51 protein-coding genes and 4 tRNA genes (1 of these 55 running past the window's edge) are annotated in these 57,101 nt (G+C 70.2%); 30 read left to right on the top strand and 25 right to left on the bottom strand.

All coding sequences use genetic code 11. The features are described 5' to 3' along the window. Positions 1-5,389: the 3' portion of a discoidin domain-containing protein gene (locus tag DEJ31_RS07575; protein ID WP_111121569.1), read on the top strand. 38 nt of this gene lie to the left of the window's left edge; only the last 5,389 of its 5,427 coding nucleotides appear in the window; the start codon falls outside the window, past its left edge; its stop codon occupies positions 5,387-5,389. A gap of 276 nt (positions 5,390-5,665) precedes the next feature. On the opposite strand, the gene DEJ31_RS07570 is transcribed toward DEJ31_RS07575, so the two are convergent. Both DEJ31_RS07570 and DEJ31_RS07565 read right to left on the bottom strand, forming a co-directional pair. Next, positions 5,666-6,829, bottom strand: coding sequence for a PP2C family protein-serine/threonine phosphatase (locus tag DEJ31_RS07570; RefSeq protein ID WP_110905142.1), 1,164 nt, complete (start codon positions 6,827-6,829; stop codon positions 5,666-5,668). A 62-nt stretch (positions 6,830-6,891) separates the two neighbouring features. Further along, entirely contained in the window at positions 6,892-7,377 is a 486-nt protein-coding gene (locus tag DEJ31_RS07565; RefSeq protein WP_181427330.1) for a MarR family winged helix-turn-helix transcriptional regulator, read from the bottom strand. Between the two features lie 118 nt (positions 7,378-7,495). Between DEJ31_RS07565 and DEJ31_RS07560 the strand changes: the two genes are divergently transcribed. Together DEJ31_RS07560 and DEJ31_RS07555 are read left to right on the top strand one after the other, a co-directional pair. Beyond that, a complete protein-coding gene (locus tag DEJ31_RS07560) occupies positions 7,496-11,053 on the top strand; it encodes a proline dehydrogenase family protein (protein WP_111121567.1) in 3,558 nt (1,185 codons plus the stop codon). A 138-nt stretch (positions 11,054-11,191) separates the two neighbouring features. After that, entirely contained in the window at positions 11,192-11,404 is a 213-nt protein-coding gene (locus tag DEJ31_RS07555; protein ID WP_110905139.1) for a hypothetical protein, read from the top strand. 69 nt (positions 11,405-11,473) lie between these two features. Here the strand turns inward: DEJ31_RS07555 and DEJ31_RS07550 are convergent, their stop codons facing one another. The 6 genes from DEJ31_RS07550 to DEJ31_RS07525 all read right to left on the bottom strand — a co-directional run bounded on the left by DEJ31_RS07550 (position 11,474) and on the right by DEJ31_RS07525 (position 15,662). After that, on the bottom strand, positions 11,474-11,836 hold the full coding sequence (locus DEJ31_RS07550) for a hypothetical protein (RefSeq protein WP_111043688.1): 363 nt from the start codon (positions 11,834-11,836) through the stop codon (positions 11,474-11,476). After that, positions 11,833-12,831, bottom strand: coding sequence for an SDR family oxidoreductase (locus DEJ31_RS07545; RefSeq protein WP_110905137.1), 999 nt, complete (start codon positions 12,829-12,831; stop codon positions 11,833-11,835). Before DEJ31_RS07545 ends, DEJ31_RS07550 begins: the two co-directional genes overlap by 4 nt. Before the next feature lie 133 nt (positions 12,832-12,964). Continuing rightward, positions 12,965-13,705, bottom strand: coding sequence for a YqjF family protein (locus DEJ31_RS07540; protein ID WP_258366219.1), 741 nt, complete (start codon positions 13,703-13,705; stop codon positions 12,965-12,967). A 113-nt stretch (positions 13,706-13,818) separates the two neighbouring features. After that, positions 13,819-14,727: a nitroreductase family protein gene (locus tag DEJ31_RS07535; RefSeq protein WP_111121565.1), complete on the bottom strand. Its 909-nt coding sequence runs from the start codon at positions 14,725-14,727 to the stop codon at positions 13,819-13,821. 28 nt (positions 14,728-14,755) lie between these two features. After that, positions 14,756-15,124 (bottom strand): hypothetical protein, encoded by a 369-nt coding sequence (locus DEJ31_RS07530; protein ID WP_146243115.1) that lies wholly within the window; start codon positions 15,122-15,124, stop codon positions 14,756-14,758. A gap of 100 nt (positions 15,125-15,224) precedes the next feature. Further along, entirely contained in the window at positions 15,225-15,662 is a 438-nt protein-coding gene (locus DEJ31_RS07525; RefSeq protein WP_110905250.1) for an Lrp/AsnC family transcriptional regulator, read from the bottom strand. Between the two features lie 207 nt (positions 15,663-15,869). Here DEJ31_RS07525 and ddaH point away from each other — a divergent pair, with 207 nt between their 5' ends. Further along, entirely contained in the window at positions 15,870-16,763 is an 894-nt protein-coding gene (ddaH, locus tag DEJ31_RS07520; protein ID WP_220033152.1) for a dimethylargininase, read from the top strand. Further along, positions 16,763-17,998, top strand: a complete 1,236-nt coding sequence (gene rocD / locus DEJ31_RS07515) for an ornithine--oxo-acid transaminase (RefSeq protein WP_111043691.1) — start codon at positions 16,763-16,765, stop codon at positions 17,996-17,998. The genes ddaH and rocD overlap by 1 nt, the downstream gene beginning before the upstream one ends. 209 nt (positions 17,999-18,207) lie before the next feature. On the opposite strand, the gene DEJ31_RS07510 is transcribed toward rocD, so the two are convergent. Continuing rightward, complete coding sequence (locus DEJ31_RS07510; protein ID WP_111043729.1) at positions 18,208-19,209, bottom strand: SDR family oxidoreductase; 1,002 nt, start codon at positions 19,207-19,209, stop codon at positions 18,208-18,210. A 294-nt stretch (positions 19,210-19,503) separates the two neighbouring features. Here DEJ31_RS07510 and DEJ31_RS07505 point away from each other — a divergent pair, with 294 nt between their 5' ends. Further along, positions 19,504-20,514 carry an aldo/keto reductase family protein gene (locus DEJ31_RS07505; RefSeq protein WP_110905248.1) on the top strand — a complete coding sequence of 337 codons (1,011 nt, stop codon included), beginning with the start codon at positions 19,504-19,506 and terminating at the stop codon, positions 20,512-20,514. 203 nt (positions 20,515-20,717) lie between these two features. Here DEJ31_RS07505 and DEJ31_RS07500 read toward each other — a convergent pair. The 3 genes from DEJ31_RS07500 to DEJ31_RS07490 form a co-directional block, all read right to left on the bottom strand. Further along, positions 20,718-20,790: transfer RNA gene (locus DEJ31_RS07500), tRNA-Phe, on the bottom strand. Position 20,791: 1 nt separating this feature from the next. Then, positions 20,792-20,868, bottom strand: a tRNA-Asp gene (locus DEJ31_RS07495). Between the two features lie 72 nt (positions 20,869-20,940). Further along, positions 20,941-21,013 (bottom strand) — tRNA-Glu (locus DEJ31_RS07490). A gap of 281 nt (positions 21,014-21,294) precedes the next feature. Here DEJ31_RS07490 and DEJ31_RS07485 point away from each other — a divergent pair. Both DEJ31_RS07485 and DEJ31_RS07480 read left to right on the top strand, forming a co-directional pair. Continuing rightward, a complete protein-coding gene (locus tag DEJ31_RS07485) occupies positions 21,295-22,608 on the top strand; it encodes a M23 family metallopeptidase (protein ID WP_111121563.1) in 1,314 nt (437 codons plus the stop codon). A 31-nt stretch (positions 22,609-22,639) separates the two neighbouring features. Beyond that, positions 22,640-24,127, top strand: coding sequence for an NlpC/P60 family protein (locus DEJ31_RS07480; protein ID WP_111121562.1), 1,488 nt, complete (start codon positions 22,640-22,642; stop codon positions 24,125-24,127). A gap of 69 nt (positions 24,128-24,196) precedes the next feature. Here the strand turns inward: DEJ31_RS07480 and DEJ31_RS07475 are convergent, their stop codons facing one another. Continuing rightward, positions 24,197-24,688: an inorganic diphosphatase gene (locus DEJ31_RS07475; RefSeq protein ID WP_110904454.1), complete on the bottom strand. Its 492-nt coding sequence runs from the start codon at positions 24,686-24,688 to the stop codon at positions 24,197-24,199. A gap of 66 nt (positions 24,689-24,754) precedes the next feature. Here DEJ31_RS07475 and tilS point away from each other — a divergent pair, with 66 nt between their 5' ends. The 14 genes from tilS to DEJ31_RS07410 all read left to right on the top strand — a co-directional run bounded on the left by tilS (position 24,755) and on the right by DEJ31_RS07410 (position 37,623). Then, positions 24,755-25,795: a tRNA lysidine(34) synthetase TilS gene (gene tilS / locus DEJ31_RS07470; protein WP_111121561.1), complete on the top strand. Its 1,041-nt coding sequence runs from the start codon at positions 24,755-24,757 to the stop codon at positions 25,793-25,795. 9 nt (positions 25,796-25,804) lie between these two features. Further along, on the top strand, positions 25,805-26,356 hold the full coding sequence (gene hpt, locus DEJ31_RS07465) for a hypoxanthine phosphoribosyltransferase (RefSeq protein ID WP_110904452.1): 552 nt from the start codon (positions 25,805-25,807) through the stop codon (positions 26,354-26,356). A 192-nt stretch (positions 26,357-26,548) separates the two neighbouring features. After that, positions 26,549-28,537 (top strand): ATP-dependent zinc metalloprotease FtsH, encoded by a 1,989-nt coding sequence (gene ftsH, locus DEJ31_RS07460; RefSeq protein WP_110904451.1) that lies wholly within the window; start codon positions 26,549-26,551, stop codon positions 28,535-28,537. Positions 28,538-28,543: 6 nt separating this feature from the next. Next, a complete protein-coding gene (folP, locus tag DEJ31_RS07455) occupies positions 28,544-29,506 on the top strand; it encodes a dihydropteroate synthase (protein WP_111121560.1) in 963 nt (320 codons plus the stop codon). Beyond that, positions 29,503-29,919: a dihydroneopterin aldolase gene (gene folB / locus DEJ31_RS07450; protein WP_111121559.1), complete on the top strand. Its 417-nt coding sequence runs from the start codon at positions 29,503-29,505 to the stop codon at positions 29,917-29,919. Before folP ends, folB begins: the two co-directional genes overlap by 4 nt. Next, a complete protein-coding gene (gene folK / locus DEJ31_RS07445) occupies positions 29,916-30,446 on the top strand; it encodes a 2-amino-4-hydroxy-6-hydroxymethyldihydropteridine diphosphokinase (protein WP_111121558.1) in 531 nt (176 codons plus the stop codon). Before folB ends, folK begins: the two co-directional genes overlap by 4 nt. Next, a complete protein-coding gene (locus tag DEJ31_RS07440; RefSeq protein WP_181433472.1) occupies positions 30,443-30,922 on the top strand; it encodes a DUF3180 domain-containing protein in 480 nt (159 codons plus the stop codon). The genes folK and DEJ31_RS07440 overlap by 4 nt, the downstream gene beginning before the upstream one ends. An 80-nt stretch (positions 30,923-31,002) precedes the next feature. Beyond that, complete coding sequence (locus DEJ31_RS07435) at positions 31,003-31,527, top strand: PH domain-containing protein (protein ID WP_111045048.1); 525 nt, start codon at positions 31,003-31,005, stop codon at positions 31,525-31,527. A 7-nt stretch (positions 31,528-31,534) separates the two neighbouring features. Then, a complete protein-coding gene (locus DEJ31_RS07430; RefSeq protein ID WP_111121556.1) occupies positions 31,535-33,319 on the top strand; it encodes a PH domain-containing protein in 1,785 nt (594 codons plus the stop codon). Continuing rightward, on the top strand, positions 33,316-34,008 hold the full coding sequence (locus DEJ31_RS07425; RefSeq protein WP_258366218.1) for a Rossmann-like and DUF2520 domain-containing protein: 693 nt from the start codon (positions 33,316-33,318) through the stop codon (positions 34,006-34,008). Before DEJ31_RS07430 ends, DEJ31_RS07425 begins: the two co-directional genes overlap by 4 nt. A gap of 113 nt (positions 34,009-34,121) precedes the next feature. Further along, positions 34,122-35,654, top strand: coding sequence for a lysine--tRNA ligase (gene lysS, locus DEJ31_RS07420; RefSeq protein WP_110904462.1), 1,533 nt, complete (start codon positions 34,122-34,124; stop codon positions 35,652-35,654). Between the two features lie 98 nt (positions 35,655-35,752). Continuing rightward, complete coding sequence (locus DEJ31_RS07415) at positions 35,753-35,956, top strand: hypothetical protein (RefSeq protein WP_110904445.1); 204 nt, start codon at positions 35,753-35,755, stop codon at positions 35,954-35,956. A 125-nt stretch (positions 35,957-36,081) separates the two neighbouring features. Beyond that, on the top strand, positions 36,082-36,213 hold the full coding sequence (locus tag DEJ31_RS17565; RefSeq protein WP_258366217.1) for a hypothetical protein: 132 nt from the start codon (positions 36,082-36,084) through the stop codon (positions 36,211-36,213). A gap of 357 nt (positions 36,214-36,570) precedes the next feature. Then, entirely contained in the window at positions 36,571-37,623 is a 1,053-nt protein-coding gene (locus tag DEJ31_RS07410; protein ID WP_110904444.1) for a sigma-70 family RNA polymerase sigma factor, read from the top strand. Positions 37,624-37,796: 173 nt separating this feature from the next. Here the strand turns inward: DEJ31_RS07410 and DEJ31_RS07405 are convergent, their stop codons facing one another. Beyond that, positions 37,797-38,729 carry an NAD(+)/NADH kinase gene (locus DEJ31_RS07405; RefSeq protein WP_110904443.1) on the bottom strand — a complete coding sequence of 311 codons (933 nt, stop codon included), beginning with the start codon at positions 38,727-38,729 and terminating at the stop codon, positions 37,797-37,799. Positions 38,730-38,965: 236 nt separating this feature from the next. Between DEJ31_RS07405 and DEJ31_RS07400 the strand changes: the two genes are divergently transcribed. Beyond that, a complete protein-coding gene (locus DEJ31_RS07400; protein ID WP_111045028.1) occupies positions 38,966-41,485 on the top strand; it encodes an ATP-dependent Clp protease ATP-binding subunit in 2,520 nt (839 codons plus the stop codon). Between the two features lie 75 nt (positions 41,486-41,560). Here DEJ31_RS07400 and DEJ31_RS07395 read toward each other — a convergent pair whose 3' ends face one another. After that, positions 41,561-42,013 carry an SRPBCC family protein gene (locus DEJ31_RS07395; protein ID WP_111045027.1) on the bottom strand — a complete coding sequence of 151 codons (453 nt, stop codon included), beginning with the start codon at positions 42,011-42,013 and terminating at the stop codon, positions 41,561-41,563. 175 nt (positions 42,014-42,188) lie between these two features. Here DEJ31_RS07395 and DEJ31_RS07390 point away from each other — a divergent pair, with 175 nt between their 5' ends. Together DEJ31_RS07390 and DEJ31_RS07385 are read left to right on the top strand one after the other, a co-directional pair. Beyond that, entirely contained in the window at positions 42,189-42,731 is a 543-nt protein-coding gene (locus DEJ31_RS07390; protein ID WP_181421642.1) for an amino-acid N-acetyltransferase, read from the top strand. A gap of 64 nt (positions 42,732-42,795) precedes the next feature. Next, positions 42,796-43,488: a hypothetical protein gene (locus DEJ31_RS07385; protein WP_111045026.1), complete on the top strand. Its 693-nt coding sequence runs from the start codon at positions 42,796-42,798 to the stop codon at positions 43,486-43,488. A 75-nt stretch (positions 43,489-43,563) separates the two neighbouring features. Here the strand turns inward: DEJ31_RS07385 and DEJ31_RS07380 are convergent, their stop codons facing one another. Next, a complete protein-coding gene (locus DEJ31_RS07380; RefSeq protein ID WP_065963953.1) occupies positions 43,564-43,770 on the bottom strand; it encodes a cold-shock protein in 207 nt (68 codons plus the stop codon). Positions 43,771-43,892: 122 nt separating this feature from the next. Beyond that, complete coding sequence (locus tag DEJ31_RS07375) at positions 43,893-44,999, bottom strand: acyl-CoA desaturase (protein WP_111121555.1); 1,107 nt, start codon at positions 44,997-44,999, stop codon at positions 43,893-43,895. Between the two features lie 196 nt (positions 45,000-45,195). Here DEJ31_RS07375 and DEJ31_RS07370 point away from each other — a divergent pair, with 196 nt between their 5' ends. Together DEJ31_RS07370 and DEJ31_RS07365 are read left to right on the top strand one after the other, a co-directional pair. Further along, a complete protein-coding gene (locus DEJ31_RS07370) occupies positions 45,196-45,483 on the top strand; it encodes a hypothetical protein (RefSeq protein ID WP_111121554.1) in 288 nt (95 codons plus the stop codon). Positions 45,484-45,556: 73 nt separating this feature from the next. Beyond that, positions 45,557-45,940, top strand: a complete 384-nt coding sequence (locus DEJ31_RS07365) for an SseB family protein (protein ID WP_110904437.1) — start codon at positions 45,557-45,559, stop codon at positions 45,938-45,940. Between the two features lie 44 nt (positions 45,941-45,984). On the opposite strand, the gene radA is transcribed toward DEJ31_RS07365, so the two are convergent. Further along, on the bottom strand, positions 45,985-47,346 hold the full coding sequence (gene radA, locus DEJ31_RS07360) for a DNA repair protein RadA (protein WP_111121553.1): 1,362 nt from the start codon (positions 47,344-47,346) through the stop codon (positions 45,985-45,987). A 9-nt stretch (positions 47,347-47,355) separates the two neighbouring features. Further along, on the bottom strand, positions 47,356-48,324 hold the full coding sequence (locus tag DEJ31_RS07355; RefSeq protein ID WP_111121552.1) for an SGNH/GDSL hydrolase family protein: 969 nt from the start codon (positions 48,322-48,324) through the stop codon (positions 47,356-47,358). Positions 48,325-48,465: 141 nt separating this feature from the next. Between DEJ31_RS07355 and DEJ31_RS07350 the strand changes: the two genes are divergently transcribed. Further along, positions 48,466-48,555 (top strand) — tRNA-Ser (locus DEJ31_RS07350). Between the two features lie 89 nt (positions 48,556-48,644). On the opposite strand, the gene DEJ31_RS07345 is transcribed toward DEJ31_RS07350, so the two are convergent. The 4 genes from DEJ31_RS07345 to DEJ31_RS07330 all read right to left on the bottom strand — a co-directional run bounded on the left by DEJ31_RS07345 (position 48,645) and on the right by DEJ31_RS07330 (position 52,303). After that, the gene (locus DEJ31_RS07345) at positions 48,645-48,995 is read right to left on the bottom strand and encodes a hypothetical protein (RefSeq protein WP_111121551.1); all 351 of its coding nucleotides are present in this window, start codon (positions 48,993-48,995) and stop codon (positions 48,645-48,647) included. A gap of 225 nt (positions 48,996-49,220) precedes the next feature. Continuing rightward, positions 49,221-50,413, bottom strand: a protein-coding gene (locus DEJ31_RS07340; RefSeq protein ID WP_258366215.1) for an IS3 family transposase whose coding sequence is annotated in 2 segments (ribosomal slippage) — positions 49,221-50,126 and positions 50,129-50,413 — 1,191 coding nt in all. Because the reading frame shifts where the segments join, the coding sequence is not laid out codon by codon here. A 208-nt stretch (positions 50,414-50,621) separates the two neighbouring features. After that, positions 50,622-51,446, bottom strand: coding sequence for a hypothetical protein (locus tag DEJ31_RS07335; protein ID WP_146243114.1), 825 nt, complete (start codon positions 51,444-51,446; stop codon positions 50,622-50,624). A 92-nt stretch (positions 51,447-51,538) separates the two neighbouring features. Next, on the bottom strand, positions 51,539-52,303 hold the full coding sequence (locus DEJ31_RS07330) for a helix-turn-helix transcriptional regulator (protein WP_111121549.1): 765 nt from the start codon (positions 52,301-52,303) through the stop codon (positions 51,539-51,541). Between the two features lie 874 nt (positions 52,304-53,177). On the opposite strand from DEJ31_RS07330, the gene DEJ31_RS07325 reads away from it, so the two are divergent. Then, the gene (locus DEJ31_RS07325; protein ID WP_146243113.1) at positions 53,178-53,933 is read left to right on the top strand and encodes a hypothetical protein; all 756 of its coding nucleotides are present in this window, start codon (positions 53,178-53,180) and stop codon (positions 53,931-53,933) included. An 849-nt stretch (positions 53,934-54,782) separates the two neighbouring features. Here the strand turns inward: DEJ31_RS07325 and DEJ31_RS07320 are convergent. After that, a complete protein-coding gene (locus tag DEJ31_RS07320; RefSeq protein WP_111121547.1) occupies positions 54,783-55,034 on the bottom strand; it encodes a hypothetical protein in 252 nt (83 codons plus the stop codon). 340 nt (positions 55,035-55,374) lie between these two features. On the opposite strand from DEJ31_RS07320, the gene DEJ31_RS16860 reads away from it, so the two are divergent. Then, complete coding sequence (locus DEJ31_RS16860; RefSeq protein WP_146243112.1) at positions 55,375-56,547, top strand: hypothetical protein; 1,173 nt, start codon at positions 55,375-55,377, stop codon at positions 56,545-56,547. A 54-nt stretch (positions 56,548-56,601) separates the two neighbouring features. On the opposite strand, the gene DEJ31_RS07310 is transcribed toward DEJ31_RS16860, so the two are convergent. Beyond that, complete coding sequence (locus DEJ31_RS07310) at positions 56,602-56,961, bottom strand: hypothetical protein (RefSeq protein WP_111121545.1); 360 nt, start codon at positions 56,959-56,961, stop codon at positions 56,602-56,604. Positions 56,962-57,101: the final 140 nt, after the last annotated feature.

Here is a 57,101-nt window from a genome sequence, read left to right as displayed (position 1 = left end):
CGTCGGACCCGCGACCGGTGCCAGCGCAGCCGACCTGGCGACCGACTCGACACGATCGGCGCCGACCCGCACCGCGGCGCCGACCCGCACCGCGCTGCCGACCCCCGCCACGGTGCCGACTCCGCCCACCGACGGCGCCCGGGTCGGTTCGGGGTCGTTCGCGCCCACGCCGCCGACTTCGATCAGCGACAGCGGAGACGTGCAGAAGACGGTGGACCAGCACCTGTACATCGACCCGTCCCAGGCGGGGAAGCCGGTGCCGACCAACCAGTGGTGGACCGACCTGCTGGTGAGCAAGTACTCCGGCGACATGTGGGCGTACCCGTTCGTGTCCTCGAACAGCCAGGACGGTACGAAGCTGACGTACCCGACGAAGTGGAACAGCGACGGCACCGCGATGCAGCTGGAGTCCCCGGTGACGGTGAGCGGCACGGTGACCCCCGCCGCCGACCCCTCGGACGAGCTGCTCGCCGACTTCGAGCACGGCGTCCCCGATGAGTGGACGAGCACCGGCACGGCGTTCAGCGGGGCGACGGACACCGCCGCGGGGCAGAGCCAGGTGTCCGGCTGGCTGGGCAACGGGTACCTGACGTCGTGGGGCGCGACGGGCGGGGACGGCGCCACGGGCACGATGACGTCGAAGCCGTTCACCGTCGACCACTCGACGCTCGCGTTCATGGTCGCAGGTGGGAAGCACGCCGACCAGGAGGCCGTGCAGCTCGTCGTCGGCGGGCAGGTCGTCGCCTCCGCCACCGGCGACGACAGCGAGCAGTTCCGCTGGGTCGACTGGGACGTCAGCGCGTGGGCGGGTCAGCAGGCCCAGCTCCGTGTCGTCGACTCGCTGAACGCCGGTTGGGCCCACGTGATGGTCGACCAGGTGCTCCTGACGGACGAGCCGGACGGGGTCGCGCAGCGGTTCTCGACGGCGTTCTCCGCGACCGAGGCGGACGCGCTCCGCTGGGGCGACTGGAACGTCAGCTGGCGGATGCCGCAGGCGGGTGCGGGCGGCCAGTACATGGACGTCACGAGCGTGCAGGGCAACCCGTACGAGTGGTTCGAGTACCACGGCATGACTCCGCGCCTGTCGGTGCAACCGGGTGCGACGATCACCGACGGTGCGGGGGAGCCGATCAGCTTCCCGTTCACGGGCGACCGGTTCGAGATCCGGCAGGGCGACCACGTGTTCGGCGTGCACGCGCCGGCCGGGACGACCTTCACCCGGAGCGGCAACGCCATCGACGCGTCCGCGGGTACGGCCTACCTGGTGCTCAGCGCCGTCCCGGCCAGTGGCCTCAGCCTCGACCGGTTGCAGCAGTACGCGTTCGCCGTGCCGCGGAACACCACGATGGACTACTCGTACGACCCGGCGGCGGGCCAGGTCGAGCAGCAGTGGTCGGTGCAGACCGACGCGTTGCAGGGCTCGAACCACGACACCGTGCAGGGCTGGTTGCAGCACCAGTACGCCGAGACGACGAACGACCTGCACTTCACCGGTGCCACGTACGCGACCCCGCGCGGCACGATGAAGACCACGATCGGCCACGACGGCTGGACCCTCGACTACGCCTTCACCGGCATCACGCCCACCGGCGCCTCACCGGAGGGGCAGGACGAGCGGGACGTGCTCCGGCAGTACCTCTCCGACTACGCCACGAAGACCACGTACGGCGGCGACACCTACTGGGGCGGCAAGGACCTGCAGCAGCTCGCCGAGTACATGACGGTGGCACGGCAGATCGGTGACACCGACGACGAGCGGAAGCTCCAGGCCACGCTCACGACGGCCCTGACCGACTGGTACACGTACTCGACGGGGGAGAGTGAGCACTTCTTCGCCATGTACCCGACGTGGAAGGCGCTGATCGGCTTCGGTGACTCGTACGGGTCCGCGCAGTTCAACGACAACCACTTCCACTACGGCTACTTCGCCGTCGCCACCGCGCTCCTCGGGGCGGTCGATCCCGGCTGGGCGGAGCGGTACGAGGGCATGGCCACCCTGGTGACCAAGCAGTACGCCAACTGGGACCGGGACGACGACCGGTTCCCGCACCTGCGGACCTTCGGCGTGTGGGAGGGCCACTCGAACGCGGGCGGTGTCTCGTCCCCGGGTGGCAACAACCAGGAGTCGTCGTCCGAGGCGATCCAGTCCGAGGCCGGCCTGTTCCTCCTCGGCACGGTGCTCGGGAACGAGCAGATGCAGGCCACCGGCGCGATGGAGTACGTCACCGAACGCGCCGCGGTCCGCGACTACTACCAGAACGCCCACGGCAACACCGCGTCGAAGTCGTACGACGGCAACGGCGCGTTCCCCGACGCGTACCGGTACGGCCAGGCGGGCATCCTGTTCGACTCGGGCCAGGCCGAAGCCACGTACTTCTCCGGCGACCCCGCGTGGATCTACGGCATCCAGTGGATGCCGACCGCACCCTGGTTCGACTTCTTCGGCTGGGACCCGGGCTTCTCGAAGGCGATCATGCGGCAGATGATGCAGGCGCGCCCACGGGTCGTCGGGCAGGACGGCGTCGTGAACGGCAACGCCGCCCACATCCAGATGCTCACCAAGAAGTGGTGGGGCGTCGGGACCTACGGCAACGACACGATCGCGCAGGACCGGAACGCCGCGATCGGTGAACTCGAGGACGCCGTCCGTGCCGCCGAGGCGAACCACCCCGGGTACGTCACGGCGAAGACGGCCGCGAACCCGCTGTACGACCAGGCGACCGGCACGCTCTTCGTCAGCACCGACGCGAACGGCGAGGTGGTGTTCCCGGCGCAGTACTGGACCCCGACGACGCTGCCCGCCGCACTCGTGCCCGCGAAGACCGACGGACCGACGGCGGACGAGCAGCCGAAGGACTGGCCCGTGCAGTCACCGCTGCTGCCGTACCTGTCGACCCGGTACACCGCCGACACGGCGACGATCAACCGGCTCTACTCGGTGGACCTGACGGACCACCGGCCCGGTACCGACACCGCGCACGCGGCAGCGGTGTTCAGCGACATGGGCGACGCGCTCGGCAACGTCGTGCTCGGCTTCCTCGCGCAGTACGACCCCGACACGTACCTCGACATCCACCGGGCACTGTGGAAGGCGAAGGACCCGGCCGTCACCGGGCAGTCGATGGCCGGCCTGGTCTACCACCAGGCGGCGTCGAACCGGACGGTGGGCACCGAGGTCACGGACCGGCACACCTCCGACCCGCTCAGCCAGGTGTTCCGCGCCGCCGACGGCACGTACTCCTACGTGCTCGACAACGTCGACGACGTCCAGCACTCCTACGAGGTCTACGACGGCCAGCGGGTGATCGGGGAGATCGCGGTCCCCGCGCACACCCAGATCACCTCGCACCTCGACGCCCACCTGGCCGAGATCGTGGTCGACACGGCGGACAGCCCGAAGACCCTCGTGCCCGGTTCCACCACGCGGTTCACGGCGACCGGGTACGACCAGTACGGCGCGACGATGCCGCTCGACGGGCTGACCTGGGACGCCAGCACCGGCAGCATCGCCGCCGACGGGACGTACGACGCCACGAAGCGCGCCGACAGCGTCACGGTCACCGCCTCGGTGGGGTCGGTCAGCGACACGTACCGGTTCCGGGTCGCCCCGGCTCCCGAGCTCACGTCGATCCGGGTCACCCCGGGCTTCGAGCAGCTCGTCGTCGGCACCCCGACGACGTTCGCGGCGGCCGGCAGCGACCAGTACGGCGACCCGCTCGCCCTGAGCGGTCCCGTCACCTGGGCCACGACCCTGCCTGGAGGCTCGGCCGACGACGGCAGCGTCCGTGCGGCTGCTGCCGGGGCCGGGTACGTCACCGCCACGAGCGGCGGGGTGGAGGGCAGCGCCGTCGTCTCGGCGGTCGCCACCGTCCCGGACCAGGCACTCCACGCCACCGCCGTCGCGACCTCGAGTGACGGGGGGAACAGCCCGGGCAAGGCCCTGGACGGCGACCCGACGACGCGGTGGGAGAGCGAGCACGGGCAGGACGCCGTCGACTACACCGTCGACCTCGGCCGTGCGACCGACGTCACCGACGTGGACGTCACGTGGGAGAACGCCGCCGCGAAGGAGTACGACCTGCAGGTCGCCGACGCCGCCGACGGCCCCTGGCGCACCGTGCGGAACGTGGCGAAGACGACGGCGGCGGCGGACCACGTCACGGTCGGCACCACCGCGCGGTTCGTGCGGATGCACGGCGTCGACCGCCTCACCCAGTACGGCTACTCGATCTGGTCGTTCGAGGTCCACGGCACCCCGTCGGTCTCGGCGCTCACCCCGTCGACGGTGCTGGTCGGACCGCGCACCACGCGCCTCCCGGCCGGCACCGGCACCACGCTGACGGCGTACGGGTTCGACGCGGACGGCGACGGCGGACCGGTGACGGCAGCTGCCGGCTCCGACGGCGCACCGGTGTGGACGATCGACGGCGGCGGCTCGGTCACCGGCGACGGCGCGGTCACCGCGGCTGCCACGGGTGGCGTCACCTCGACCGTGAGCGCCACCCTCGGCGGGGCCTCCGGACGGGCGACGATCACGACGGTGACGAACGGCGACGTCGTCGGCCCCGGTGACGGCAGCGACCCGGACCCCGGCACCGGCACCCCGCGGGACATCGCGGTCGGGAAGCCGGTGACGACGTCCTCCGACGAGCGCGCGGACCTGGGCGGCGAGCAGGCGGTCGACGGCAGTGGCTCCACCCGGTGGGCGAGCCGCGCGTCGGACGACCAGTGGATCGCGGTCGACCTGGGCGTCGTGGTCCCCGTCGACAGCGTGCGTCTCGACTGGGAGGCGGCGTACGCGGACCGGTACCTGGTCCAGGTGCGGACCACGACGGACGACGACTGGCGGACCGTCACCACCGAGGACCACGGGATCGGCGGCAGCGCGGTCCACGAGCTCGACGGGGTCCGGGCGCGGTACGTGCGGATGCTCGGCGTGCAGCGCCACACGGCGTTCGGGTACTCGCTCTTCGCGTTCCGGGTGGACTCGACCGAGGGCGCACCGACGCCCGACCTGGCGCGGAACGCCCCGACGACTTCGTCGGCGGACGAGGCCGCCGGTGTCGCCGCGCGGAACGCCACGGACGGCGACCCGGGCTCCCGCTGGGCGAGCGGTCACACCGACGACCAGTGGCTCGACGTCGACCTCGGATCGGCGCAGCCCCTGCACCAGGCGTCCCTGCGGTGGGAGGACGCGTACGGGTCCGCCTACCGGATCGAGGCGCGGAACGGGGCCGACGACGCCTGGACCACGATCGCGACCGTCAGTGACGGCGACGGAGGCACGGACACGGTCGACCTGTCCGGCACCTGGCGTCACGTGCGGTTCCAGGGCGTGCACCGGGCCACGCCGTACGGGTACTCGCTGTACGGGTTCGAAGTGCGCTGAACCGGGCCACGAAGAGGGCGCTCGGCCGGGGTCCGGGCGTGACGCAGCCCGGCGCTGTCCGCATCACGCCGGATCGGACGACCGGGGCGCTGCCGGCCGTTCCCGGGGGCCGGGGGCGTCGGTGGTGCCGGAGAGGCTGGCGGGAGTTCGTGTTCCTGTTCGGGTCAGGCGCACGAGCCCCGGTGCTGGCACCTGTCCGCAGGTGCCAGCACCGTTCCGTCGTGGCGCCGTGGCGTCGTGGCGTCGTGGCGTCGGCGCCCAGGACCCGCCGGAGGGTCAGTCCGCGTCCCGCGCCAGGACCGTCACGGTGACGTCGTCCTCGGCGTGCTCCGCGGCCCGCAGGCGCACCGTCTCGAGGAACGCGGCCGTGCTCGGCGCCCGGCGGAACGTCCGCCCGATGTCCGTCAGGGTGTCGATCGTCCCGTCGCCCAGGTCCAGCGCCCCGTCACTCGCCACGAGCAGCGCGTCGCCCGGCTCGAGCACCAGGGACCCGAGGCGGAACGGGACCCCCTGCGGGTGCAGTCCGAGCGGCAGGTCCCGCGAGCGGCGGATGTCCGAGGTGCCGTCTGCGTGCAGGTGCACGACGAGCCCGTGGCCGGCGTCCACGAAGTCGACCCGTCCGGTGCTCGGTGTCAGGCGGGAGTGGAACAGCGTGGCGAACGCCGAGGCGCGGCTGAGGTCCTCGCTGATCCGCGGCTCGACCGCGCCGACGGCGTCGACCGGCGGCAGGTCCTCGTGCTGCCGGAGCGCTGCCCGCAGTCCGGCGGCCAGTAGTGCGGCGGGCTGCTCCTTGCCCATGATGTCGGCGAGCGTGAACGTCACGGCGTCGTCGGCGACCGTCCAGTCGTGGACGTCACCGCTGAGGTCGCCGTACGGCACACTGAGCCCGGCCAGCGCGTAGCCCGGGACGTGGACGGGCGGCGGGGTCAGGGCCTCGACGACCTCGAGCAGCCGGTCGTGCTGCATGCCCTTCGTCAGGGCCTGTTCAGTCCAGCGTCCGAGGTCGATCAGCGCGGCCTCGTCCTGCGGGCTGAACTCCCGCGGCCGGACGTCCATCAGGCACAGGCTGCCGATCGTCAGGTCGCCCGGCATGGTCAGTGGGACGCCGGCGTAGAAGCGGATGCCGCGGCTCGTCACACCGGGCAGGTCGACGGTGCGCGGGTCGGCGAGCGTGTCCGGGACGACCGTCGGCCCGGGGCGCTGGACGGTCAACTGGCAGAAGGACCACTCGAGCGGCCCCGACGTCGGCTCGCCCGCCGTGTTCGGCGTCAAGGTGTGCAGGAGCGTGTCGTCGAGCAGGTTGACGTACGAGAACGGGACGTCGAAGACCTCGCGGGCGATCCGGACGATGCGGTCGAAGCGCTCGGACGGTGCGAGCCCGACGATGTCGAGCGCGGCGACGAGTGCCGCGCGTGCGGATCGTGAGCCGTCGTTGTCCATCTGCCCTCCCCCGCACAGTCGGTCCAGGGCATCCTCCCACGACGGGGACGGCGGCTGTCAGGTCAGGCGTCCCCCGGGACGAGGTCAGTGCCGGTGTCCACCGGACCGAGCGCCTCTAGGACGCGGTGCGAGACGGCCCGCAGCGTGTCCGCGTCGCCGGCCACGGGCCTCCAGAACAACTGCTCCAGCGCCGCCGTGTGCGCCCGGATGCCGGCGAGGACCGCGCGTCGGCCGTCCGCGGTCATCACGATCCAACTGCCGCGGCCGTCCGATGGGCAGTCGGCGCGCGCGACCAGCCCCCTGGCCACCATGCGCGTGACCTGGTGGCTGACGCGCGACTTCTCCCAGCCGATCCCGGCGGCCATGTCGCGGACCCGCAGCCGGTGCTCGGGGTCGCGGTGCAGGCCGATGAGGATCTCGAACTCGGGGATGGAGATGCCGGCATCCCGCTGCACGGCGACGTCGAGCGCCCGGTCCAGCCCGCGCCAGACGTCGTGGAACACGTCCCACGTGGCCCAGTCGTGGCCGTCAGCGCCGTGCTCCACCATCCCGCCAGCGTATCCGCGAGGGCAGCTCGTCGGGCCGGGATCATCCGTTCGGCTGACTCCGGGACGGCACACGGGCGCCTCCGAGGAGACGTCGGGGGAGCGGCCTACGATCGAGACCATGCCGCCCGCACGCCTCCAGGACTGCACCGACGACGCGTCCGCCCTCGTCGGGCGCTGGCTGGACGCCTCCGGCGGCGTGAAGCCCGAAGCCCGAGCGGCCCGGCTCGCCGAGGTCCTGCGCGACGAGCGCGGTCTCGACTTCGCCCGCGGGTTCGTCGACAAGGTGATCCGGCCGGACGACCCGAAGGTCGCCGCCCGGAACCTCGAGAAGGCCAGCCGGGACGTCCCGGACTTCCTCGCCTGGTACCTCCGCGGCGCCGTGACCGTCGGTGGTGGCTTCGCGACGATGGCGCCGTGGGCGGTCATCCCGTCTGCGCGCCGGGTGCTCCGCCGATTGGCCGGACACCTGGTCGTCGACGCCCCGCCGGCCCGACTCGGCGCAGCGCTCGGCAAGCTCGCCGGCCCGGGCACCCGCCTCGACGTTGCACCCCTCGGCCCGACCGTGTTCGGTCCCGCCGAGAGCGACCGCCGCCTGGCCTGGATCACCGACCTGCTCGGTCGCGACGACGTCCCGGCGGTGTCCTTCGCGGTCGCGGACGTCGTCCCGCCGACCTCGCCGTGGGCCCTCGACGACGCCACCGAGCAGGCGGTCGAGCGGCTCGTCCCGGTGTTCCGCGCGGCGGTCGCCGCCGACAGCACCGTCACGCTGCTCGTCGACGGCCCGCACGACCTCGACCTCTCCGTGGCCGTGTTCCGCACCCTGCTCGACCAGGACGAGTTCGCCCACGCGACCGCGGGCATCACGCTGCCGGCGTCGCTGCCCGACAGCCTCGGCGTCCTGGCGTCGCTCACCGAGTGGGCGACCGCCCGCCGGTTCCGCGGCGGCGCACCCGTCCGGGTCCGGCTCGTCGACGGTGCCCACCTGGCCGAGGAACGGGCCGACGCCCTCGTGCACGGACGGCCACCGGGCGTCTGGACCGACCGGCGGCACATCGACACCGCGCTCCTGCGCCTGCTCGACGCCGCACTCATGCCGGAGCACACCGATGCCGTGCGGATCGCGCTCACCGGGTGGGACCCCGTGCTGGTCGCCGCCGCCCGCGTGCTCGCCGACCGTCGCGGGGTCGCCGACGCGCTCGAGGTCGAGATGCTCCTCGGCATGACGGGCACCGTCCTCGAGGCCGTCCGCGCCGACGTCGGCACGGTCACCCTCGTCACCCCCGTGGTGCACCCCGACGAGTTCGACGCGGCGATCCCGTACCTCGCCTGCCGGTTGCGCGAGGGCGCTGCCGGCCCCCTGACGTCCGGTGGCGGCACCGACGACGAGCGGGCCGCCGAGACCGAGCGCGCACGTGCCCGCCTGACCGACGCGGTCGCCGCACTCGGGCACCCCGCCCCGGCCACCCTCCGCACGCAGGACCGCCGCGTCCCCCTCGGCGCCCCCGAGATCCGCACCGTGCACCCGCCCGCGGTCGACACCGACGCCGGGGTCGACGCGAACCGGCAGTGGGCGGCCGACCTGCTCCGCCGCGTCCCCCGCTCGCAGCTCGGCACCGCCACCATCCGCGGTGCCCGCGTCACCGACCGCCCCCGCCTCGAGCGGACCATCGCGCGCACCGCGCAGGCAGGCGTCAACTGGGGCCGACAGGACCCGCAGGACCGCGCTGAACTCCTGGACCTCGTCGCCCACGAGCTGGAGGCCCGCCGTGCCGCCCTGGTCGAGGTGGTCGTCGCCGAGACCGCGATGACCCTGACCGAGGCCGACCGGCAGGTCAGCGGTGCCGTCGACGCCGCCCACCACGCCGCCGACCGCGCGCGACACCTGGTCGACGTCACGGGAGCGACCTTCGTCCCGCCCCGGCTGACGGTCGTCGTCGCCCCGTGGAACTCGCCGCTGACCACCCCGGCGGACGGCGTGCTCTCGGCGCTCGCCGCCGGCAGCGGCGTCGTCCTCAAGCCGTCCCCGCTCGCCAAGCGGTCCGGCGCGGTGCTCGCCGACGTCCTCTGGAACGCCGGGGTCCCCCACTCGATGCTCCAGCTCGTCGACCTCGACGTCAGTGAGCTCGGCCGCGACCTCGTCGCCCACCCCGCCGTCGACCGGGTGCTGCTCGCCGGGTCGCCCGACACCGCCCGCTCGTTCCGGTGGTGGCGCGCCGGCCTGCCGCTCCTCGCCGACACCGGAGCGGTCTCGGCGGCCGTCGTCACCCCAGCGGCCGACATCGACCAGGCCGTCCGCGACGTCGTCGCCTCGGCGTTCACCCAGTCCGGGCAGGCCAGTGCGTCGATCTCCCTCGTGGTGCTCGTCGGGTCGGTCGGCGAGGACGGCGTCGAGAGCCGGTTCCTCCGCCAGCTGGCCGACGCCACCCGCGCGCTCCGCGTCGCCTGGCCCACCGACCCGGCCGCGCAGATCGGGCCGCTCGTCGTCGAGCCGACCGGGGCAGCGCGGGCCGCCCTGACCGACCTCGGCCCGGGGGAGTCCTGGCTCGTCGAACCCCGGCTGCTCGACGAGTCCGGTCGGCTCTGGTCCCCGGGCGTCCGCGTCGGTGTCCGTCCCGGCAGCGCCTCCACCCACCCGGAGGTCGGCGTCCCGGTGCTCGGGGTGGTGCAGGTCGAGACACTCGAACAGGCCATCGCGATCCAGAACGGCAGCGACCACGGCCTGGTCGAGGCCCTGCACACGCTCGACGTCGACGAGGTCGCCCTCTGGACCGACCGGGTCGACGCCGGCACGCTCGTGGTGAACCGTGCCACGACCGACACCACCGTCGTCCGGCAGCCCGCCGGCGGTTGGGGGAGTTCCTCGGTCGGTGCCGTCGCGAAGCGTGGCGGCCCCGACTCGGTCGCGATGCTCGGCCACTGGGAGCCCGTCCCCCGCACCGTGCACAAGAGCATCCAGCTGCACGGGCTGCCGCCGCGGGTCACGGCCCTCATCGAGTCGTCCCGCAGTGGTCTGTCCTTCGAGGAGTTCGACCAGGTCCGCGCCGGTGCCACCAGCGACGCCCAGGCGCGCGAGGAGCGCTTCGGTCGGTCCAGGGACACCGCGGACCTCGGCGTCGAACGGAACGTGCTGCGCCACCGCCCGCAGTCCGTGGTCGTCCGGCAGTCCGAGGGTGTCAGCACGGGGGACCTCATCCGGACCCTCGCCGCAGCGACCGCTGCCCGGGCGCACGTCCTGCTGAGCACCGCCCGCGCGCTCCCCGGGCCGCTCACGCAGTTGCTCGCGAGCGGTCGGTCCCCGCTCGACGTCGTCGACCACCTGGTGGAGACCGACGACGAGTTCCTCGCTCGCGCGGCATCCGGGGCGCTCCTCCACGAGCAGTGGTCGGGAGGGGCCGCCGAACCGCAGGACGCCATCGACATCGTGTTGTCGCAGGGCTTCGAACCCCGGCAGCACACGGCCTTCGGTGGGCCGGGATCGCGGATCCGCCTGCTCGGCGGCGACCCCCTCGCTCTCGAGGAGGCGCTCGGCGCTGGCATCGACACCGCCATCCACGACGCCCCCGTCGTCGAGGCCGGCGTCGTCGAGATGGCGCACTACCTCCGTGAACAGACGGTGGTCGTCACCGCGCACCGGCACGGCGACGTCGACCCCGAGTTCGCCCGCCTCCGCCTCTGACGTCGGTTCCGCGCATCGGACGGGAGGCCCTGCCCACGTCCGGCGAACCGCCGGCGTGATCCGGGCCTCCCGTCCGTCCCCGGCGCGACCTGGGGTGCGCCCGTGAGCCGCTGCCCGGCGCGGCGTAGCGTTCGTGCCATGAGTGCAGAAGAGCGTGACAACGGCGTCCAGTCCGAGCCGATCATGGACGGTGCGACCGACGCGACGAACGATGAGAAGCTGCACGGTCTCGTGCAGCAGGTCCAGCACGACCACGGTGACGAAGGTGCCGGCGTGATGGCCGACCACCTGCGCGACCGTCTCGACGAGACCGGCGTCGAGGCCGAGGACCCGGCCTCCGAAGTCGAGTAGCAGCACGCGGGTACGCCCCCGCCGACCATCAGGTCTGCGGGGGCGTCCTGCGTCCGGGGGTGCTGCCGGTCAGCGCTGCCCGCGACCGACGAGGGCGACCTCGAGCACGGTGAGGAGCGTCGCGATCCAGAGCTGTCGGACGGCGAACCGCCGGGACTGCCGATCGATCAGGGCGAGCGGGACCATCGTCACGCCGTGTGTGGCGTCGACCACCGCACTGACGGTGTGGGCGTCGGCCGTCCCCGCGCGCAGGACGAGTCCGGCCTGGCCGAGCTGACGGACACCGAGGACCCGACCCAGCACGGCCGGACGCCCGAGGGCGCGGCGGGCGCCGAGCAGGTGGGTGATGCCGATGCCGGCACGCAGGAGCTCGACCGCGAGCGCCCGCTGCCCACGGGTACCGAGGCGGCCGCCGAGGCCCGCGCGGCTCATCGGCGGCGTCCGGCTGCCGTGGCGACCGCGAGTCCCGCGACGCCGAGGGCTGCGCCGACGATCCCGTTGCCGAGTCGGCGGTGTTCCACCCACCACGTCTGTGGCGACCACTCGTGCGCCTGCTCGTCGAACACCCCGTGCGCGCCGTGGTCACCGGGCACGGGCTCGTACAGGTTCGACGGGAGTTCCTCGCCGTCCTTCTCCTCGGTCTGCTGACCGCTGACCAGGGTCTTCGCGGCGTACCAGTCGGCGAACCGACCGCTGATGCGGTTGGCGAGGATCGTGTACACGGTCGACTCGCCGACCCAGGTGCGGCGGCGAGGGCGTTCGGCGGTGGTGGCGATGGCGCGGGCACCGACCTCGGGCTGGTAGATCGGGGCGACGGGTTGCGCGTGGTGCGGGAGCGTCGACTTCACCCAGTTGAACTGGATGGTGTTGAGGGCGGGCATGTCGACCCGGCTGACCTGCACGTCGCTGCCCTGCTCGATCAGCTCGGACACGACGGACTCGGTGAACCCGACGATCGCGTGCTTCGCCCCGCAGTACGCCGCCTGCAACGGGATGCCACGCGAACCCAGGGCCGAACCGACCTGGATCACGTGTCCGGAGTTGCGGGGCACCATGCGGCTGAGGGCAGCACGGGTGCCGTTCACGAAGCCGAGGTAGGTGACGTCGAGTGCCCGTTCGAAGTCCTCGGGCGCGGTGTCGAGGAACTTGCCGAACACCCCGACCATGACGCCGTTCACCCACAGGTCGATCGGGCCGAGTTCGGCCTCGACGCGGTCGGCGGCGTCCTCGACGGCCTGGCGGTCGGACACGTCCGCGACGAGGGCCAGACCGCGTCGGCCCGCCGCTTCGACCTCGGCGACGGCCGCGTCCACCCCGTCCGCACCGCGCGCCAGGACGGCGACGTCCCAGCCGCGTGCGGCGAGCTCCCGGACCGTCGCCCGTCCCAGTCCAGCCGATCCACCGGTCACCACAGCCACTCGAGTCATGCACCCCTTTGTACGCGGGGCCCCTGCGGCACTGCGGTCAGCCGCTGTCCCCCGGCGCGGGGCGTCGGCCCGGGTCGGGACCTGGGCGCAGACCTGCCTCGAACTCGCTGCCTGAGGTGCGGGCCGCCGTCGCTCAGGCGCGCGGACCCGCGAACCGCGTCACGACCCCGGGGGAGTACAGCACAGACTCCGGTTCGAGCTCGGTCAGCGACACCGGGAGCCCCGCCGCCCCGATCAGGTCGTCGCGCAGCCGGGTGAGCGAGGCTCGGTGCACCACCCACGGGTCGTGTTCGTTCGGCCACCACGACGTCCGCCCGGCGCGCCCCACGTGCATGCCCCACCGCGCCGTGAGGAACGACTCGAGCGCGGTCGGCTCGGCGACCGGCTCGCCGACCTCCACCTCCAGGAGGGACCGCAGACGCGATCCGTGCCGGTGCACGGCGTACGCCGTCCGGTCCCCGCGCTGCCGACGAGCGACCCGCGCCCAGTGGTACGGCGTGCCGGTGACGACGCGCGCTGCCGCGGCGGGCAGGAACTTCCCCGCGTCGAGCGACAGGAACACGACCCCGCGGCGCCCCGCGTCGTCGCGCGTGTAGACGCGGACGTTGACCTCGAGGAAGTCGCCGACACGGCCCGTCCGTCCGAGCGGCCCGAACGGCGGGAACCGGGTGTCCTCGAAGCTGAACGCGATGAGGCCCACCCACGTCGTCACCCCGTCGTCGGTGCCGTCCGGTGCGATCGTGTCGGGTCGGGTGCCCGACGGCAGCAGCGGCGCCACCGCAGAGACGTCCACGCGCCAGTGCACGAAGACGACGTCGCGCCAGGCCTGCTCGATCCAGGGTCGCCCCGGCAGGGCGGGTGCGGTCGGCGTCACGGCCTGGGCCCCTACGGGCCGGTTCTGGCGCGTTGCGGAGCTTGCGGAGCGGCGTGCCAGCCGAGCTCGCAGGGAGAGGCTGGGCGCTTCCCCGTCGGGCAGCGTCGCGGTCATCAGATGGTCCCGTCCGTCGTCGTGGTCCGGTCCATCGGGCTCGGCCCCGCTGTGCCCTGCCCCGTCATGCCCTCTCCCGCTGTGCCCTCCCCCGTCGGGCCCGACCCCACCACCGGCTGGTCGTCCCAGCCCTGCTGCGGCGTCGCGCACGTGCCGCGGAACACGTACTGCGAGGGCCGCTTCCGCTCGTTCGACACCCAGTCGATAGCGGGGCGTCGGCGCTCGGGCGGGGTGTACCCGATCCGGTACACGGCCATGAGTTCCAGCTCCGGCGGGACCTCGAGCAGCTGTTCGACCTGGTTCCAGGACTCCTCGATCTCCATCGGGAACGACACGAACTGGATCCCGAGGCCGAGCTCGGTGGTCACCAGCCAGATGTTCTCCATCGCCGCTCCCATGCTGAACACGGAGTAGAAGGCGTTGCGGGCCTCCTTCCGGTACTCGGCCCGATCGAGCATCACCCCGAGCAGCAGCGGCGACCCGGCGACGAGCTTCCGGTTCTCCTCGCCCAGGGTCTGCGGGACCCGGAGGGCGTTCATCAGGAACTGCCCCCGCTTCGTGAACACCTGGTTCGTGAAGGGACGGAGCGGCTTCGGCAGCTTGTCGAACAGCATGCCGTCGCGACGCTCGTCCATCTCGGCCTGCGAGAACCGGAAGTACGGCCGGTACCGCTCGAAGAACGTGCCCCGGGACATGGTCGTCGTCATCGCGCTGCCGCTGATGTCCGCGATCCGGTCGATCGTGTCGCGCTCCTCGACGAGGACGAACCGCCACGGCTGGCTGTTCAGCTGCGACGGCGCCCGCCCGGCCAGTTCCACCAGCAGGCGCTGGTGCTCCTCGGACACCGGGTCCGGCAGGAACGCCCCGTTGGTGGTGCGTCGGCGCCGGATGGCCTCGATGAGTTCCACTGCTGTCCTCTCGGTACGACGGCAGCGGTCAGCGCCGCGCGAGGACCGCCCCCAGGTAGGACGGTGCGGCGGCGACCGCGGTCTTCCAGTGTGCTCCGCTGCGGGGGTTCGTCCGTGGAGCCAGCGCCAGCGGGACGAGCGCCGGCAGCAGGAACAGCGCCGCGCGGGACCGTGTCCACAGCGGTGTCGTCGCGGCCGCTCCGGTGAGCACGGCGGTCGCCACGAACAGCCCGTGGTGGACCACCCGCAGCCGTCGGGTGCGGATCAGGCGCACCGCGACCGCGGTGCCCCACAGGCAGTTGACGACGTAAGCGACGGTCGCAGCGGCGACCATCCGCCGGGCGGTGACCGACCCGGGAGGCCCGCCGAGCCTCCCGGCTGCCGTCCCACGTCCCATGGACGCGACCCTACCCTCCCGCGAAACGCAACCCGGGCGACTGCGCGCAAGGGGATACCGCTGCGAGATGACGCCCACGTTGCGTTTCGCGGGAGAGGGGTCAGTCGGAACCGCGGCTGACGAGCTTCGACAGCACGATCGCGGAGCGGGTGTGGTCGACCTGCGGGGCGAGGCGGACGCGGTCCAGTGCTTCTTCGAGGGCCGGCAGGTCCCGTGAGCGCATGTGCACCACGGCGTCGGCACTGCCCGTGACGGTGCCGGCGTCGACGACCTCGGGCACTGCGTCGAGCAGGGTGCGCAGTTCGTCGGGGGAGACTGTGCCGCGGCAGTAGAGCTCGACCCAGGCCTCGGTGCCACGGTCGTCCACGGCGGGGTCCACCTTGATCGTGAAGCCCTGGATCACGCCGTCGGCGACGAGCCGGTCGACGCGGCGCTTCACGGCGGAGGCGGAGAGCCCGACGACCGAGCCCATGTCGCCGTAGCCGGCGCGGGCGTTCTCGCGGAGCTGGTCGAGGATGCGGTGGTCGAGCGAATCCATTGTCCGCATCCTACGCGGGGTCGTTGCGAGCGGATGCGGCGGGACGCAGGAAACGTGCGTGTCGAGCCGTGCCATCGAACGGCCCTCCTGTGCAAGGATCAGGGCAGGCGTCGACCTGGTCCGCCTCCGGCGAGTGAGCCTGCATCTCGTCGGAGCTCTCACCGTGGTGGTTCCTGGCAGGCTCGGGCCCCGGTCCTGGAGGACCTCGTGTCGAACACCGCACCCCAGCCCACTGCCGCCGCCCCGCAGCGTACGGCCACGCACCGCACCGTCCTGATGTGCAAGCCGACCCACTACACGGTCAGCTACCGGATCAACCCCTGGATGCACCCGGAGGAGCCGACCGACACCGCGAAGGCCGTCGCCCAGTGGCAGAGCCTGGTCGACGTCTACGAGCAGCTCGGCTTCGAGATCCACCAGATCGCACCGATCGAGGGCCTGCCGGACATGGTCTACGCGGCCAACGGCGGCTTCGTGCTCGACGGTGTCGCCTACGGTGCGAAGTTCCAGTACCCCGAGCGTCAGCCCGAGGGCCCGGCCTACATGGACTGGTTCCGTCAGGCCGGCCTGACCGTCGCCGAGCCCGAGGAGACGAACGAGGGCGAGGGCGACTTCCTGCTCATCGGCGACACGATCTACGCCGGCACCGGCTTCCGTTCGGACAGCACCTCGCACGAGGAGCTCGCCCGCGTGTACGGCCGGGAGGTCGTCACGCTCAAGCTCGTCAACCCGAGCTTCTACCACCTGGACACGGCCATCGCGGCGCTCGACCCGGTGCCGGACGCGTCCGGCCGCTCCAACATCGCGTACCTCGAGAGCGCCTTCGACGAGCCGTCCCTGGCGATCCTGCGCGAGCGCTTCCCGGACGCGATCATCGCGACCGAGGAGGACGCCGCCATCCTCGGCCTGAACTCCTACTCCGACGGGTACAACGTCGTGATCGCCGCGCGTGCCACCACGTTCGCCTCGCAGCTCCGCGAGAAGGGCTACAACCCGATCGGCGTCGACCTGTCCGAGCTGCTCCTCGGCGGCGGCGGTGTGAAGTGCTGCACGCTCGACCTGCACCCGATCGGCACCGGTACCTCCGTGGCACGGTCCTGATGCCCACGGACACCGGACGCACCCCCGGGCCGGCGACCGTGGCGGCGCTCGCCGTCGAGGACCGTGCCCTCGCGCACAACTACAGCCCGCTGCCGGTCGTCATCGCGTCCGGCCACGGTGCGACGGTCACGGACGTCGACGGCCGCACCTACCTGGACGGGCTCGCCGCCTACTCGGCGGTCAACTTCGGGCACGGCAACCCGCGCCTCCTGACCGCGGCCCGTGACCAGCTCGACCGGGTGACGCTGACGAGCCGTGCGTTCGTCACCGATCGGCTCGGCCCGTTCGCCGAGGGGCTCACCGCGCTCACCGGCACCGAGATGATGCTGCCGATGAACACCGGCGCCGAGGCGGTCGAGTCCGCGATCAAGGTCGCCCGCGCCTGGGGCTACCGCGCCAAGGGCGTGCCGCAGGGGCAGGCCACGGTCATCGTCGCGAGCGGGAACTTCCACGGCCGCACGACGACGATCATCTCGTTCTCGGACGACCCCGACGCGCGGAACGACTTCGGGCCGTACACGCCCGGGTTCCGCACCGTCCCGTACGGGGACGCGGCGGCACTCCGGGAGGCGATGGACGAGACCGTCGTCGCCGTGCTGCTCGAGCCGATCCAGGGTGAGGGCGGCGTCGTCATCCCGCCGGCCGACTACCTGCCCGCGGTCCGCGAGGTCTGCGACGAGTTCGGCGCGCTGTTCATCGCCGACGAGATCCAGTCGGGCCTCGGACGCACCGGCCACACCCTCGCGGTCCAGCGCGTGGACGTGACGCCGGACCTGATCACGCTCGGCAAGGCCCTGGGCGGCGGGATCGTTCCGGTGTCCGCCGTGGTCGGCCGGGCCGACGTGCTCGGGGTGCTGCGGCCGGGGGAGCACGGCTCGACCTTCGGCGGCAACCCGCTCGCAGCCGCCGTCGGCACCGAGGTCGTCGCGATGCTCGCCGAGGGCACGTTCCAGCAGCGGGCGCTCGACGGCGAACCGGTGCTGCGCGGGTTCCTCGACGAGCTCATCGGCCAGGGCGTCGTCGCACACCGCGTCGCCGGGCTCTGGGCCGGGATCGACATCGACCCGGCGCTCGGCACCGGCAAGCTGGTCGCGAAGGAGCTGGCCGCCCGAGGCGTCCTCGTGAAGGACACGCACGGGTCCACGATCCGCTTCGCGCCGCCGCTCGTCGTCACCGACGAGGAGATCGCCACCGCGATGCAGGCACTCGGCGCGGTCCTCCGCGACGTGGCCTAGCCGCCCGTCGGTCGCGCGGCCGCCGGCGCGAGCCGCCCACGCACAACCGGAACCGGTCCGAACCACGAACTCCCGTGGTTCCGACCGGTTCCTGTTGTGCCCCTCCCTGCGGCACCGCGGCGCGGCGAGCAGGGGCGCGGGGCGCGGGGCGGGCGGACGGGAGGCGCAGGACGGCTCCGCCACGCGCCTCCCGTCCGACAGTCCGCGCGCTAGACGCGACCCGGCGCGTACGCCTCGGCCAGCCGGTCCATGAGGGCGTCCTTCTCCTCGTCGACGACCTGCGCCTCCGGGTGCGCGTCGTACCAGGCGACCAGCTCGCGCGCGCCCTCGCGGAACGACGTGCGCGCCGCCCACCCGGGCACGAGCGTCCGGACCTTGCTGTTGTCGAACACCATGCTGTTCGCCTTGTCGCCGACCACGCCGGCGCCCCACTCCGGGTCCGCGGCCATGATCGCGTCCGCTGGCACGTGCACGATCTGCGGCTCCGGCGCTCCCGCGGCGGCGGCGACCTCCTGGTGGATGCGGTCCCACGTCGGCGACTCCTGGCCGGTGATGTGGAACGCCTCGCCGATCGCCTCGGCCCGGTCGAGCACCCCGACGAACGCGACCGCGAAGTCCCTCGCGTGCGTGATCGTCCACAGCGAGGTCCCGTCGCCCGGCACGACGACCGGCTTGCCCGCACGCATCCGCGCGACGACCGTCCACCCGCCGTCGAACGGCAGCAGGGTCTCGTCGTAGGTGTGCGACGGCCGGATGATCGTCATCGGGAAGTCGTCCTGCCGGTACGCGGCGACCAGCAGGTCCTCGCACGCGATCTTGTCCCGCGAGTACTGCCAGTACGGGTTCTTCAGCGGCGTCGACTCGGTCACCGGCAGGTGCGTCGGCGGGGTCTGGTACGCCGAAGCCGAGCTGATGAACACGTACTGCCGGGTCTTGCCGGTGAAGAAGTCGATGTCGGCCTGCACCTGGTCCGGGGTGAACGCGACGAAGTCGATGACGACGTCGAAGGTGCGGTCGCCGATCGCCGCCGCCAGCGCGTCCCGGTCCGCCACGTCGGCCTGGAGGCGCGTCACCGCATCCGGTAGGGTCCGCTTCTCCGTCGTGCCCCGGTTCAGCACCGAGACGGCGAAGCCCTGGTCCACCGCCTCGCGCACGCAGGCGGCACTGATGATGCCGCTCCCGCCGATGAACAGCACGCTCGGTCCGGTCATGGATGCTCCCTTGCTCCCGGCGGTGCGTCCGCGCACCGCGCCTCTTGCGATCCTGCACCGTCGCGGCCGCGTCCCGTCACCGGTGGCGCACCGCGCCCGCTCGACGAGCTCGCTTCGGGCGTCCGTGCCCAGGCACGATCGTCGAGAAGACCCCGGAACGATCACTGGCCACGGCCACATCGCCGGGGTCACGTCGTTCTCGGAACGGTTCCTGCTGGATCGGCGGTACTGACCGCAGGACTAGCGTCGCGAGCGGTGCCGCATCGACGCGGCCGCGACAGGAGTGACAGACACATGGAGTACCGCTACCTCGGCAACTCGGGCCTCAAGGTCTCCGAGATCACCTACGGCAACTGGCTCACCCACGCCTCCCAGGTCGAGAACGACGCGGCGATCGCCTGCGTCAAGGCCGCCCTCGAGGTCGGCATCTCGACGTTCGACACCGCCGACGTGTACGCGAACACCGGCGCCGAGACGGTCCTCGGCGAAGCGCTGAAGGGCGAGCGTCGCCAGTCGCTCGAGATCGCGACGAAGGTCTTCGGCCCGACCGGTCCCAAGGGCCACAACGACACCGGGCTCTCGCGGAAGCACATCCTCGAGTCGATCGACGGCTCGCTCGGCCGCCTGCAGACCGACTACGTCGACCTGTACCAGGCGCACCGCTTCGACCACGAGACCCCGCTCGAAGAGACCATGCAGGCGTTCGCCGACATCGTCCGTCAGGGCAAGGTCCTGTACGTCGGCGTCTCCGAGTGGACCGCCGACCAGCTCCGTGCCGGTGCCGCGCTGGCGAAGGACCTGGGCTTCCAGCTCATCTCGAACCAGCCGCAGTACTCCGCGCTCTGGCGGGTCATCGAGGAGGAAGTCGTCCCCACCTCGAAGGAACTCGGCATCTCGCAGATCGTCTGGTCCCCGATCGCCCAGGGCGTCCTGACAGGGAAGTACCAGCCCGGTCAGCCGCTGCCCGAGGGCTCCCGCGCGACCGATGACAAGGGCGGCGCGAAGATGATCGAGCGCTTCATGAACGACCAGGTGCTCACCGCCGTGCAGGAGCTCAAGCCGGTCGCGGACGAGCTCAGCCTGTCGATGGCGCAGCTCGCCGTGGCATGGGTGCTGCAGAACGAGAACGTGGCGTCGGCGATCATCGGAGCCTCGCGTCCGGAGCAGGTGCACGACAACGCCGGCGCTGCCGGGGTGCAGATCCCGGCCGAGCTGATGTCCCGCATCGACGACGCCCTCGGTGCCGTCGTCGAGCGCGACCCGGCGAAGACGAACGACAGCAGCCCGAAGACCCGCGAGGCGTAGACCGCGCTGCCCGGCCGGGACGAGCCTCCCGGCCGGCTGCGCACAACAGAAGGCGGCTCGAACCACGGGAATCCGCGGTTCGAGCCGCCTTCCGTTGTGCGTGGACGATCCGAACCGGTTCCTGTCGGCTGCGACCGCCGAGGCAGTTCGCCTGCGCGCGCAACGCAAAAGAGCCCCCTACCGAAGTAGGGGGCTCTTCACTGTGGCTGGACGCGGCGTCGATCCGCGGACCTTTCGATTTTCAGTCGAACGCTCTACCAACTGAGCTACCCAGCCGTGGCGACCCTGACGGGACTTGAACCCGCGACCTCCGCCGTGACAGGGCGGCACGCTAACCAACTGCGCTACAGGGCCATATGGAATTGCTTGTGTTGCTGGTCTTGCTTCGGTGTCGTTCTGTTCTGCTTGCTGTCCCCCGGTGAGGAGTGACCCCAACGGGATTCGAACCCGTGCTGCCGCCGTGAAAGGGCGGTGTCCTAGGCCACTAAACGATGGGGCCGCAAGCAGTGCATCGCGCTACCGATGGACAAGCATACGGACGGTCGGCCCTCTTGCCAAATCGAGCCCGCCGAACGATCCGCTTGGGCGTGTCGCGCTACCTCGACGGACCCTCAGGGAGTGGCCGGAGCGGGCTCCCGAGGAGCGGGCCGGCCCGGTGCGAGCATCGATGCTGACCTCTCACCCTCGAACGGGGTGTTCCTCGGCTGACCCATGTTGTTACTGTTGCGTCTGTTGACAGTGTGACGTGCGCCACGCCGGACTGTGACGAAAACGAGACTCATGTCGACTCCCTCCCTCCTCCCCGCTCGCCCCCGCCGCCGTCTGCTGGCCGCCGGGGTCGCAGTCGTGCTCGCCGCCGGGGCCCTCGTCGCCCTCGTGCCGTCGGGTGCTGCCTCGGCCGCGACGTACCCGAGTTGGGACGACGTGCAGGCCGCCAAGCAGTCACAGTCGGACCAGGCCGCCAAGGTCACCGAGATCAGGGGCCTCATCGCGCAACTGCAGTCGCAGTCCGCCGCGAAGGAGAAGGCCGCCGCCGCAGCCGGTACGGCGTACCAGGACGCGCAGACGGACTACGACCGCAAGGCGCTCGAACAGCGGAAGCTCCAGTCGCAGGCGGACGACGCCGAGAAGACCGCGGCAGCTTCCGAGGCGCAGGCCGGCCAGCTCGCCGCCCAGCTCGGCCGCTCCAGTTCACAGGACGTCACCACGGACCTCCTCACCAAGCCCTCCGCCTCGGGTGACCTGCTCTACGAGCTCGGCGCCATGTCGAAGCTCACCGAGCAGGCGGACGGCATCTACTCCGAGGCGAGCCAGGACCGCGGGACGGCCCAGGCCCTCGCCGACAAGTCGAAGGTCGCCGAGGACGCGCTCGGCGTGCTCGCCGCCCAGGCCCAGGCGAAGATGCGCGCCGCGCAGACCGCCGCGGACCAGGCGCAGGCCGCCGTGGCCGCCCAGGCCGCCAACCAGGACCGCCTGGAGGCCCAACTCGCCCTCCTGACGTCGAAGACGAAGACGACGCAGGCCGGGTACGAGAAGGGCGTCAAGATCGAGAAGGAGCGCCAGGCGCGTCTCGCCCGGGAGCGCGCCGCCGCGGCGGCCGCAGCCGCCCGGGCCCTCCCGGCCGCAGCGACCGCGGGCGTCCCGGCATCCGGTGGCGGCGCGACCGGCGGCGGCGCCGCGAACTCGTCCGGCTGGGTACGCCCGGCCGCCGGCTTCCAGTCGAGCCCCTACGGCCTCCGCGTCGACCCGTACACGCACGTCTACACACTGCACGCGGGCGTCGACCTCGCCCCGGCCTGCTACTCGCCGATCTACGCCGCAGCGTCCGGCACCGTGACCTTCGCGGGCAACGGCGGCGGCTACGGCAACGAGGTCGTCCTCGACAACGGTGGCGGCATCTCGACGGCCTACGGGCACATCGTGAACGGCGGCATCATGGTCGCCGCCGGCGAGCACGTCACCGCCGGACAGCAGATCGCCCAGGTCGGTTCGACCGGCTGGTCGACCGGCTGCCACCTGCACTTCGAGACCCGGGTGAACGGCGCCGCCGTCGATCCCGTCCCCTTCATGGCAGCGCGGGGGATCTCGGTATGAGCACGAGCACTGCCAGGAGGCACTGACCCGCATGAAGAAGCCTGCACGTTCCCTCGTCTGCGGTCTCGCCACCGTCTCGATGCTCAGCCTCGGGCTCTCGCTGGTGGTGGCCGTCCCGGCGCAGGCGGCACCGTCCGCTCCGTCGTGGAAGGACGTGCAGGCGGCGAAGGACGACCAGGCCGCGAAGCAGCGGACGGTCGACGCCCTGACGGCACGCATGTCGAGCCTCCAGGCCACCGTGGACCGCACCGGCGCCACGGTGCAGGAGGCCGGGCAGCGGTACTCCCTCGCGGCGTCGCAGCAGCAGGAGGCCAAGGACACGCTGGACGGTCTCACCGGTCAGGCGAAGCGTGCCAAGGCGGCGGCGAAGCGGTCCGCCGGCCAGGTCGCGGCCCTCGTCGTCGAGCTCTCGCGCTCGGGTGGCGGTGACCTGTCCACGTCGATGCTCGTCGACTCGCGTGACGCGAAGGACCTGCTGTACCAGGTCGGCACCATGACGCACCTGTCCGAGCGGTCCGCGACCGTGCTCGACAAGGCGCAGTCGGACCAGCGCACCGTGGACGCCCTCGCCGCGCAACAGCGGCAGGCGACGAAGGCCCTGACCGCCGCGACCGCCAAGACGAAGGACGCGCTCGACAGCGCGAACGACGTCGCCGCGAACGCGCAGTCCGCGCTGGCGTCCGGGCAGGCGAAGCAGGACGAGGTCCTCGAGCAGCTCGCCTTCATCAAGGGCACCTCGGTGGCCACCGAGCAGGCGTACTGGTCGGCGCAGCAGGCGAAGCAGGCCGAGATCCAGCTCGCCGCCCAGGCGAAGCGCGACGCGGCGCGTCCCGCATCAGCGAACGGCGGCACGGACGGTCCCGGCGGGTCGACGACCGACGTCCCGCCCGCGCCGAAGCCCGTCACCTCGAACCCGTCGACGTCGAACCCCTCGTCGTCCGCGCCCTCGGGTGGTACCGCGGCAGCGCCGAAGCCAGCCGCCCCGAAGCCGGCCGCCCCGAAGCCCGCGGCCCCACAGCCCGCACCGCAGCCGGCCGCACCAGCCCCGAAGCCCGCAGCCCCGAAGCCCGCGGCCCCGAAGCCGGCGGCCCCCGCGCCCGCGCCGGCCCCGGTCGTCAGCAGCCCGTCCAAGGCCGCCGGCGCGATCGCGTACGCCCGCGGACAGCTCGGCAAGGCCTACGTCCTGGGTGGTGCCGGCCCGAACGTCTGGGACTGCTCCGGCCTGGTGATGATGGCCTACAACTCGCAGGGCATCACGACCGGTGGGCACAACGTCGTCTGGCAGTACAACTACTTCGGCTCGATCGGCCGCCTGGTGCCGCTGTCGCAGCGCCAGCCGGGCGACATCCTGTTCTACTCGAACAACGGTGCGGCGTCCGGCGGCTACCACGACTCGATCTACACCGGCAACGGGCGGATGGTCGAGGCCGCCCGTCCGGGTGTCGGCGTCGTCGAGCGTGCGGTGTGGACCCCGAGCCAGCTCCTGCCGTACGTCGCCCGTCCGAGCGGCGCGCTCTAGCCCCGAACACCGCAGAACGGCCCGGCCCCACGAGGGGGACCGGGCCGTTCGCGCGTCAGCAGACGAGCGTCAGTGACCCGCGGGCACGTACGCGGCCTGGCCGGCCTGCACGATGGCCTCGGCCTCGGCGGCGTCGCCCCAGCCCTCGGCCTTGACCCACTTGTTCGGCTCGAGGTCCTTGTAGCGCTCGAAGAAGTGCGCGATCTCGGCCTTGGTCTGCTCCGGGACGTCCGCGATGTCCTGGATGTGCGCCCAGCGCGGGTCCTTCGCGGGGACGACGAGGACCTTCTCGTCCTTGCCGGCCTCGTCGCTCATCTTGAAGACGCCGACCGGTCGGACCTTGACGCCCACGCCGGGGAAGGTCGGGAACTCGAGGAGGAGCAGCGCGTCGACGGGGTCGCCGTCGTCGGCCAGGGTCTTCTCGAAGAAGCCGTAGTCCGTCGGGTAGACGAACGAGGTGAAGAGCACGCGGTCCAGGTACACGCGACCGGTCTCGTGGTCGACCTCGTACTTGTTGCGGCTGCCCTTGGGGATCTCGACGACGACGTCGTACGCGGCCATGTGCACTCCTTGGTTCTTCCGGTGGTGGTCTGTCGGCCGTCGGGACGGCCCGGCTAACGTTACCGGGTGAACACCGAGCGTCCCCGGCTGGACCCCGCCGTCGCCGCCGTCCGTCTGGCGGTCCGCACCGCGCTCGCCCGCGCGCTCGACGAACAGGTCGTCACACCGGGCGACCTCGTCCTGGTGGCGCTGAGCGGCGGAGCCGACTCGCTGGCCCTCGCGGCGGCCACCGCGTTCGAGGCGCCGAAGCAGGGCCTGCGCGCCGGCGCGGTCGTGGTCGACCACGCGCTGCAGGCGGGTTCCGAGGCGGTCGCGGCACGGGCCTCCCGGCAGGCCGCCTCGCTCGGGCTGGCGCCGGTCGTCGTGGACCGCGTCGACGTCGGGACCGCGGGTGGTCCGGAAGCCGCCGCCCGGGAGGCCCGATACGCCTCGATCACGTCGGTCGCGGCCGCCGAGTGGTCACCCCTCGTGCTCCTCGGCCACACGCTCGACGACCAGGCCGAGACGGTCCTGCTCGGCCTGCTGCGGGGGAGCGGACCGGACAGCCTGACCGGCATGGCGCCGCTGGTGCGGCCGGACCGGCCGGGGCCGTCGCTCGCGCGGCCGATGCTCGCGCTGCGTCGGGCGACCACGCGTCAGGCCTGCGCCGCCTCCGGACTCGACCCGTGGGACGACCCCCAGAACGAGGACCCGGCGTACACGCGGGTGCGGGTGCGGAACGCGCTGATGCCGGTCCTCGAGCGGGAGCTCGGACCCGGTGTGCCGGAGGCCCTGGCTCGCACCGCCGACCAGCTGCGCGAGGACTCCGCGGCCCTCGACCACTTCGCCGAGGAGATGGCGGAGGACCTCGCCGAGCACTCCGAGGCCGGCATCTCGCTGTCCGTGCCGCAGCTCGCCGCGAACCCGCCGGCCCTCCGGCAGCGACTCGTCCGACTGGCGGTCGAGAGCGAGTTCGGCGTGACCCTGTCCCGACTGCAGACGCTCGAGGTCTGCCGGCTCGTGACCGACTGGCACGGCCAGGGACCGATCGACCTGCCCGGTGTCCGTGCCACCCGGACGGGCGAACGGGTGTCGTTCGCCGCCAGGGAGCCGCACTCGGGCGGTTAGGCTGGTCCGGTGGAACTCTCCGACGTGCAGGCCGACCTCTCCGAAGTGCTCTTCACCCCCGAGCAGATCGACGACAAGATCGCCGAACTCGCCGCGGCGGTGGACCGGGACTACGCCGGGCGCGACCCGCTCCTCGTCGGCGTGCTGAAGGGCGCTGTCATGGTCATGGCCGACTTCTCCCGCCACCTCAAGATGCAGGCGCGGATGGACTGGATGGCGGTGTCGTCCTACGGCTCCGGCACGAAGTCGTCCGGTGTGGTGCGCATCCTCAAGGACCTCGACACCGACCTGCACGACCGCGACGTCATCATCGTCGAGGACATCATCGACTCCGGTCTGACGCTGTCCTGGCTCAAGCAGAACCTGCAGTCCCGCGGGGCCGCCAGCGTCGAGATCGTCGCCCTGCTCCGCAAGCCCGAGGCCGCCAAGGTCGAGGTGGACGTCAAGTACGCCGGCTTCGAGATCCCGGACGCGTTCGTGGTCGGGTTCGGCCTGGACTACGACGAGCGTTACCGCAACCTGCGCGGCATCGGCATCCTCGCGCCGCACGTCTACTCCTGATCCGCCCGCGACGTCGGGTGCGACCGGGACGTCAGGCGGCGGGCGTCAGGGGCGTCGTCCGCAGGGCGATGCTCCTGATGCGTGGAGTTCGCCCGCAGAGGACACCCATTCTCGCCACAGAGTGACGGCCGTATGCTGAGCGGCACGCACTTCAGGCAGCAGAAAGGTGTCGGGCCGTCGGGCCCGGATCACATGGACTTCAAGCGCATCCTCCGCGGGCCGTACATCTGGATACTGCTCGCAGTCGTGGGGATCTTCGTCGGATGGACGTTCATCGCCCAGTCCGGCACCCAGGAGATCTCCACCCAGAAGGGTCTCGAGCAGCTCTCGGACGGCAAGGTCTCGTCGGCCGTCGTCAACTCCACCGAGCAGCGCGTCGACCTCACGCTCCGCAACGACGGTGGCACCGAGCAGTTCTACTACTCGACCCCCCGTGGCACCGAGGTCGTCGAGGCGGTGTCGCAGGCCGACCTGCCCAAGGGCTACAACGACCACGTCCAGCAGTCGAACGTCCTCGTGTCGCTCCTGCTGACGCTGCTGCCGTTCCTGCTCATCGGCGCCCTGTTCTGGTTCCTGCTCTCGAGCGCCCAGGGCGGCGGCTCGAAGGTCATGCAGTTCGGCAAGTCCAAGGCCAAGATGAACAACAAGGAGAACCCGCAGGTCTCCTTCGCTGACGTCGCCGGTGCGGACGAGGCCATCGAGGAACTGCACGAGATCAAGGAGTTCCTCAAGGAGCCCGCGAAGTTCCAGGCCGTCGGTGCCCGGATCCCGAAGGGCGTGCTCCTCTACGGCCCTCCCGGAACCGGCAAGACCCTGCTCGCCCGCGCCGTCGCCGGCGAGGCCGGGGTGCCGTTCTACTCGATCTCCGGTTCGGACTTCGTCGAGATGTTCGTGGGTGTCGGCGCGAGCCGCGTCCGTGACCTCTTCGACCAGGCCAAGCAGAACTCGCCCGCCATCGTCTTCATCGACGAGATCGACGCCGTGGGACGTCACCGTGGCGCCGGCATCGGCGGCGGCAACGACGAGCGCGAGCAGACGCTGAACCAGCTCCTCGTCGAGATGGACGGCTTCGACGGCAAGACGAACGTCATCCTCATCGCCGCGACGAACCGTCCCGACGTGCTCGACCCCGCGCTGCTGCGCCCGGGCCGCTTCGACCGGCAGATCGGCGTCGACGCGCCCGGACTGCAGGGTCGCAAGCAGATCCTCGAGGTGCACGCGAAGGGCAAGCCGCTCGCCGCGAGCGTCGACCTCGAGCTGCTCGCCCGCAAGACGCCGGGCTTCACCGGTGCCGACCTGGCGAACGTCCTCAACGAGGCCGCGCTGCTGACCGCCCGGTCGAACGCGCAGCTCATCGACAACCGCGCGCTCGACGAAGCCGTCGACCGCGTGATGGCCGGCCCGCAGCGCCGCACCCGGATCATGTCCGACCAGGAGCGCCTCATCACCGCGTACCACGAGGGTGGTCACGCCCTGGCGGCCGCAGCGATGCGCCACACCGACCCGGTGACGAAGATCACGATCCTGCCGCGTGGTCGGGCCCTCGGCTACACGATGGTCCTGCCGCTCGAGGACAAGTACTCCGTCACGCGCAACGAACTGCTCGACCAGCTGACGTACGCCATGGGTGGCCGTGTCGCCGAGGAGATCGTGTTCCACGACCCGACCACGGGTGCGTCGAACGACATCGAGAAGGCCACCGGCACCGCCCGCAAGATGGTGACCGAGTACGGCATGAGCCAGGCGGTCGGTTCCGTCAAGCTCGGCTCCGGGTCCAGCGAGCCGTTCGTCGGCCGTGACATGAGCGGCGGCACCGGTCGCGACTACTCGGAGAACATCGCCGAGACCGTCGACGCCGAGACCCGCGCCCTGCTCGAGGCCGCGCACGACGAGGCCTACCAGGTGCTCAACGCCAACCGCGACATCCTCGACCGCCTGGCCGGCGAACTCCTCGAGAAGGAGACGCTCGACGCCCCGGAGCTCGTGGAGATCTTCAAGGACGTCCGCAAGCTGCCCGAGCGCCCGCAGTGGCTCTCGAGCGACAAGCGTCCGGTGAGTGACCTGCCCGCGATCGAGGTCCCGGGCAAGGCCGCCGCGATGGCCGAGGAACCCGTCGGGATCGACGCCTCGAAGCCGCGTCGTCACCGTCCGTTCGGCAACCCCGGTATCGCCCCCGCGTAGGCCGGCATGACCGACCTGCCGACGAGACGGTCGCGTCGGCTCGCCGAGGCGAGCCGGGCCCGCGAAGCAGCAGCAGCGCCGGCGACGGTCGCGATCGACCTCCGAGCACCCGCACCGGTGCCGGAGATCGTGACCGGCCGTCGCCGCGGTCGCTCCACCCCCGAGGGCACCCGCGTGATGGGGATCCTCAACGTCACCCCCGACTCGTTCAGCGACGGCGGTCTGCACCTGGCCGTCGACGCGGCACTCGACCACGCCCGGCACCTGGTCGCGAACGGGGCCGACCTGGTCGACGTCGGCGGGGAGTCCACCCGACCCGGTGCGGAACGGGTCCCGGTGGACGTCGAGCAGGAGCGCGTCCTGCCGGTCGTGCAGCAGCTGGTCTCCGAGGGGATCGCGGTGAGTGTCGACACGATGAACGCCAGCACCGCCGAACGTGCGGTCGAGCTCGGTGCCGTGATCGTCAACGACGTCTCCGGTGGGCTCGTCGATCCGGACATGTCCCGGGTCGTCGCCGAGACCGGCGTGGGCTTCGTCGTCATGCACTGGCGCGGCCACAGTGACCGGATGTACCGGAACGCCGAGTACACCCACGCCGTCGAGGAGGTCCGACGCGAGGTCGAACTCCGGGTCGCCGAACTCATCGTCCTCGGGGTGCGCCAGGAGCAGGTCGTCATCGACCCGGGCCTGGGGTTCGCCAAGCGCGGGCAGCAGAACTGGGAGATCCTGGCGGGCTACGAACGCTTCGCCTCGATCGGTCTGCCGGTCCTGGTCGCGGCGTCCCGCAAGCGGTTCCTGGACGGCGTCGGCAGTGCGGCCGGGGCACCCCCGGCCGAACGGGATCTGGCCACGGCGGCGATCAGCCTGCTCGCGGCCGAACGCGGCGCCTGGGGCGTTCGCGTGCACGACCCGGCGCCGACCCGCGCCGTACTCGACGTCTGGGACGCCTGGAGGGCAGCTCGATCATGAGGGACACCATCCGCCTCGTCGGAGTCCGCGCACGCGGGCACCACGGGGTCTTCGACCACGAGCGCGCCGACGGACAGGACTTCGTGGTCGACGTCGCGGTCGAGGTCGACGCGACCGCCGCCTCCGACTCGGACGACCTGGCCGAGACCGTGCACTACGGCGTGCTCGCCGAGCAGATCGTCGCCGAGATCGAACGTGACCCGGTCGACCTCATCGAGACGCTGGCGGAGCGGATCGCCGCGGCCGTCCTGACGCACCGTGCCGCCCTGGCGACCGAGGTCACGGTGCACAAGCCGCAGGCACCGATCACCGTGCCGTTCACCGACGTGTCGATCACCATCCGGCGCGAGTCCGCGGTGCGCCCTGACGCCGCGGCCGTCGCCGAGAGCGCTCCGCTCGAGGAAGAAGCGTGACGCGCGCCGTCATCGCCCTCGGTGCGAACCTCGGCGACCGGGGGAGCACCCTCCGTGCCGCAGCGGCCGCCGTCGCCGCGCTGCCCGGTGTCCGTCCGGTGGCCTCGAGCCGTGAAGTCGAGTCCGTCGCCCTCACCCTGGACGGCCCCGACACGACGAAGCCGCGGTACCGGAACGGCGTCGTGGTCGTCGACACCGACCTGGCGCCGCAGGAGCTGCTCGACGCCCTGCACGGCATCGAGGACGAGCACGGCCGCACCCGTGACGTCCGCTGGGGTGACCGGACGCTCGACCTCGACGTGATCGCCCTCGACGACCTGCGGATCGACACCGACACACTCACCGTGCCCCACCCGCGCGCCCACGAGCGGGCGTTCGTGCTCGCACCCTGGGCGGACGCCGACCCGGAGGCGGTGCTGCCGGGCCACGGGTCCGTCACGACCCTGCTCGCGGCGCTGGGCGACGACACGGACCGGGTCGACGAACCCCGCCTGTTCGGCCGCGCCGCGCAGGAGGTGACCCCGTGAAGCCGACCCGGGCCTCCACCCTGATCGGTGTCGCCGTCGTCGCGGCCGTCGCCGGCTTCGCGGTGGACACCGCCCTGACCGCCCGGCAGTCGCCGACGCTCCTGATGTCGGTCCCCCTCGGCCTGACGCTGGTGTTCATCGGCATCGCCCTGCTGTTCATGGCCGCGCCGATCCGTCGACAGACCCGCGGCCGGAACGACGGACGCCGGGTGGACCCGATGTACGCGACACGGGTGGTGTTCCTGGCGAAGGCGTCGAGCATCTGCGGGGCGCTGTTCGGCGCGTTCGCCCTCGGGCTGCTCGTGTACCTCCTGTCCCGGTCCGTCCTGCCTTCGCTAGGCTCGACCCTGCCGAACGCGGTGGCGTTCGGCGGCGGGATCGTGCTGACCGTGTGCGCCCTCGTCGCCGAGCGGATGTGCATCGCGCCGCCGACGGACGAGAACGACCACGACGGGCGGGGCAGCACCACGGCGTGACCGGCCCGGTCGGTCGACGCGGACCGACCACCGCAGACCAGGAGACCCCGATGCCGCCCGTACTCGACGAACCTCATCGGATGGACGAACCGCGCCGACTCGACGACGCCGGCCTGGGCCTCGACGGCATCACCTGGACGCGGGTCTCGGCGAAGCTCGTCTGGACCGACCTCATCGCGACGATCGTCATCGGCGGCGTCGTCACGGCGGGCCTGGTGCTCATCGGCGTCGCCAGCGGCGGGACCGGCGGGACGGCCGGACTCGTCTGGTTCGTCATCGGTGCGGTCGTCGCGGCCATCGCGATCGTCACGGCAGCGCTCACCCCGCGACGCATCCGATCGATCGGGTACGCCCTGCGCGACGACGACCTGGTGCTGCGCCGCGGACTGATGTGGCAGCGCTTCACCGCGGTGCCGTACGGCCGACTGCAGCTCGTGGACGTCAACCGGGGCCCGCTCGACCGGGTGCTCGGCATGAGCGAGCTGAAGTTCGTGACCGCGGCCGCGTCGTCGAACATCCGCATCCCCGGCATCCCGGCCGGTCAGGCGGACGACCTCCGCGACCGACTGGTCGAGCTCGCCGAGTCCCGTCGCGCCGGGCTGTAGGTCGCACGTGTCGTTCCGACCGGACGCCTCGATCCCCGCACCGCCGCGCAAGGGCGACGCCGCCGCGGCCGCGCCCCTGACCGACGGCGAGTGGCACCGGCTGCACCCGCTCACACCGCTGCTCAAGGGCGGCATCTTCCTCGTCGTGATCCTGGGCTACGTGCTCAACAACCTCCGCGACCAGATCGTCGAGGTCTTCATCCCCGGCGAAGGCGGGCCGCAGGAGGACGGCGACCCGGTCCGCTACGTGTACGAGCACGGTGTCGTCGGCTGGGTGCTGCTCGGGGTGGCGGTGCTGCTCCTGGTGCTGATCGGCCTGTTCTACCTGTCCTGGCGGATGCACGAGTTCCGGGTCACGGGCGAGATCGTCGAGGTCCGCTCCGGCGTGGTCTTCCGGACCCACCGCAAGGCCCGGCTCGACCGGATCCAGGGGATCAACATCTCGCGTCCGCTGATCGCGCGGGTCTTCGGCACCGCCAAGCTCGAGGTCGCGCAGGCCGGCAACGACGCGAACGTGCAGCTCGCCTACCTCGGAGCGAAGGCCGCCGACGACCTGCGGCAACGCATCCTGGTGCTCGCCTCGGGCGCGAAGGACGCCGACCAGCCCCGGTCCGCCGGTCCGGGCGGCGGCGTCCTGCAGGGCCGGGTGGACGAGTTCCTGGCACCCGAGCTCGACCCCGAGGCCGTGCACGCCACCCGGGTGGTCCGCGTCCACCCGGGTCGGTTGATCGGGTCGATGCTGCTCTCCGGCACGACCGTGGTGATCCTGCTGCTCGTCGTCGCGATCATCGTGAGCATCAGCCTGACCGGGCAGTACTTCCTGCTCGTGTCGCTGTTCCCGGCCGTCATCGGCGCCGGCGGCTACTACGTCCGCAAGTTCTCGAAGTCGCTGCGCTACACGATCGCGGACACCCGGGACGGCATCCGGATCGGCTTCGGCCTGTTCTCGACCTCGAACGAGACGTTGCCGCCGGGGCGCATCCACGCCGTGAGCGTCGCGCAGCCGCTGCTGTGGCGGCCGTTCGGCTGGTGGGACATCCGCATCAACCGGGCGACGAACGCCGGCAACGGGGCGTCCACGAACCAGCAGGTCTCGTCGATCGTGCTGCCGGTCGGTACCGCAGCCGAGGTCCGGCAGGTCCTCGAGATCATCCTGCCCGAGCTCGTCGGCTCGGCCGTCGTCGGTCCGGAGGCGTCGATGGAACGCCTGCGCGAGGGGTCCGCCGAGGCCGTGGGTGTCGTCGACGACAGTCTCACCACGAGCGGCGACCGCGGCGGTTTCGTGCACTCGCCCCGACGGGGTCGCTGGCTGCGCCCGCTGTCGGCGTCCCGCAACGGCTACCGCTTCGTGCCCGGTGCGGTGCTGCTCCGGCTCGGCGCGGTCTGGCGCTCGCTCGTGGTCGTGCCGCTGCCGCGTGTCCAGAGCGTCAAGGTCACGCAGGGGCCGCTGGAGCGCGCACTCCGCCTGGCCTCGGTGCACGTGCACACCGTCAGCGGTCCGGTCTCCGCCCGCGTCGGTGCGCTCGACGCCGGGGACGCGCAGCGGCTCTGGTCCGGCACGACCGAGCGTGCCGTCGAGGCCGCCGCGACCGACACGTCGCACCGCTGGCGTGACGGCCAGGAGGCCCGACCCACCTCCGGTACGCCGGGTCGCCACGCGCAGGAGCCCGCGCACGCTGCAGGGCAGATGCCCGGGCAGTGGACCGGTGCCGCGCCCGCCGCACCCGCGTGGCTGACGCAGGACGGGCCTCCCGTCTGGACCGCCGTCCCCGGACCCGGAGCCGTGCGGTGAGGGCCGGACGACTCGGCATCGGGATCATCGGCGCCGGACGCGTCGGCCCCGTGCTGGGTGCCGCGCTCGCGAACGCCGAGCACGCCGTCGTCGGGATCACCGCCGTCTCCGAGGCGAGCCGCGACCGTGCCGAGGCGATGCTCCCCGGCGCGCCTGTGCTCGGCACGCCGGAGCTCGTCGAGCGCAGCGAACTCGTGCTCCTGGCGGTGCCGGACGACCAGCTGCCGTCGCTCGTGCAGGGACTGTCGGACGCGGGGATCTGGCAGCCCGGGCAGCTCGTCGTGCACACGAGTCCGGACCACGGGGTCGACGTCCTCGCGCCGGCGATGCGTGCCGGGGCGATCCCGCTCGCGATCCACCCCGCGATGGCCTTCACCGGGACGAGCGTCGACCTGAGCCGGCTGCGGGACGCGTACTGCGCCGTCACCGCTCCCGCGCCGGTGCTGCCGATCGCGCAGGCCCTGGTGGTCGAGATGGGTGCCGAGCCGTTCGTCGTGGCCGAGCGGGACCGCCCCGCCTACGCCGACGCGGTCCGGGCGGCCGTGAGCTTCTCGACGGCGATCGTCGACCAGTCCGCCGGCACCCTGTCCGGCATCGGTGTCGAGCACCCGGGGCGCGTCCTCGGGGCACTCGTCCGGTCGGCGGTCGACAACGCGCTCACGGCGGCCGACGGTCAGTCCGCGATCTGAACCCGGCCGCGAGCCCGGACCGCCGTGTGCGCCGTCCGTCCGGCGTCCCGGCCGGACACGGCCGGGCGGGTAGCATCGACGCGATCCCCCACGACCTCCGGAGCCGCACCAGCATGACCGACGAGACCGCCCCCGCCACCACCGAGACCGCGGTCGCCGACGCCGCCGCACTGGCCGAGCAGGAGACCAGCGAGCAGCGTCAGGTCCGGCTGGACAAGCGCGCGCGCCTGCTGGAGTCCGGGATCGAGGCCTACCCGGCCGAGCTCCCGATCACCACGACGATCCCCGCGGTCCGCGAGCAGTACGCGCACCTCGAGACCGGCGAGGAGACGCAGGACGTCGTCGGCGTGGCCGGCCGCATCGTGTTCTCCCGCAACACCGGCAAGCTCTGCTTCGCGTCGCTGCAGTCCGGCGACGGCTCGCGCATCCAGGCGATGGTCTCCCTGGCCGAGGTCGGCGACGAGTCGTTGGCCCGCTGGAAGGAGTTCGTCGACCTCGGCGACCACGTGTTCGTGCACGGCCGCGTGATCTCCTCCCGCCGCGGGGAGCTGAGCATCATGGTCGACGACTGGGCGATCGCGGCGAAGGCGATCCTGCCGTTGCCGAACCTGCACAACGAGCTCAACGAGGAGACCCGGGTCCGGCAGCGGTACCTCGACCTCATCGTGCGCGAGGACGCCCGGAAGACCGTCCGGGCCCGCGCGGCCGTGATGTCCTCGCTCCGCGACACCTTCACGTCCCACGAGTACCTCGAAGTCGAGACGCCGATGCTGCAGACCCAGCACGGCGGCGCCTCTGCCCGGCCCTTCGTCACGCACTCCAACGCGTTCGACACCGAACTGTTCCTGCGTATCGCGCCCGAGCTCTTCCTCAAGCGGGCGGTCGTCGGGGGCATCGACCGGGTCTTCGAGATCAACCGCAACTTCCGCAACGAGGGCGCCGACTCGTCGCACTCGCCCGAGTTCGCCATGGTCGAGGCCTACCAGGCGTACGGCAACTACGAGCAGATGGCCGACCTGACCCAGGAGCTGGTCCAGAACGCCGCCCGCGCGGTCACCGGTGGCTCGTTGGTCGTCACCCTGCCAGACGGCAGCGACTACGACCTCGGCGGTGAGTGGGCACGGCTCGACATGTACGAGTCACTGTCCGAGGCGTCCGGCCACGAGATCACCCCGGAGACGCCGCTGTCCGAGCTGCAGGCGCTCGCCGACGCCGAGGGTGTCGAGGTCGCGCACGCCACACACGGCAAGTACGTCGAGGAGCTCTGGGAGCACTTCAACGGGGACGAGCTGTACGCCCCGACGTTCGTCATGAACTTCCCGGTCGACACCTCGCCCCTGACCCGGCAGCACCGCACCCGTCCGGGCGTCGTCGAGAAGTGGGACCTCTACGTCCGTGGCTTCGAGCTCGCCACGGCGTACTCGGAGCTCGTCGACCCGGTCGTCCAGCGGGAGCGGTTCGTCGAGCAGGCCCGCCTGGCCGCCGGCGGTGACCCGGAGGCGATGCGCGTCGACGAGGAGTTCCTGCGGGCACTCGAACACGCCATGCCGCCGTCGGGTGGCATGGGCATGGGTGTCGACCGGCTGCTCATGGCGATCACCGGCCTGGGCATCCGCGAGACGATCCTCTTCCCGCTGGTCAAGTAGGGCGCTGGAGCTCAGAGCGACGCGCCAGCGGCGCGCGACGCCAGCCCCGAGGGAGCCTGCGAGCTCGATCCGCGGGCAGCACGACGTACGATGGGACCATGCCGCATGGAATCGTCTCCGGAGTCGTCTTCGCCCTGACCCCGACGATCCTGCTCGGTCTCATCTTCTGGTTCATCATGCGCGCGATCATCCGTGCCGATCGGACCGAGCGTGCCGCGTACACGAAGATCGAGGCCGAAGAGCGTGCTCGGTTCGAGCGCGAGCGTGGCGTGACGACGACCGCGCCGACCAGCGCCGAGTAGTCACGCCCTCGACCGCGTCCGCGGCGGGGCACCCGCGCGAGTGACCTGGGGTCCTCTTGTCCTGGTGTCCTGACCGTCACCCACCGTTCACCCCGCCGACGTCCGGCGGTGCGAGCATCCTCGGCATGTCCATCCTGCATCCCACCGCGTCCCGCAGTCTCGTCGGTGACATCGAGAGCGAGTACGACGAGTTCGACCGCGACCCGGACCTCGAGGTCTCGAAGAACCGTGACGGGTGGCTCGAACCCTCCTGGTGACACCGGGCCCGTCATCGTCCGCGGGCATTCCTTCGGGGTACGTCAGCTGGATCTCCGGATCCGGCGCGACGTACCCCTTTTTCGCTGTCCGGAAGGCGTTGCACCCCGGGGTACACGTGTCCCCCTCGGTCCGGCTCGGGAGTCACACCGTTGTGATTCCGCTTCGATCGGCAGCACCGCGGGGATCGAGAGCGACAACCGCCGTGACGAGGTGTACCCCGACCCGGTGTCCCCCGATGGCGAAGCACGGAGAAGCCTGAGAATCGCTCGCCGTGGTTTGTGGGGTACACCTCCGGCCCGCCAAACTCGGTCTCAGCCCACGAAGGACCATCACCGTCACAGGCAGGGAGAGTCACCATGGCGATCGCAACGGCCGCACCCAGCACCACCTCGCGCCGCACCAAGAAGGCAGCGACCAAGACCACCTCCGCCGAGGCCACCACGCTCGACACCGTCGCCGAGGTCGAGGCCGACGAGCAGCTCGCCGGCGTCCGCGGCGCATCCGTCGACCAGGTCGGCGACTACCTCCGTCACATCGGCCGTCTCGCACTGCTGACCGCTGAGGAAGAGGCGGACATCGCCCGCCGCATCGAGGTCGGCCTGTTCGCCGAGGAGAAGCTCCACACCGAGCCCGGCCTCGAGAAGTCCCTCGAGCGCGAACTCCGCTGGCTCGTCCGCGACGGTGAGCGCGCCAAGGAGCGCATGATCACCTCGAACCTCCGCCTGGTCGTCAGCATCGCCAAGCGCTACTCTCAGCGCGGCCTGCCGTTCATGGACGTCATCCAGGAGGGCAACCTCGGCCTGGTCCGTGCGGTCGAGAAGTTCGACTTCACGCAGGGCTACAAGTTCTCGACCTACGCCACCTGGTGGATCCGCCAGGCGATCTCGCGTGGTCTCGCCGACAAGGCGCGAACCATCCGCATCCCGGTGCACACCGTCGAACTGATCAACAAGATCTCGCGCACCGAGCGTGACCTGACCGTCGACCTCGGCCGTGCGCCGATGCCGGAGGAAGTGGCCGCCGAGCTGAGCATGAGCGTCGAGGAACTCGTCGACCTCAAGGGCCGCTCGCACGAGCCGGTCTCGATCCACACGGTCGTGGGTGACTCGGACGACAGCGAACTCGGTGACTTCATCGAGGACGAGGACGCCGCGAGCCCGAACGAGCTCACCGAGACGACGCTGCTGCACCGCGACATCCGCTCCATCGTCGCCGAGCTGCCGAGCGACGAGGCCAACGTGATCCGCATGCGCTACGGCCTGGACGACGACAAGCCGATGACGCTCGACGAGATCTCGAAGATCGTGCACACCACCCGACAGGCGGTCAGCCGTGTCGAGTCGCGTGCGAAGCTGCGCCTGTTCGCGAAGGCCGTCTCGCAGGACATGCAGCTGTACCTGACCGAGTAGGTCAGCAGACTTCGGCTGGTCCCGTCAGGGACCGGTGCGGGGATCCGGGTCGTCCGTGGGACGACGGCCTGTGGGGTGATGGGAGCGAAGGCCCGTCCGGTGCGAACCGGGCGGGCCTTCCGTCGTCCCCAGGGCCCTGGCGTGGGGTCGCCGGCCGGGAGGCGCGGATCGCGTCAGTCCTCGGTCTCCCGGTGCAGCTTCTGCCGCAGGTCGTGCGGGATCAACTCGATGAGCTGGTCCGGCCGGAGCGGCAGGTCCAGCAGGCCGAGCTTGAGGCGCCCGGTCCGACCGTGCCGTTCGGCGTCCAGCCGGACCACGCTGCCGGCGTCCTTGCGGAGCCGGACCTCCAACTGCGCGCCGGTGGCGACCTCGCCGACGACGAGCCCGTCGACCTCGAGGGCCGCGCTGCGGGTGCCCTCGGCGATGTCGAACCGGTAGCGCTCACGGGCGGCGAGCACCACCGAGCGGTCGATCCCCGCCATCGGGGCCACCGGCGTGACGACAGACCCCGACAGTGCGGGGGACAGGACCGGGCCTCCCGCCGCGTAGTTGTAGGCGGTGGACCCGGCGGGCGTCGCCGCGACGACGGCGTCGGCGCGGTAGTACCCGTACATGAGCCCGCCGACGCTGAGGTCCGCGGACACCTGCCCGGCACCGGGACGGCGGACGATCGTGATGTCGTTGAACGCCAGGTAGTCGGTCCGGGCACCACCCCAGGAGAGCCGGGCCTCGAGGGCGTGGTGCGGTTCGAGCTGGTACTGGCCGGCGGAGAGCCGTTCGAGCGCGGACTCGAGCTCGGGTGGTTCGATCTCGACCAGGAACCCGACGTTGCCGTAGTTCACCCCGAGCACCGGGACCGGGCGCCGGGCGACGAGGCGCATCGCACCGAGCATCGTGCCGTCACCACCGAGTGCGACGACCAGGTCGACGGTGTCCGTGAACTCGTCGTCGTCCACCGCGTCGATCGCGCTACCCAGGCGAGCGGCGTCGATCCGCCGCGCGACCAGGCGCCCGGCTCCGGACGCGTTCCAGCGGTCCAGGACCTCGACGGACTCCTGCACGTTCTTCGAGGGGTGGACGACGAGGCCGACGACGGGCTGCTCCATGCCCCGGATCGTACCGGCGAGCCCTCCGAGCCGGGCGCGAGTGCCGCCGGACGGACGGTGTCCCGGGGAGTCGGGAGGGGCCTCCAGGCCGCGGCGCGCAGCACACGCACGGGGTTCACGCCCACGGCGAACAGGGGCAGCCCTGACGGGGAGCGCTGGTTAGTCTCGATGTACGTGACCGGACTCACACGAGTCCGGCTGTCGGCCCCGGTTCGTTCGGGGCCAAGGGAGAGCACATGTTCGAGAGATTCACCGACCGGGCCCGTCGTGTTGTCGTCCTCGCTCAAGAAGAAGCGAAGATGCTCAACCACAACTACATCGGTACGGAGCACATCCTCCTCGGCCTCATCCACGAGGGCGAGGGCGTCGCCGCCAAGGCGCTGGAGTCGCTCGGTATCTCCCTCGATGCCGTCCGCGAGCAGGTGCAGGACATCATCGGGCAGGGCCAGCAGCAGCCGACCGGGCACATCCCGTTCACGCCGCGTGCCAAGAAGGTCCTCGAGCTGTCACTGCGCGAAGCGCTGCAGCTCGGCCACAACTACATCGGGACCGAGCACATCCTGCTCGGTCTGATCCGCGAGGGCGAGGGTGTCGCAGCCCAGGTCCTCGTGAAGCTCGGCGCCGACCTCAACCGGGTCCGCCAGCAGGTCATCCAGCTCCTGTCCGGCTACCAGGGCAAGGAAGCGGTCGCCGTCGGCGGCGAGCAGCAGCAGAACGCACAGCAGGGTTCGCAGGTCCTCGACCAGTTCGGTCGGAACCTCACCCAGGCAGCGCGCGACGGCAAGCTCGACCCCGTCATCGGGCGCGAGAAGGAGATGGAGCGGGTCATGCAGATCCTCTCCCGCCGCTCCAAGAACAACCCCGTCCTGATCGGCGAGCCTGGCGTCGGCAAGACCGCCGTCGTCGAGGGCCTCGCCCAGGCGATCGTCAAGGGCGACGTGCCCGAGACGCTGAAGGACAAGCAGCTCTACTCGCTCGACCTCGGGTCGCTCATCGCCGGGTCCCGCTACCGCGGTGACTTCGAGGAGCGCCTCAAGAAGGTCACGAAGGAGATCCGCACCCGCGGCGACATCATCGTCTTCATCGACGAGATCCACACGCTCGTGGGTGCCGGTGCCGCCGAGGGCGCGATCGACGCAGCGTCGATCCTCAAGCCGCTCCTGGCCCGTGGTGAGCTCCAGACCATCGGTGCCACCACGCTCGACGAGTACCGCAAGCACTTCGAGAAGGACGCCGCACTCGAGCGCCGCTTCCAGTCGGTGCAGGTCAACGAGCCGTCGCTGCCGCACACCATCAACATCCTCAAGGGCCTCCGCGACAAGTACGAGGCGTTCCACAAGGTGTCCATCACCGACGGCGCGATCGTCTCCGCGGCGAACCTGGCGGACCGCTACGTGCAGGACCGCTTCCTGCCCGACAAGGCCATCGACCTGATCGACGAGGCCGGCGCTCGTTTGCGGCTGTCGATCCTGTCGGCGCCGCCGGAGCTCCGCGAGTTCGACGAGAAGATCTCGACGGTCCGCGGGTCGAAGGAAGCCGCCATCGAGGAGCAGGACTTCGAGAAGGCCGCTTCGCTCCGTGACGAGGAGAAGAAGCTCCTCGGTGAGCGTCTCCGCCTCGAGAAGCAGTGGCGTGCGGGTGACGTCGCCGCGTCCGGCACCGTCGACGAGGGCATCATCGCCGAGGTCCTGGCGCAGGCCACGGGCATCCCGGTGTTCAAGCTCACCGAAGAGGAGACCTCGCGTCTCGTCTTCATGGAGAAGGCACTGCACCAGCGCGTCATCGGTCAGGAAGAGGCCATCTCGGCCCTGTCCAAGACCATCCGTCGCACCCGTGCCGGCCTCAAGGACCCGAACCGCCCCTCGGGCTCGTTCATCTTCGCCGGCCCCACGGGCGTCGGCAAGACCGAACTCGCCAAGGCGCTCGCGGAGTTCCTGTTCGACGACGAGGGCGCACTGATCTCCCTCGACATGTCGGAGTTCGGCGAGAAGCACACCGTCTCGCGCCTGTTCGGTGCCCCTCCCGGGTTCGTCGGGTTCGAAGAGGGCGGCCAGCTCACCGAGAAGGTGCGCCGCAAGCCGTTCTCCGTGGTCCTGTTCGACGAGATCGAGAAGGCCCACCCGGACATCTTCAACTCGCTGCTGCAGGTCCTCGAAGAGGGTCGTCTGACCGATGGTCAGGGCCGCGTGGTCGACTTCAAGAACACCGTCATCATCATGACCACGAACCTCGGTTCGCAGGGCATCGCAGGTGGCCCGGTGGGCTTCCAGGTCGAGGGCAACTCGGCCGTCGGCTACGACCGGATGCGCGGCAAGGTGAACGAGGAGCTGAAGAAGCACTTCAAGCCCGAGTTCCTGAACCGCGTCGACGACACGATCGTGTTCCCGCAGCTGTCGCAGCCCGAGCTGCTGCAGATCGTGGACCTGTTCGTGAAGCGCCTGTCCGACCGCCTGCTCGACCGCGACATGACCGTCGAGCTCTCGCTCCCGGCCAAGGAGCAGCTCATCAAGGTCGGGTTCGACCCGTCCCTCGGTGCCCGCCCGCTGCGTCGTGCGATGCAGCACGAGGTCGAGGACCAGCTGTCCGAGCACATCCTGCAGGGTGAGCTCACGGCCGGCGACCACGTGAAGGTCGGCTTCGTGGACGGTGCGTTCACCTTCGAGACCGGGCGTCAGCCGGGCCGCGAAGAGGTCCTCGCCGGCGCTCCCTCGCTCGAGAAGGCGCCCGAGGCGCCCGCGCCGGAGATCGAGGGCTAGTCAGCCCAGCGACACGACAGACGGGAGGCCCGGTACCAGCTGGTACCGGGCCTCCCGTCTGTCTGCGGTCAGGCGTCAGGCCTGGACGTCGCCGCGCCAGCCGTCGCTGGTCGGGGCGGCCTCGACACGCTCCTTGTAGTTCTGCAGGTCCTTCTTCACGGCGTGGCCGCCGACGCCGACCGCCGAGCCGAGCTTCTCGAGGATGCCGGACGGCTCCCAGTCGATCTGCACGGTGACGCGGGTCTCAGCGTCGGAGAGCTTGTGGAACGTGACCACACCGGCGTGCTCGGTCTCGCCGTCCTTGACGGTCCAGGCGACACGCTCGTCCGGGTGCTGCTCGGTGATGAGGGCGCGGAACGAACGCTCCTGGCCGGCGACCTTGACGGTCCAGTCGGTCGTGGTGTCGTCGACCTGGACGATCTTCTCGACCTCGTCGAGGAACGTGGGAAACTCCTCGAAGCGGGTCCACTGGTCGTAGGCGGCACGGACGGGGACGTTGACGTCGACGGTCTCGATGATCTGGGGCATGTGGTGCTCCTCCTGCTCGTCGTACTGGTGTGTCTCGGACGGTAGGCCGGTGCGCCTGTGCAGGGCCCTGACGCATGTCCCCCGATGACGGCGTGTGACGTGGCGGGTCGGACGGGGCCGCCCGGGCCGGGTAGGGCGCGGCCAGGGCCGTCGGCGGAGACGTAGGCTGGACCGGATGACTGAGCACGGACGGCATGCGTTCTCCGAACGGGACGACCACGGGATCCTGGTGCGCCCGGCGCTCGCGTCCGACGTCCCGCACATCCAGCGGCTCATCGCGCCGTACGTCGACCGACGGATCCTGCTCGGCAAGGAGAACGTCGTCCTCTACGGGTCGATCCAGCAGTTCCGGATCGCCGAAGGGCCCGACGGTGTCCCGATCGGCTGCGGCGCCCTCGCCGTGTTCTGGGACGACATCGCCGAGGTCCGCACGCTGGCCCTGGACCAGGACTGGATCCACAAGCGCGTCGGCCACCGCATGCTCGAGGCGCTCGAACACGACGCCCGCGAGCTCGGTGTCGCCCGGATCTTCTGCCTGACGTTCGAGGTCGACTTCTTCGCCAAGCACGGCTACCTCGAGATCGGCGAGACCGTCGTCCCACCCGAGGTGTACGCCGAGCTCGTGCGCTCGTCCGACGAAGGCGTCGCCGAGTTCCTGGACCTCGCCCGGGTGAAGCCGAACACGCTCGGCAACACCCGCATGCTGAAGATCCTCTGACGGGTTGACCGGCCGCCCGGCGAGGGACCTCCTCCGGGCTCGCACGGATGTCTACCCTGTGCGCATGTCGTCGTTCCGCCATCCCGTCGGCCCCGAGCGTCCCGGCACCTACTGGCGCCGCCGAGCCCTGGTGCTCGGGGTGGTCCTGCTCGTCGTGGTCGTCGTCGTGCTCATCGTCGTCGGTCGTGGCAACGGAGCCCCCGCGGCCGGTCCGACGCCGGGTGCCGGGGCTTCCTCGGCAGCAGCTGGTTCCTCCACCGGCTCTGGCGGGGCTGGCGGTTCTGGCGCGTCGGATGCCGCCTCGGGCGCGCCGAAGTCTTCGCCGGCCCCGTCCGCCGCAGCCCGCAAGGACGGCGCGGCCTGCGACCCGCACCAGATCGAACTCACCCCGGTGCTCGACAAGCGCGTCTACGCAGCCGGCGAGGACCCCCAGGTCGCGATGTCGATCAAGAACACCGGGTCGAACTCGTGCCACATGGACCTCGGGTCCGCGCAGCAGGTGCTCACCATCACCTCGGGCACGGAGCAGTACTGGTCGTCGAAGGACTGCCAGACCGGAGGCACCGACCAGGACGTCACCCTGAAGGCCGGCCAGGAGCTCACCACGCCCGCCATCGCCTGGGACCGCACGCGGTCCTCGGCGACCACGTGCGACGCCGCACGCGCCTCGGTGACGGGCGGGGGAGCCAGCTACCACCTGCAGGTCGCGGTGGGGGAGATCACGTCGGCGGAGTCGGTGCAGTTCGTCCTGAACTGAGGACATCGGGGCGGGAACGACGAAGCGCCGGGCCCGAGGATCACTCCTCAGGCCCGGCGCTCACGAAGACCGGTACTAGCCGATGACGGTGATGTTCTCCGCCTGCGGGCCCTTGCGGCCCTCGGTGATCTCGAATTCGACCTTCTGGTTCTCCTCGAGCGACTTGTAGCCGTTGCCACCGATCGCAGAGAAGTGGGCGAAGACGTCAGCGCTGCCGTCGTCCGGCGCAATGAAGCCGAAGCCCTTTTCGTTGTTGAACCACTTGACAGTTCCAGTTGCCATTTCGGCGTTCCTTACTTTCTTACGTGCGCGGCGAGAGAATTCCACCACCGCGGGTTTCGACGACGTTGCCATCGAGTTGTGTGCGACACCCGGCATCGTGCGGGGTGACGGAGATCAGAGGTTCAGTGCAATCTGTAGGCACTGACCATCGGGCAGGTGAACGGGTCGCGCGCTGCGAGACCGACTCGGTTGAGGTACCGGACGACGATCCCGTAGGAGCGGAAGAGTGAAGTCTCCGTGTACGGGACCTCGTGCTGTTCGCAGTGCTCACGCACGAGGGCCTTCGCACGACGCAGGTTGGGCCGCGCCATGCTCGGGAACAGGTGGTGCTCTGCCTGGTGGTTGAGACCACCCAGCAGGTGGTCCACCCACACGCCACCAGTGATGTTACGGGAAGTTCGGACCTGACGCGAGAAGAAATCTATCTTGGCCCCCTCGGCGATGACCGGCATGCCCTTGTGGTTGGGCGCGAACGACCCTCCCATCATGACACCGAAGACCGCCATCTGGACCGCGAGGAACGCGAAACCGATGCCCAGCGGCATCACCGCGAAGACGAACCAGACGAGCAGACCGAAGCGTGCGACGAGCAGCACGGCCTCCAGGCGGCGCTCCCTCGCCGTGCCCTTCGCGGCCTTGCCGGTGACGACGGCACGGACTGACAGCCAGTGCAGGTTGGCGCCCTCGAGCGTCAGGAGCGGGAAGAACGCCCACCCCTGGACCATCGCGAGCTTCCGGAGGAACCCGCGCCGCTGCTGGGCGTCCTCCTCGATGAAGACCACGCCGTCCGGGGCGATGTCGGGGTCCTTGCCGATCGTGTTCGGGTTGCCGTGGTGGCGGTTGTGCTTGTTCATCCACCACGAGTACGACAGGCCGACGACGAAGACGCCGATCCAGCGACCGGCGTGGTCGTTCCACTTGCGCGAGGCGAAGATCTGGCGGTGTGCCGCCTCGTGCGAGAGGAACGCGAACTGCGTGAAGAGGACACCCAGGACCCCGGCGGGGATCAACTGGAACCACGACGCGCCGAGCAGGGCGGAGACGCCGAGGGTCGCGGCGGTGGCGACGACGAGGGACGCGAAGACCGCCCAGTAGAAGCCGGTCCGGCGTTCGAGGAGACCTTCGGTTCGGACCCGCTCGAGCAGGTCCTTGTACGTCGAGGTCGGTGTCGGCGCTCCGGGGGTCCGGGGAGCGGTCGAGCGGTAGAGGGTGGGCGATGGTGCCGGCATGAGAGCTGCTTCCCCATCAGGAACAGCCCTTCGGCCGTGCAACGAGAGTTCCCGCGACTGCGATTGAGGCGAAAGTAGTGACGTTGTCTGAGTTATCACCGCGAAGCGCGCCTGCTGAGTGCGTCTACAGGACGACGGGCGACTTCGTCACGGCGGCCGCGGCGTAGCGTCACGGACATCGACGGAAGGCTGGGCAATGAAGTACCTCATCTACGGGGTCGCCTCGGTCATGACGAGCGATGAGGCCGCATACGCCGTGCTCGACTACGCCACAGCCCTGGCCCAGTCCGGACTCGCCGATCGTGTCGATGTCCCCTCGGTGGACGACTACGGCATGGCGGCCACGTCGAGCTTCATCCTCGCCCCCGCGATCGGCGTCCTGGTGCAGTCCGTGCCCGACGATGAACTCGGGCCGGAGACCACCCAGTTCGCCGCTGACCCGCGCACCCGGACGCACGCGGTGCAGGTCGGACGGGTGCACTGAAGCGGTCCCGCCCTCCCCTGTCTGACGGTTTGACCGGACCCGTGCGCACTCGCATGCTGCTTGACTAGGGGCGATGGCAGAGAAGGAACAGCGCTTCCGGAGTGAACAGCTCGAGGAAGCCCTCGCGAAGCAGGACGTCGCCGCGGTGGCGTATGCGCTGCGCAACGACATCGTGATCGTCCCGCGGCTCGTCACCGGGAAGAAGGACATGCAGGTCCGGGTGTTCGGTCGTGAGGACTCGGACAAGCGCATCCTGCTGCTGTTCTCGTCGGCGGACGCCTACACCGCGATGGTGCCGGGCGAGAAGCTCCGGCAGGTCATGGTCTACGACGCCGCCCGACTCGAGGAGTTCCTGGCGGCACACCTCGACTCGCTCGAGGGCGTGTTCTTCGACATCGCCGGGCCGCACACCATGCAGTCGGAGCCAGCGGACCTGTTGGCCGCGCTGCGCGCCTGACCGGTCTGGAGGCTGTGTCTGGAAATCCAGACGGGCTGCCGATCTCAGAACGCGGCGTCGAGCTCGCGCTCTCGCGGTGACTTCGTCATCGAGAACGCGACCCGCAGGGCTTCGCGCAGGTGCTCGGCGTCAGCCCCCAGGACGGTCGTGAAGCCCAGACGTCCGGCCTCGTTCGCCCGCTGCTTCGCGCCGGTCGCCGCGCGGATCTCGCCGGCCAGGCTGATCTCCCCGATCGCGGCGAGGGTGTGCGGGTACGGGCGGTCCCGAGCGGCACTCGCCAGGGCGAGCACGATCGCCAGGTCGGCGCCCGGCTCGGTGAGCTTCATGCCGCCGACCGTCGACACGTAGACGTCGGCGTCCGACAGCTTGATGCCGGCGCGGCGTTCCAACACCGCGAGGAGCATCGCCACCCGGGACGCGTCGACACCGTTCACGACCCGACGTGGCTGCGGCGCGGAACTCGGGACGACGAGCGCCTGGATCTCGACCGGGAGGGCGCGTCGGCCTTCCATCGCCACGGTGATGCACGTGCCGGACACCGGGGCGCCGTTGCGGGACATGAACAGGCCGCTGGGGTCGGGGACCTCGTGGATGCCGTCGCCAGCCATGTCGAAGCACCCCACTTCGTCGGTGGGACCGAACCGGTTCTTCAGCGCTCGGACGAAGCGCAGCGCGGTCTGTCGATCGCCCTCGAAGTGGCAGACCACGTCGACCAGGTGTTCGAGCAGTCGGGGGCCGGCGATCGTGCCGTCCTTCGTGACGTGTCCGACGATGAGGACCGGGAGCGCCTTCTGCTTGGCCACACGGATCAGCGTCGAGGCGACTTCGCGGACCTGGGACGTGCCGCCCGCGATGCCGTCGACGGAGGCGGACGAGATGGTCTGCACGGAGTCGGCGATGAGGAGGTCCGGTTGCACCTGCTCGATCTGCCCGAGGATCACGCCGAGGTCGACCTCGCTCGCCAGGAACAGGTCGTCGTGCATGGCGCCGGTGCGCTCGGCACGGAGCCGGACCTGGTCGACCGACTCTTCAGCACTGACGTAGAGGACGCGCTTGCCCGTCGCAGCCGCGCGTGAGGCGACCTCGAGCAACAGGGTGGACTTGCCGACGCCGGGCTCACCGCTCAGCAGGACGGCCGCGCCCGGGACGATGCCGCCGCCGAGGACCCGGTCGAATTCACCGATGCCGGTCTGCCAGCGCTGGAAGGAGCCGCTGCGGGCTTCGGTGATCGGTCGGGCGATGCGGTTGCCGGTGACGGCGATCGACGTGGTGCCGCGTGTGCTCGCCGTCGCGGCAGATGCGTCCTCCACCGTTCCCCACGACTGGCACTCGCCGCAGCGGCCGACCCACTTGATGCTGTTCCAGCCGCACTCGGTGCAGCGGTAGGACGACTGGGGGCGGGCCATGCGACGAGGTTAGGCCGCTCCACCGACATCGGTCGGCTCATTGCCATCGGTCCGGCCGGGCAGCGGGAGCGACCCGGTGACGCGCTGTCGCAGGCGGTCGAGCGAGCTCGGACGGTCCGCCGTGTCGAGTGCTTCGGCGCCGTCGGTGTCCTGCTCGGCACGGGCGTGGGCGACGTCACCGGCCTGGCGACCGAGGTCTTCGGCTTCCCGCGCGGACAGGTACCGCCGGATGGCCGCGACGGTGTCGACCCGGGCGTCGACGGCGGGCTCGAACGCGCTCGCCCAGATCTCGTACCCACGGTCGTTCGGGTGGAACAGATCGCCGTAGGAGTTGAAGAACGTCCGACGGATCCCGACCCGTTTCGTGATCGCGTGCAGCGGCGCCACGGTCAGACCGAGTTCGTCGGCCACCCGGTGCACGATCTCGTTCGCGACGGCCACCTTGCGCTCGCGGTCGGGCACGAACATGCACGGCAACTCGGCGACGATCGCGTGCGACGGGACGGCGCCGTAGATCGCGCGGATGTTCCGCTCGAACTTGTCCGGGTGGAAGTCGGCGATGTCGTTCGCGCCGATCGAGACCGTGCAGACGTCGGGGGTGAAGTGCCGGAGCTTCGGGAGCTGGTCCTTCTTCGCACCCCACGTCGTGGCTCCCGACACGCTGAGGTTCACGACGCGCACGGTCATCCGCGACCGATGCCGGATCCGACGGCTGAGGAGCCCCACGTACCCGCGGCCGGGAGTCGTCGCACCGACGCCCTGTGCCGCCGAGTCCCCGATCGCCAGGTACGTCAACTGACCCTCGTGGTGGAGCCGTTCGCGCCACCAGTCGGCGTGCACCGGGAGCATGTCGACCACACGCTGCGACGCGGCCCGCTGTCCCCGGATCCCCGCCCGTGCGCCGAAGCCCGCTGCTCCGCTGACGACGGCGGCGCCGGCGAGGGAGGACAGCAGGGCGACGAGGGTGCGCGTTCTCATGCCGGAGACGGTACGCGCGGACCCTCGGGTCGAGGTCACCGTCGTGACGGTCTGGGGACGAGGCGCCGGAGGTGCGCGCCTGTGGAGGGGAGGCGTGCTGGGTGTCGCCGGGGGCCTCCCGGATCGTGTAAACTCTTCCCCGGTACCGTGTCCGAGCGGCCGAAGGATCATGTCTCGAAAACATGTGTGGGGGCAACTCCACCGTGGGTTCAAATCCCACCGGTACCGCCACAGGGCTGTTTGCGAAACTGGGCTGCCCAGTTTGCGAAACTCCCGATAGCAGAAGAGCCCCCGACCAAGCGGTCGGGGGCTCTTCTGTTTCAGTCTTCCCCTGTGATGTCCGGCTTGACTTCGACGCTGCGGAACTTTTTCCGGTTCCGTCCGTAGTCGGACCACCCGTGACGGTCTCGGCTGCGGACCTTCTTCTCGGCGGGCTTGGCTGCGGGGGCTGGCAGTGCGATGTCGGGTCGGATGGATGTGAGGTTGGAGCATCGCTTCTCCTTCTCGGTTGCGCGGAGCTGTGCGCGTGCGTAGTCAGCGATGCGCTTGTAGTTGAGCGCGGCTGCCTTGAACGTGAACACGTACTGGTTCGCGGCGAGGCCACGCATCCGTCGTTCGGTGTTCAGGTCAACGCGGAAGCCGGACTTGAGCTTGTCGTTGACTGACTCCACAACGTTTCGGTCGGTTCGGTAGACCTCGGACCAGGTGTCGCTGCCGTATCGGTACTTCTGCTGTTCGGTGATGAAGTCGTTCGGGTCGACGGTGATGGAGTCCTGGCAGCAGACAGCAGTTTCCGCCCAGCGCTTCGGGAGGTCCCTCTTGTGAACCTGCCCTGGGTCCCGCTTCCCTCGGAAAGCACGTGCGGGGTCTGCTGCACGGATAGGTGACAGTTGTAGTCACGCCACGAGGGCGACGTTGATCTTCATGATGGTTTCGAACTCGATGGGCGTCAATCGGCCGAGGCGGGCCTGACGTCGACGCCGGTGATAGGTCCGCTCGATCCAGGTCACGATCGCGATCCGCAGTTCTTCGCGCGTGGCCCACGTGCGTCGGTTCAGGACGTTCTTCTGCAGGAGCGCGAAAAAGCTTTCCATCGCGGCGTTGTCGCCGCAGGAAGCGACTCTGCCCATCGATCCGATCATGCCGTGGCGCGTCAACGCCTGCCGCAGCTTCCGGCTCCGAAATTGCGATCCTCTGTCCGAGTGCAGCGTGCATCCGGCGACGTCGCCGCGCATCCGGACCGCGTTCTCCAGCGCGGTCACGGCCAGCCTCGATTTCATGCGGGAGCCGATCGAGTACCCCACGATCCGACCCGAGCAGGCGTCCTTGATTGCGCAGAGGTAGAGCTTACCTTCGCCGGTGTTGTGCTCGGTGATGTCGGTCAACCACAGCCGATTCGGCGCCTCGGCCGCGAACACGTGCCGGGTCCGGCCCTGCTCGTCGGTCACCGTGCACAAGTCGTCGTGGACCGCCGGACCGGGCTTCTTGCCGCTCCTGCCGCGCTTCTTCCCGAAAACGCTCCACCAGCCGTTCTCCGACGCGATCGTCCATGCGGTCCGGTCCGCCATCGGTTCGCCGGCGTCGCAGGCCTCATCGGCGAGGAGCCGGTACCCGAACTCCGGGTCTTCCGTGTGTGCGTCGAACAGCGCGTTCGCCCGATACGCCCGCACCACCTCGGTTCGCGACACAGGAGCCGCCAGCCACCGGTAGTAGGGCTGGCGGGAGAGCTTGAGAACCCGGCACGTCACCGCGACGGGGATCCCGTCCGCGGCGAGCTCGCTCACGAGCGGGTAGAGCCTTTTCCCGGCAGGTTCGCCTGCGACAGATACGCCGCCGCTCGTCGCAGCACCTCGACTTCCTGCTCGAGGAGCCGGTTCCGCCGCCGCAACTCACGGACTTCGTCGGACTCGGCACGCGTCGTTCCGGGACGCTCCCCGTCTTCGACGGCAGCGCGGCGCAGCCACTTCGTCAACGTCATCGGGTGGACACCGAAGTCGGCGGCGATCTGCTCGATTGTCACTCCCGGCTCACGGCTCCGAGCAACACGCACGACATCGTCGCGGAACTCCTGCGGGTAGGGCTTGGGCACGATGGCATCCTTCCAGGCTGCCCTCCCGGGCAAGCCAGATCAGACGTCACCTATCCGTGCAGCAGACCCCTTCCTGCGTGCAGTACTTGATGAGATGGCGCGGTCACCGCGCCGTTCCGACGTCCCAATGAGAAGCCACGCGGATGAGCAGGAATGACAAGCGACTCTGCCGGTGCTGCACCCAGGTGAAGATAAGCCAGCTCTGATGCTAAGGACGCGTCGACTTTTCCTTGCCGCTGTCGTCGTACAGGTCTAGGAGGAACCGTACGTGCGCTGTGAGATCGCCGGTACGGAGCGCGTCGACAATCATGTCCTCGTAGCTTGCTTTCATCGACGCGGGTACCAGGATCGCGTCGTAGCCGTGAGACATGATGACGGCATTCATCGTGTACCGGCCGGTACGCTTGTTGCCGTCAAAGTAGAACTGCTGATACGCAGCGAACGCAGCCCAAGTCGCAGCTCTGACCACGGGGTGCTCGATCGTCTGGATACGGGCGAGACCTGCCTGCAACGCATCGTGTGTCAGGCGAGCGTCAAGAGCTCGGAAGCGTTCACCGCGACCTAGCTTCACGGAAGGGCCGTCGTATCGTTCCTTCTGGTCGCCGCGAAACGCGACCGACCTCACGTCAAGGTGCGACGCGATGAACATGTGCAGGTCGTCCGACAGCGACTGCGTCGGTTCAAGCTTGCCCTCGCGCACGCGGTTAACGAGGAACGTGACAGCTTTCAACAGGTCGCGGACCTGGTACTCCTCGCCCTCCGTGTGTCCGGGCACATGGGTCCCGCCGATGACCTCGACGATCTCCGGTTCTGTGTAGGAGATTCCTTCGAGCCATGCGTCGTTGAAAATCGCGTCGGTCTGCCGATCGCGGAACCGCGCTAGAGCCCGGTCCACACCTTTCGGCAAGACGGCGCGCATCGAATCGGACAAGTCCTCCCACGCCGGTTCCGGCACGGCTTGGTAGTCGGCCGGCACGGTCGGGTACTGCCTCAGCCGTTCCGCCCATGGATCGTCCGCGCCAATAAGTGACACTTCCGCCTCTGTAGCTCGGCCGATCGCCAATGCGCGGCCCACACCTCTCACCTGGTGCTGATTTGTTCCACGACCGCCTCCGGTCTTACCCATCAGAGCCTCCCTGCGCTATCGACGCTTGATGCGAGTACCCGTGCCAACGGCGCGGCATTGCCGCCTTCCACGCAAGCAACGAACGCTCGCCGGTACTCCTCCGCATGCTTGACCGGTGGAAACAACCATGGGTAGCCCTCGCTCAGGAGCACTTCATTCATCAGATGGGCCGACAGCGCTGGATCGGCGCCACCCGAGAGTGCCCGTGCGTACCAGTCGAGTGCACGTGGCACGGTCGAGAACCTCTCCTCTGGGAGGACCACTGCCTCGTTCGTCATCCACTGCAAGGGACGCCGCTGACCATGGAGGACGCGATTGATGCTGGCGCGAACCGATCGGGCGAGAACGCGAACGCGCCGCACGTCGATCGGATCGCCTTCCACCGTCCAGCCGTCGACGATGGTCTTGATTTTCCCCCAGCTCAAAGAGAGGCCTTCCGCGGCCGCGTACCCCTCGACGATCTCTGCGGCGTCCTGCCGAGCTTCGCGTGCCACCATGCCGGAGGTGCTCTGCAAGCTGTCGATGAAAGCGATGGCGTCCTGATCAAGATTTGGGTGCCACCCAATGGGCTCATGTGGGAGTCGCGCTGCGACGAGCGTCATCCCCAGCGCGCCAAGGATCCGGTTCGCGGTGTCGAGGCGCGGTACTTTCTGTCCGTGCTCGTAGTCGGATATCGCAGACCGGGATGTGCCTGACTTCGCTGCAAGATCGCTGACGGACAGCCCAGCGGCTTGTCGGGCGTTCCGCAGTTCGCGTGCGAACATGGCATCCTCCGTACTCGATTGGGTACATCGTAGGCGATCGCGCGTGGCACCCAGGGGTCTATGCGCGGAGCCGCGGCTCACTCGTTCCGTTCGCCGGTGTCATCGCGACATGGAGGTTCCATGCCGTAGGAGTCGAAGCCGTCAAGCGGTCTGCGGCACCGGCGAAAGTTGGTGCGGCAAGCGAGCCTCCGCAGCTCGACGAACACGTTCGAGGAGCCCGCCGAGCACCCGAAAGTCCCACGCGTAGTCGTCAGCGACCTGGATCCCATCAGCGTGCCGCTCATCCTCAACGTACCGGCGAACCCGAGGCAGTCGGCGTGACGAGACGGTAGCAGCAGGCCCCCGTGCGGCTATCTCGGACGGTCTGGTGTCAGTATCTCGGCAACGCGAAGAGCCCTGCGTCCCTGACATGTGCTTCCGCGAATCTGACCGGCGGATCGTCGTCCTGTCAGGACGGTCTTCGTGGCGCTGCGCAGGGCAGACGAGGTGCAAGCGCGCTTCCATGCGGAGGTTCCTGGGCGTCGCGATCCCGCAGTCCCGCGTCGTCGAGGACGAGGGGCGAAGGCCGCCCACTAATCGCCACTTCAGTTGGAACGGCCACAATAGTGGGCGTGTAGTTGCAGGGTCAGTCCCGGAGGAGCGGACACGGAATCCGCCGAACAACAACACCTCGAACGGCTCCTCGGCATGAGAACGAAAGCGGGTTACGCCTGCCGGCTGGCCTCAGCCGACGACGTAGCGCAAGCCCGACGGGCGCACGAAGCGCTCCTCAATCGAGTCGCTGAGGTCCCGCAGCAGCTGAAAAGGCGAAACAACAATGCCCCGCGCCTTCCGGTGCACTGTCCTCGAAACCGCGCGCGGCTAACCTACAGGGGTGCCGAAACGGAAAGCGCTCCAGCTGTGGATGATCGGGGCGTCGCTGGTCGTCGGCGGGCTCCTTCTTCGGAGTGTGCTCGACGTCTCCAAGGTGCAAATCCCGGTGGTGATCATCACCTGCGTCGGCGTCGCAGTGATGGGCATCGCCGTTGCCCGTGCTGCACGGAAACCGCGGCGCGCCGCCGAGGCGACCTCCGGCAGCACGGCGCCGACCGGGAAGCAGTACGACCCGCACCGTGCAGCCCGCGTGCGGCTCCTGCTCACTGAGATGGACAAGCGCATGGAAGCGGCGATACGCCGCGGGGCCGGCTTCGACACGAAGGCGGGATTCATGCTCACCGCGGCCGGCCTCATCGCAGCGAGCAGCGCCGTGACCGCCACCAGCTCGACCGCACCAGCACTGGCGAGAGTGCCGACAGGTTTGGCGCTCCTCGCAGTCGCAGCCGCGTTGTGGGCGCTTTGGACCAGGATGGTGAACGTACCCGACGCGCGCAGCATTGTGAGTGGATACGTCAACCGCAACGCATCCCCTGAACACCTCGAGGACGTCCTCCTCGAAGTGCGGACACAAGAAGTCGAAGCGCGAGAAGCGCACAACAGTCACCGGGCTGAGGCGGTGACGGTCGGTTTCGTTATGCTCGCCGCAGCGGTCGTGGCGCTGCTCGTGTTCGTCGCCGTCGCACCCCAACAGCAACCACCAGGAGCGCCTGATGCCACGCCAACCCCGACCCCAGCAGCAACCGAGCGACGATGACAAGCCCGCGGGACGCCCGGATGTGGCCGACATCATGAAGCCGTTGACCCATTCGGCCGACGGGGAAACCTTCGGATCAAAAGACGGCGAGCGAGGATGATGAGCGACACCGAGGACGACGACAACACTGAGAAGCCGAAACGGCCAGACGTCGGCGAGCTTTTCCGACGGGTGCAAGAAAGCAAGGATCCGCCGCCGCCTGGCCCTGACCAGTCGTAGACGCGCGGGCGCCTCCGGTCGAGATCGCAGAAGGACTCACGGCGAGCCTATGGAATCGGAACTGCGCTCCGACGTCGTAGCAAGGACAGCCGTCACGTCACTCGCCTGCGCTCGGTGACGCAACTGATCGCGCTTTTCACCCTCCGCTTGTATTGCCCGTACGCGCGCCGGTGGCGACGATAGGGGTATGCCTGCTGAATCCTGCGCGACCTGCGGAGTCCGACCCGCTGAACGGCGAGGTGAACACGTCTGGCCGCAGTGGCAGCTGAAGCTCCGCGACGCCAAGGGCCGGCCATCGGAACCGTGGCGTGCGAACGGGGACATCATCCGCAACCGTCATGACGTTCCAGTGCATCCGGAGCGTCGTCAGCGGGTGCTCCTACCCGCATGCCGCGGCTGCAATCAGACGATGAACAAGCGGGAATTGATGAGTCGGGTGAGGGCTGCACGTGCTGGTTCTTCGAACCGCCGTTGGACAGCGGCCGCGACCAGTGACGAGTGGGAGGCGATAGGGCGTTTGGTTCGCGAAGACACTCAGCCTCCTGGGGAACCCTCGCGCCCGGTACGACGAAGTCCCTCATTCACGAGAAGGCATCCCGCTTCGGATGGGGGCACCCCGACTACGGCTGGCTATACGACAGCGACGGCATCACACCAGACGGGCTCTCCCTCTACGTCTTCCGTATTGAGGACCGCGAACGCGGCCAAGCCCAGCACCGTATGCCTGTCCCCGCTCGAGTCGTCCAGGACGACGGCCACGTCGAGGACTTCCACCTGCTCATCCACGTCGAAGACGGGATCTGCGTTACCCTCCTCAACCATCCCGGATGGGTCGTCGAACACCCTCTCGTCGACGCCGGTGAAGCCTGGGAACTTCTGCATGGCGCACCCGAGGACGGAGCGACACTCGCATCGTTACCTGCGTTGCCGTGGAACACGATCATCTGGACCGGTGGGGAAGCTACGCTCAAACCCGGCCTCCGTCTCGGAGCCGCGCTCTCTCCGCTACGAGAAGCAGACGGTCCGCTCCCGGCCAGCATTGAGAAGCTCAGCATGAAAGCGCAACCCGATCACGGAGCGGAGCATCGCACCGCACGCCTCACCGCCGCCGGCAGCAAACGGCACTGACGGGCCGACTTGCAGGGGCTGACCCACTTCGACTGATGTGCGGGAGGTCTCCAGTATGTCAAGGGGTGTCGGAGCCGGCCGACAAGATGGGTCCATGCCCACCCCGACCGCTGCCAGCGTGATGGCATGGCTACCCGATCACCAGCTCCACGTACTCGGGTCGCTGGGGCACATCGACGATCAGATGCAGAACGTCGCCGAGCTCATCCAAGCGCACTCTCGTGCCGGGACCTTCGATCTTCGCAACGACGCCGTCGGCGATCGGATGCACACGATCATCGTCGGCGTGCATCCCATCCCTGCCGCCGTCAGTCGAAGCGTGGGCGACGTTGTCAGCGCGCTTCGTGGCGTCCTCGAACATGTGGTCTTCGCGGAGGTAGAGCACCGGGCAGACCGGGGGCTCAGTGAGGTCGAGGAGCGAGCCCTCGAAGTGCCTGCACTCCCCGCGAGCGACCAGTTCGACAAGTGGGTGCGGGACAAGCGCCGCCGAGACCTACCCGGGCTCGGAGAGGGAGGCGAACTTACGGAACGACTTCGCAAGCTGCAACCGTTCGCATGGAACGGCGACAACACGGCGCCGCTGCGGCTACTGGTCGACCATTCGAACGTGTCGAAGCACCGTCGTCCAGCGATGGTCGCAGCGCGCCTTGGTCGTGTCGTCGCCGACTTCGATGTGCCCGGTATGCAACTGGCGGAACCGAGCGGGCAACCAGCGCAGGATGGCGACCTGATCGCCGACGCGCCACTCCGCCCACGAGTGGGACTCGACCTATGGCCCATCATCGCGTTGCGGAGACCGGGCACCGACAGCTGGCCCGTTCTCATGGCAGAACTGTCCCTGCTCGAAACCTGGACTCGAGAAGTTGCGCTACCAACCCTGCTGAACCTCGGACCGGGCCAGGACCTTCCAGCAGCGACCGACGTGCACATCGGACACGTCGACAGCAGAGCGGCCGGAGCAGCGGCTGCAGGCCACGCCCCGGCAGCAACCCGGAACCAGGACCGGCTCGTCGCGGAAGGAGTCGTCCGACCCGCCTTCAAGGACGAGCTTCGCCGCCGTTGCAGCACCCCATCGGAGGTCACCGCAACTGCCGGCTGGGTCGACTCGCTGGGCGACGCGGAGGTCATCCGACGTTGGGATCGATTCGTCGCAATCGTGCCAAACGCAGCGCTATACGCCGAAGCAGCCGGGCAGCTCATCCGGACAGCAGTTCGATGGGAAGCTCAGCAACGGAGCACGCTGCCACGGAAGACAGTCAAACGCTGACCAACGGCTGCACTCGGTGGTGCCCTACGCCTGATGTCGGCGGCGTGAAGCGGGTCAGATACTCGGACCTTCAGCGGCAACGGTGACAGCCGGTTCCACCCACGCACGAACCTGCGTACGAGCGAGGCCCGACCGGTGCTGGCACTGGCAGCGTTCCATCGTGAGGGAGTCCGCGTCGGTGCAACCGTCAACGTCATGCAGTTCATTCGATGTCGGATGACCGCATCGGCAGACCGGGTTGTCGCCGTCGAGACCGTCCGAATACCTTACGACGGCGTCGTGCAGACCCCGCACCGCGTCGTTTGACTCCAAGCCACGGGCGGTCATCTGCACCCCGATCTCGACCAGCAGCGCATCGACCGCAGCCAGGAACGTTCGCTCCTCGGCAATGTTCGTCCAGCCGAACCCCACCATGCCTGCACTGCTCCGAGCGTGCGGACATACTGTTCCGCCCCGGGTTTAGTGGAGGCTCGGTAGTGCCGCTTCGACGGTAGTCGGAGCGGGGTTGTGACGGTAATGGCCTTGCTCGAACTCGACCGGCGGGACCATGCCGA

The sequence above is a fragment of the Curtobacterium sp. MCPF17_031 genome (assembly GCF_003234035.1).
GTDB lineage: Bacteria > Actinomycetota > Actinomycetes > Actinomycetales > Microbacteriaceae > Curtobacterium.
This window is presented reverse-complemented; position numbering and strand designations above follow the sequence as displayed.

Coding starts and splice junctions, on each gene's coding strand:
- DEJ31_RS07570 (WP_110905142.1), bottom strand. CDS start 6,829: ATGGACAACGACGGCTCACGATCCGCACGCGCGGCACTCGTCGCCGCG.
- DEJ31_RS07565 (WP_181427330.1), bottom strand. CDS start 7,377: ATGGTGGAGCACGGCGCTGACGGCCACGACTGGGCCACGTGGGACGTG.
- DEJ31_RS07560 (WP_111121567.1), top strand. CDS start 7,496: ATGCCGCCCGCACGCCTCCAGGACTGCACCGACGACGCGTCCGCCCTC.
- DEJ31_RS07555 (WP_110905139.1), top strand. CDS start 11,192: ATGAGTGCAGAAGAGCGTGACAACGGCGTCCAGTCCGAGCCGATCATG.
- DEJ31_RS07550 (WP_111043688.1), bottom strand. CDS start 11,836: ATGAGCCGCGCGGGCCTCGGCGGCCGCCTCGGTACCCGTGGGCAGCGG.
- DEJ31_RS07545 (WP_110905137.1), bottom strand. CDS start 12,831: ATGACTCGAGTGGCTGTGGTGACCGGTGGATCGGCTGGACTGGGACGG.
- DEJ31_RS07530 (WP_146243115.1), bottom strand. CDS start 15,124: ATGGGACGTGGGACGGCAGCCGGGAGGCTCGGCGGGCCTCCCGGGTCG.
- DEJ31_RS07525 (WP_110905250.1), bottom strand. CDS start 15,662: ATGGATTCGCTCGACCACCGCATCCTCGACCAGCTCCGCGAGAACGCC.
- rocD (WP_111043691.1), top strand. CDS start 16,763: ATGCCCACGGACACCGGACGCACCCCCGGGCCGGCGACCGTGGCGGCG.
- DEJ31_RS07510 (WP_111043729.1), bottom strand. CDS start 19,209: ATGACCGGACCGAGCGTGCTGTTCATCGGCGGGAGCGGCATCATCAGT.
- DEJ31_RS07505 (WP_110905248.1), top strand. CDS start 19,504: ATGGAGTACCGCTACCTCGGCAACTCGGGCCTCAAGGTCTCCGAGATC.
- DEJ31_RS07485 (WP_111121563.1), top strand. CDS start 21,295: ATGTCGACTCCCTCCCTCCTCCCCGCTCGCCCCCGCCGCCGTCTGCTG.
- DEJ31_RS07480 (WP_111121562.1), top strand. CDS start 22,640: ATGAAGAAGCCTGCACGTTCCCTCGTCTGCGGTCTCGCCACCGTCTCG.
- DEJ31_RS07475 (WP_110904454.1), bottom strand. CDS start 24,688: ATGGCCGCGTACGACGTCGTCGTCGAGATCCCCAAGGGCAGCCGCAAC.
- ftsH (WP_110904451.1), top strand. CDS start 26,549: ATGGACTTCAAGCGCATCCTCCGCGGGCCGTACATCTGGATACTGCTC.
- folP (WP_111121560.1), top strand. CDS start 28,544: ATGACCGACCTGCCGACGAGACGGTCGCGTCGGCTCGCCGAGGCGAGC.
- folB (WP_111121559.1), top strand. CDS start 29,503: ATGAGGGACACCATCCGCCTCGTCGGAGTCCGCGCACGCGGGCACCAC.
- DEJ31_RS07435 (WP_111045048.1), top strand. CDS start 31,003: ATGGACGAACCGCGCCGACTCGACGACGCCGGCCTGGGCCTCGACGGC.
- lysS (WP_110904462.1), top strand. CDS start 34,122: ATGACCGACGAGACCGCCCCCGCCACCACCGAGACCGCGGTCGCCGAC.
- DEJ31_RS07415 (WP_110904445.1), top strand. CDS start 35,753: ATGCCGCATGGAATCGTCTCCGGAGTCGTCTTCGCCCTGACCCCGACG.
- DEJ31_RS17565 (WP_258366217.1), top strand. CDS start 36,082: ATGTCCATCCTGCATCCCACCGCGTCCCGCAGTCTCGTCGGTGACATC.
- DEJ31_RS07410 (WP_110904444.1), top strand. CDS start 36,571: ATGGCGATCGCAACGGCCGCACCCAGCACCACCTCGCGCCGCACCAAG.
- DEJ31_RS07405 (WP_110904443.1), bottom strand. CDS start 38,729: ATGGAGCAGCCCGTCGTCGGCCTCGTCGTCCACCCCTCGAAGAACGTG.
- DEJ31_RS07400 (WP_111045028.1), top strand. CDS start 38,966: ATGTTCGAGAGATTCACCGACCGGGCCCGTCGTGTTGTCGTCCTCGCT.
- DEJ31_RS07395 (WP_111045027.1), bottom strand. CDS start 42,013: ATGCCCCAGATCATCGAGACCGTCGACGTCAACGTCCCCGTCCGTGCC.
- DEJ31_RS07390 (WP_181421642.1), top strand. CDS start 42,189: ATGACTGAGCACGGACGGCATGCGTTCTCCGAACGGGACGACCACGGG.
- DEJ31_RS07385 (WP_111045026.1), top strand. CDS start 42,796: ATGTCGTCGTTCCGCCATCCCGTCGGCCCCGAGCGTCCCGGCACCTAC.
- DEJ31_RS07380 (WP_065963953.1), bottom strand. CDS start 43,770: ATGGCAACTGGAACTGTCAAGTGGTTCAACAACGAAAAGGGCTTCGGC.
- DEJ31_RS07375 (WP_111121555.1), bottom strand. CDS start 44,999: ATGCCGGCACCATCGCCCACCCTCTACCGCTCGACCGCTCCCCGGACC.
- DEJ31_RS07370 (WP_111121554.1), top strand. CDS start 45,196: ATGAAGTACCTCATCTACGGGGTCGCCTCGGTCATGACGAGCGATGAG.
- DEJ31_RS07365 (WP_110904437.1), top strand. CDS start 45,557: ATGGCAGAGAAGGAACAGCGCTTCCGGAGTGAACAGCTCGAGGAAGCC.
- radA (WP_111121553.1), bottom strand. CDS start 47,346: ATGGCCCGCCCCCAGTCGTCCTACCGCTGCACCGAGTGCGGCTGGAAC.
- DEJ31_RS07355 (WP_111121552.1), bottom strand. CDS start 48,324: ATGAGAACGCGCACCCTCGTCGCCCTGCTGTCCTCCCTCGCCGGCGCC.
- DEJ31_RS07330 (WP_111121549.1), bottom strand. CDS start 52,303: ATGTTCGCACGCGAACTGCGGAACGCCCGACAAGCCGCTGGGCTGTCC.
- DEJ31_RS07320 (WP_111121547.1), bottom strand. CDS start 55,034: ATGCAGAAGTTCCCAGGCTTCACCGGCGTCGACGAGAGGGTGTTCGAC.
- DEJ31_RS16860 (WP_146243112.1), top strand. CDS start 55,375: ATGCCCACCCCGACCGCTGCCAGCGTGATGGCATGGCTACCCGATCAC.
- DEJ31_RS07310 (WP_111121545.1), bottom strand. CDS start 56,961: ATGGTGGGGTTCGGCTGGACGAACATTGCCGAGGAGCGAACGTTCCTG.